Raw genomic sequence first — 56,949 nt, 5'->3', positions numbered from 1 at the left:
GTTTTAGGGAGGGAAACAGCTCCTTTGAGATCATGGGTAGGATTGTATTCAACAATCCCAAGCTGAATGGCATATCGAAAAACACTTGCTAGAGTAGTTTTAACTCTTCCAGTTGTGGACCCAATACCTTGCTCACTCATTCTCACCAGCAACTTTAAAAGATCGCTTGTTTTTAGTGAATTTATAGGTTTATTCCCAATAAATGGAAAAATATGATTTTCCATTTCTCTAAGTATTTTTGTGCGCGTAATTTCTTTCCACTCAGGGTGACCAATAGTGCCTTTGTGCCACTTTAAAGCGATAGCTTGGAATGTCGATGAGGTTGGTTCTGTCGGGGCTATCCTTTTAGTAACCCTTGGGTCAACACCCTCAGCCAAAAGTTGCCTTGCTTCATCTCTGCGTTTACGTGCTAGTGCTAGCGAAACGTCAGGAAATACGCCCAGCGCTAACGTAGCTTGCTTACCATTGTATCTATAGTTCATTCGCCATGCTTTAGTCCCATTCTTTTTGACTAAGAGATAAAGGCTGCCACCGTCGGTCAGCTTGTAGTCTGTCTCTTTGGGTTTGGCGTTTTCAACTTTTTTAGGGGATAGCTCGTTAAGTGCCATAGGGAGTAATCTTAGCTATTAGTTGATGGTATCGGCTTATCGAACCGGGAATACCATCAAAGATACCATCAGAAGCATGCAATGTCATGAAATGAACTGAAACCTATTGGAGTCGTCATTTATTGATTTTAAAGGATTTATCGGGGATTTTGTGATGTTATGAAACGTGGTGAAATGAAAGAAAATTGTCCCCTGCAGGAATCGAACCTGCAACTAGCCCTTAGGAGGGGCTCGTTATATCCATTTAACTAAGGAGACGCCAGCGCAGTATACCGCAGTTATGCGGCAGGATTCACTACACTGCCGCGCGTTTGCTCATTCTGTCAGCAATTTAGCGTTCTTCTTGTTGCTGCTGACGTTTTTTCTCTGCTTTTCGCCGTTCGGCTTTCGCTTTGGCCTGTGCAGCTTCGCCCATATCATTACGGATCTGTGCATGACTAATCAGGGCGAAAATCAGCGTGCCACCGGTAAGGTTACCCAGCAATGTCGGGATAGCGAAGGGCCAGATAAAATCGGTCCAGGGTACGCTGCCGTCAAATACCAGGTAAAACACCTCAACAGAACCCACCACGATATGCGCCAGATCGCCCAGCGCGACCAGCCAGGTCATCATCACAATCACAAACAGTTTGGCGCCCCCTGCAAAGGGGAACATCCAGACCATCGTGGCGATAATCCAGCCTGAAATCACCGCATTGGCAAACATCTCACCCGGCGTGTGTTCCATCACTTTCATGCTGATATCGGTAAAGGCTTGTCGTGTGGCCTCATCAAAGATGGGCATCTCGTTAAACGCCAGCGCCGCGAATGCCGTTCCGATGAGATTCCCCAACAGCACAATGCCCCACAGGCGCAGCAGTAATCCGACATTACCCATCGTCGGTTTGTGCATTATCGGCAGCACGGCCGTTACGGTGTTTTCAGTAAAAAGCTGCTGACGGGCCATAATGACAATCACAAAGCCAAAGGTGTAGCCCAGGTTTTCCAGTAAAAAGGCTCCGGGTACGCCGTCCAGATGAACCTGAAAAATGCCTTTTGCCATGAGCGACGCGCCCATCGACAAACCGGCCGCAATAGCTGACCACAGCAGGGCCATGCCGTCACGCTCCAGCTCTTTCTCCCCATCCTGACGAATTTCTTCGTGGATAGCGGCAGCGCGTGAGGGAAGGGCATCTTCATTTACCTCGATATCCTCTTTGCCTTCGTCCTTTTCTTCGCTATCAACATCATTTTTGCCCTGATTCATGCTTGATGAAGGCTTCATGTTTTCTCCTGGTAACAGTGCAAATGCGTTATAAGCGTAGACGTTTTTTGGTGTGTGAAAGTGTTTCTGCAATTGCTAACAAAAGTTACAACATTTTAATGGAGCGCGCTTTTTGACCGTTGCACTACGCGTAAAGCACGAATGTCTACAACAGGCTGGAAAGCAGGAGGCGCGCGGTCTTCGGCAGATTGCAACATTGTGCTATCATTTCCGCCTTATTTGGCTGGCGCGATTTACCCTCCCATGTTGGAAATCATCAATCTGCTTTGTGTTCGTGATGAGCGTGCGCTCTTTGAGGCGCTTACGTTTAGCGTGGCAGCGGGCAACATTGTGCAAATTGAAGGGCCAAACGGGGCCGGTAAAACCTCACTGCTGCGCGTCCTGGCGGGATTAAGCACGCCAGAACAGGGTGACGTGCTGTGGCAGTCGCAGCCCATTCAGCGGCAACGCGACGAATGGCACCGTTACATGCTGTATCTGGGCCATCTTCCGGGTATCAAAGCGGCACTTTCTCCGCTGGAAAATTTGCGGTTTTATCATCATACGTGCAGCGATGAACAAATTTTTAACGCACTAGCCAGCGTTGAGTTGGCGGGCTATGAAGACGTCGCGGCATCGCAACTCTCTGCGGGGCAGCAGCGTCGCATTGCCCTGGCACGGTTGTGGCTGACCCAGGCAAGGTTATGGATTTTGGATGAGCCTTTAACCGCCATCGATAAAACCGGCGTTGAAACGCTAATCGCCCGGTTTGCCGACCACCTGGGTGGCGGCGGGGCGCTGATTTTGACCAGCCATCAGGCTTTGCCCGGCTGGCGCGGAGAAATAACCAAAATCAGTCTGAAAAGCGTGGAGTGTCATTAATGCTGTTTCGCCTTATTCAGCGTGAGTTGCGTATCGCATTTCGTCGTGGGGCAGAGGTGGTCAATCCGTTGTGGTTTTTCCTGATTGTCATCACGCTCTTCCCGCTGGGCATTGGACCCGACCCACAGCAGCTGGCGCGCATTGCCCCTGGCATTGTCTGGGTTGCCGCCTTGCTTTCCTCGCTGCTCGCACTGGAAAGGCTGTTCCGTGACGACTATCTCGATGGAACGCTGGATCAGCTTTTATTATCGCCCACGCCGCTACCGGTCACGGTGATGGGCAAAGTGATCGCCCACTGGCTGGTAACCGGCCTGCCCCTGATTCTGCTTTCGCCGCTGGTTGCCATGTTGCTCTCACTGGATATGTATAGCTGGCGGGCCATGGCATTAACGCTACTGCTCGGTACGCCAACGCTGAGTTTTTTAGGTGCCATCGGGGTTGGGCTGACCGTTGGGTTGCGTCGCGGCGGCGTGCTGCTCAGCCTGCTGGTTTTACCCCTGGCGATTCCGGTCCTTATTTTTGCCAGCGCCGCCATCGATGCGGCGGGGCAGGGGTTAGCCATTGGCGGCTATCTGGCGCTGCTGGGTGCCATGCTGGTCGGCAGTGCCACGCTGGCCCCTTTTGCAACAGCGGCTGCCTTGCGCATCACGTTGCAATAAATCATCACGCAACAGACGTGCAGATAAGCACTAATTAAATGTGAGCAATTCATCATGTGGAAAGGATTACATCAGCTGGCAAAGCCTGAACGGCTCTATCAGTTATGCGGTCGGCTGGTGCCGTGGTGCGCCGTGGCCTGCATAGCGAGTTTGCTGCTGGCGTGGGTGTGGGGATTTGGCTATGCACCGCCGGATTATCAGCAGGGCGACAGCTTTCGGATTATGTATATTCATGTTCCTGCGGCAATGTGGTCGATGGGCGTTTACAGCGCCATGGCGGTTGCCGCATTCACCGGCCTGGTATGGCAAATGAAAATGGCCGATCTGGTCTCGGCAGCGATGGCACCGGTGGGAGCTGTCTTCACCTTTATTGCCTTAGTCACCGGTTCTGCCTGGGGCAAACCGATGTGGGGCACCTGGTGGATTTGGGACGCCAGATTAACGTCTGAGCTGGTGCTGCTGTTTTTATATCTGGGCGTTATCGCGCTGTACCATGCGTTTGACGATCGCCGGACGGCCGGACGCGCGGCCGGTGTGCTGATTCTGGTCGGCGTGATCAATCTGCCCATCATTCATTTTTCCGTGCAGTGGTGGAATACCCTGCACCAGGGATCGTCCGGGCTGATGCAGCAGGCGATAGCGCCACCGATGCGCACGCCGCTGCGCTGGGCGATTCTGGGTTACCTGTTGTTGTTTATTACTCTTACGCTACTGCGCCTGCGTAATCTTATCCTGCTAACGGAACGCCGACGTCCCTGGGCGATTGCACTTGCGAACACCAGGAGCAAGTCATGACGCCTGCTTTTGCCTCATGGCATGACTTCTTTGCCATGGGAGGCTATGCCTTCTATGTCTGGCTGGCCGTCCTGTGTACGGTACTACCCATGTTGGGGCTGGCACTGCACGCGCTGCTGTCGCATCGTCGTCTGCTGGCTGACATTCGTCAGCGTGATGCCCGGGAGCGCCGCCTGCGTGCGGCCAGACGTCAACATGCCAGTGAACCGACAGGAGAGGAAAAGTGAATACCCGTCGTCGTCATCGTCTGTATGTTGTGCTGGCGATACTAACCGGACTTGGGCTGGCCACGGCGCTGGTAATGTATGCGCTGCGGTCCAATATCGATCTGTTTTACACGCCGGGTGAAATTATCAATGGCAAAGGCGAAGCGCATATCAGGCCTGAGCCGGGACAGCGCCTGCGCGTGGGCGGCATGGTGATGCCCGGCAGCGTGACACGCGATCCCCAAACCCTGGCCGTCGCCTTTCAGCTTTATGACGGCAGCGCCGTGGTCAGCGTTAACTTTGTCGGCATCTTACCGGACTTGTTTCGTGAAGGTCAGGGCGTCGTAGCCCAGGGCGTTCTTGAACCCGGCAATCTGATTAACGCGAAAGAGGTGCTGGCGAAACATGATGAAAACTACACGCCACCCGAAATTACCATGGCAATGAAGTCCGCACCGCAAGGGCAGGAAGCCATGAAACAGCAGGCAGGGAACACACCATGATGCCAGAAGTGGGCAGTTTTTTACTCTGTCTCGGCTTAGCGCTGGCGCTTCTGCTCAGCGTTTATCCACTGTGGGGCGCATGGCGTCAGGACGCGCGTTTAATGGCAATGGCGCGCCCGCTTGCCGCCGGTTTGTTTGCCTGCATCGCGGGCGCATTTATGCTGCTGGTATGGGCCTTTATCGTTAATGATTTCACCGTCAGCTATGTCGTGAATAACGCTAATACGCTCCTGCCGGTGTATTACCGCATTGCCGCGACCTGGGGCGCGCACGAAGGCTCGTTGCTGTTGTGGGTGCTGCTGCTCAGCAGCTGGACGCTGGCCGTGGCAATATTGAGCCGTGGTATGCCGCAGGACGCGCTGGCCCGTGTGTTGTCAGTGATGGGGATGATTAATCTGGGCTTTTTGCTGTTTATTATCCTCACCTCAAATCCGTTTAGCCGGACGCTCCCCGATTATCCTGTAGACGGTCGCGATCTCAACCCAATGTTGCAGGATATCGGTCTGATTTTTCATCCGCCACTGCTGTATATGGGTTATGTCGGCTTCTCCGTGGCCTTTGCGTTTGCCATCGCCTCGTTAATGGCGGGACGGCTGGATACGGCCTGGGCCCGCTGGTCGCGCCCCTGGACCACCGCCGCCTGGCTCTTTCTCACCATCGGCATTGTGCTGGGTTCAGCCTGGGCTTATTACGAACTGGGCTGGGGCGGCTGGTGGTTTTGGGACCCGGTCGAAAACGCGTCCTTTATGCCGTGGCTGGCGGGCACCGCCTTGATGCATTCGCTGGCGGTCACGGAAAAACGCGGCACCTTCAAAGCCTGGACGGTGTTGTTGGCCATCACCGCGTTCTCACTGAGCCTGCTCGGCACCTTCCTGGTTCGCTCTGGCGTGCTGGTGTCGGTGCACGCGTTTGCCTCCGATCCTGCGCGCGGCATGTTTATTCTGGCATTCCTGGTGATTGTGATTGGCAGCTCACTGCTACTGTATGCCATTAAAGGCGGACAGGTGCGCAGTCGGGTGCAAAATGAACTCTGGTCGCGCGAATCTTTCCTGCTGGGGAATAACGTACTGTTGATTGCGGCCATGCTGGTGGTGCTGCTCGGTACGCTATTGCCCTTAGTGCATAAGCAATTAGGCCTGGGCAGCATTTCGGTAGGCGAACCCTTCTTTAATACGATGTTTAGTTGGTTAATGGCCCCGCTGGCATTGATGCTCGGTATTGGGCCGTTAGTGCGCTGGCGACGTGATGAACCGCAAAAACTGGTGCGCCGTTTGGTGTTAGCGCTGCTCGTCACGCTGATTGCGTCCGTGCTACTGCCCTGGTGGTTGCAGGATCGTGTTGAAGCCATGACGGTGGTGGGATTACTGATGGCGGTATGGATCATCGTGTTGACCCTGATGGAGCTGCATGAACGCGCCACCCATCGTCACCGTTTTTTCACCGGATTACGTCATCTTTCGCGCAGTCACTGGGGCATGGTGCTGGGACACCTTGGCGTTGGCGTCACCGTGATTGGCATTGCGTTCAGTACCCAATACAGCGTTGAGCGCGATGTAAGAATGAAAGCAGGCGACAGCGTCGATATCCATCACTACCATTTTGTTTTTCGTGATGTTCAGGAGTTACAAGGCCCTAACTACAGTGGCGGCGTCGCAGTCATTGATGTTTCTCGCAAGGGCAAGCCGGAAGCCATCTTGTATGCCGAAAAACGCTTTTACTCTGCTGCGCGTACCATGATGACCGAGGCGGCTATTGACGGGGGTTTTACCCGTGATCTTTACGCTGCGCTGGGTGAAGAGCTGAATGACGGCAGTTGGGCGGTGCGTCTTTATTACAAACCCTTTGTTCGCTGGATCTGGTTTGGTGGGCTGTTCATGGCTGTCGGCGGCCTGTTCTGTTTACTGGACCCCCGCTATCGCTCGCGCAAGAAAGCCGATCCTGAGGCGCAGGCATGAAAAAAATTCTGTTTGTTCCGCTGGGATTATTTTTACTGCTGGCAGCCGCCCTCCTGTGGCAACTGTCACGGAATGCTGAAGGGGACGATCCTTCCCGGCTGGAGTCAGCTCTGATTGGCCAGCCCCTGCCCGTTTTCAGGCTGGAGGCGCTGGATAAACCGGGTCAAACCTATAATCAGCAGACGCTGATTACCGGTAAGCCGCTATTGCTGAACGTCTGGGCGACCTGGTGTCCAACCTGCCGTGCCGAGCATCGCTATCTTAATGCGCTGGCAGAGCAGGGCGTCCGTGTTGTAGGGCTGAACTACAAAGACGATCGCCAAAAGGCGGTGACCTGGCTGAATACGCTGGGGAATCCTTATGCGCTCAGCCTGTATGATGGTGACGGAATGCTGGGCCTCGATCTTGGCGTCTACGGTGCACCTGAAACTTTTCTGATTGATGGCAACGGGATTATTCGCTATCGCCATGCCGGTGACCTGAATCCGCGCGTCTGGCAACAGGAAGTGAAGCCGTTGTGGGATAAATATATGAAGGAGAGCGGCGCATGAAATCCCTTGTGATGATGATCTGTGGGCTGCTGTTTAGCGCCAGCCTGTGGGCCGCGATGGATACCTATGCATTTGACTCCGTCGCGCAGGAAGAGCAGTACCGGGACATCACGGCCTCGCTGCGCTGCCCTAAGTGCCAGAACAACAGCATTGCCGACTCCAACGCCATGATTGCGTCAGATATGCGGTTAAAAGTTTACCAACTGATGAAACAGGGACAGAGTCGTCAGCAGATCATAGACTATATGGTGGCGCGCTATGGCCATTTCGTCAGCTACCAGCCGCCTGTCACCCCATCCACCCTGATCTTATGGGCCGGGCCGGCACTGTTTGTGGTACTGGGCGCTGCCGTGATTGTGCTGCGTAGTCGTCAGCGCAAAACCCGCAGCGAGCTTGATGATGAAGAACAGCAGCGCCTGGCGGCGATTCTGAAGTCGGACAGGAAAGTATAATGGCGGTTTTTTTAATCACGATGTTGCTGCTCCTGCTGGCGGCCTGCGTGCTGTTTTTGGCGGCAGGCTGGCGACAACGCGAGGCGCGCGGAGATGCGCGCGACAGCCTTAACACACATTTTTATCAGCAACGGTTGGCTGAACTCACTCAGGATGAAGAACAGGGTGTGATTGCCGATCGGGCCGTGATGGAGCGAGAGTTACAGCAAACCCTGCTCAGTGACATCCCGCCTGCGTCGGAGACCCACGCGCACAGCAGCAGCCGTCGTTGGGTGCTGTTACCCGGCCTTATCGTGTTGATCGTCGTGTCTGTGGCGAGCTATCTCAAAACCGGCGGATTAACGCAGTTGAGTGGCTGGATTCAGATACAGGACGACTATCCGGCGCTGCGCGCGCAGGTCATGGACCCTCATGCCCGGCCGCTTACCCTGGAGCAACTCTCACGTTTACAGCTCGGTTTGCGCAGCCAACTGCAAAGCGAACCTGATAATCCTGGCGGCTGGGCGATGCTGGGCCGTCTTGGTATGGTACTCAATGATGCCACAACCGCCCGGCAGGCGTTTGAGCGAGCACTCCAGTTAGCACCCAACAATATGGCCTTAAAGCAGGATTATGCCGAGGTACTGACGCGATCGGGCGATCCTCAGGATAACCGCCAGGCCGGGCTGTTGCTTAAGGATCTGCTTAAACAGCATCCGCAGAATATCCGCACGCTGAGTCTGCTGGCCTATAATGCGTTTGAACAGCAGCAGTATTCGCAGGCCATAGACAGTTGGGAAACGCTGTTGCACGCGTTGCCGACCGATGATCCTCGTCGCGACGGCATCGCGCGCAGCATTGAACAAGCCAAAACAGACGCCGGGCAGCAAAACACACAACTGGTGGTCGACGTGACACTTTCTCCGCAGGCAGAAAAAATGTTACCGCCGGGCGGAGTCATGTATATTTCGGTTACTGACGGTATATCGCCTGTCCCGGTGGCGGTGAAGCGGATATCGCCCGGCCATTTTCCCGTATCGCTGACGCTGGATGACAGTAATGCTATGTTGCAAGATCGCCGTCTTTCGGCGCAGAAACAGATCCAGGTGCGCGTCAGAATTTCACGCAATGGCCGCGCCAGTCCAGAGCCGGGCGACTGGTTCGGGCTTAGCGCAGTGGTTCCCTGGGATGGTCATCAGCACATTGCCGTGGCGATCGATCAGCAGCAGCCTTAACCGGCTGCTATCTGGCAATGTCTGAATCTGTGAACCGCACGGGAGATATCAGCTATGCTTGCTGCAATGCGCTGATCTACCCGGTGAAACTTGCAGGGTATAAATAACTTACATGCACAGGGAGAAAAAAATGGATCACCGCCTGACCAGCCTGGCCTTGGCCAGTGTGCTTCTGGTTGGTTGTGCCAGTTCAAAGCCTGACGACGACGCGCCTGCAGGGCGTAGCGATCCGCTTGAAGGCTTTAACCGCACAATGTTCAACTTCAACTATAACGTGCTGGACCCGTACGTGCTGCGCCCTGTGGCAGTCGCCTGGCGCGACTACGTGCCCGTGCCTGCACGTGCTGGCCTGAGCAACTTCCTGGGTAACCTTGGCGAGCCAGCCAGTATGGTGAATGCTATCCTGGTCGGCGATCCGCGTAACGCGGGTATCCACTTTACGCGCTTCTTCCTGAATACGGTGCTGGGGCTGGGCGGTTTCATCGATGTCGCCGGTAAAGCCAATCCGGAACTGGCACGTCAGGGATCGCAGCGTTTTGGTACTACGCTGGGTCATTATGGTGTGGGTTACGGTCCTTATGTGCAGTTACCTGGCTATGGGAGCTTCACGGTGCGTCAGGACGGCGGTGACTACGTCGATACGCTTTATCCTGTGCTTGGCTGGTTGACCTGGCCCATGTCGATTGGTAAATGGACGCTGGAAGGCATTGAATCACGCGCGCAACTGCTGGACTCGGATGCCATCCTGAAACAGCAACGCGATCCTTACGCCTTTGTGCGTAGCGCCTATTTCCAGCGCTATGACTTCCTGGCGCGCGGCGGCAAGTTGAAGCCAGAAGATAATCCTAACGCTGCGGCGATTCAGGGCGATCTGAAAGATATTGATTCTCAGTAAGCCACGGCCAGTGAAAAGCCGCCTGTGCAAAGGGCGGCCTTAAGAACGGCGCAGGATGACGTAAGGCTGTTACGCTGTCGTCCTGATAACGTTGATGATCGTTGGACAATAAAAAAGCGACACGCAGTGTCGCTTTTTTTATGCGTCTAGCGCATCAGAACTTGTAGTTAAAGCTCGCGCCATACAGCCAGGCTTTACCGCTGGAGTTAAAGGTATAGTTGCCTTCCTGTACGGTGACTTTCTGACCGTGCATGTAAGACACGCCGACGTCTACCGATGCAGCGTCGTTAAACGCATAAGAGGCACCGGCACTCAGCCACAAACGGTCCTGATCCGGGATAGAGATAGAACGTTTATCTGCCGGAACCGGGCTGTCATCAAAGGCAATACCGCTGCGGAAGGTCCAGTTTTTGTCGTACTGATAGGTGGTACCCAGTGCGATGCGGTAGGCATCATGGAAACCCTCATCTTTGTAAAACAGCGTCTGGCCGTTTGAGCCCGTCGCTTTCAGCTCCTGGAACTGGCTCCAGCTGGTATAGGCCAGGCTATAGTGCACGGCCCACTGCGGTGCCACTTTATGCCAGCCTGAAACTTCCCACATTTCTGGCAGGTTCAGGGTTAGTGACCCCGGAATGGTATTACCGCTTGTGCCAAAAGGTGCACCGGGAAGATTAAAGGCATTGATAGCGGCGGGCAGATTACTTTTGTAATCCCCATCGAAATCGACTTTCACTTCAGAGCGGTAGGTGAAACCGAAACGGTTATTTTCATCCACTTCATACAAAATACCGGCGTTCCAGCCGTAGCCCCATTTGTCACCTTTCAGGCGGGCAATCTGCGTATCAGCCGGAATGCCGAGTGCAGAGAAGGATTCGCCAGCATAACGCTCAATTTTTGCTTTGGCATAAACAGCGTCAAAGCCCACACCGAAGCTGAAATGCTCATTCAGACGATAAGCGGTGCTGAGGTTCAGGTTAGCGGTCATCAGGTCGGTTTTACCGCCGAATCCCCCCGCGGTATAGCCATCGTTAAATTCTGTCGCCAGGCCGTAGTTAGAGGTGGCTGATGCGCCAACCCACCATTGATCGTTAATCGGCTGGACGTAATGCAGGTTAGGGATCCACTGATTGGGGGCGATGTTTTTCGCATCCAGACTGCGTCCCGATGGACTTTGCCCACTGATATCGACCTGAGGATCAATATAAACCGCACCGATTGAAAACTCAGGGCGATCCATGAGTGCCATGGTTGCCGGGTTACGACTGGCTGAGGCCGCCGTATCACCCATTGCGCCTTCGCCAGAATAAGCGCGACCTAAACCAATGGAAGAAAATTCATTTAACTGAAATCCGGCTGCGTAAACGTTAGAGGAAATAAGCGCTACTGCAGCTGCCACGGCTGACTTTGCGAACAGGTTTTTATGGTTCATGACCACAACCTCATGTGAATTATTATTTAACGTTGTGACGTCGCGTAACAAGGAACGGCGGATTGTATGGACTGATGTCAAATGCACATATCAGACCAGTGCGGAGAGTATAGGTCCGACCTGTACACATGTTGCAATATTGTTTTTAAAATATTTCCAATTTGATCGATGAAAATTCGATCTGCTTAACACTTCTCAGGATAAAACGGCAAGCGAGGCAGGATTAAAACTGATCCATATCAAATTTTATTGTGATATTCGTCACTTAGCGCGGTGTGTCTGGCAGCCTGAAAAACGAAGGCGTAAAATTTTTAGCAGAAAATTACCCACCTTATGATGTGTTGTCAGGAGAGACCCATGACTGATGCTTTAAAAAAATGTAGCGCGACAGAAACGGCCGCGTGCTGTTGTGTCGATGTCGGTACGGTGATGGATAATTCGGACTGTACGGCCAGCTGGTCAGAATGGTTTGCCCAGCGTGCCGAGGCGGAAAGTAAACTGGCCCGCCTGACTGAAAAAGCGCGGCAGGTCGAGTCCGAACCCTGCGTTATTCAAGCCAGCATGGTGGAAGAGGCCGACGGCGTGCAGCTTAATATCGATTTCACCTTTAGCTGTCAGGCTGAAACCCTGATTTTCCAACTCGGTTTACGTTAAGACTTTCGACGCCGCTTCTGTGCGGCGTTTTTCTTTTTCGTGTTTCTCATCTCACTTTTCTCCTCCTGATGTTGGCGGCGCCCCGGCTTGTGGTTAACACTGTGGATCAGGTCAGACCTCTTTCGGCAATGATGCCTTGGTCACGATGTACAGGTGAAAACAATGAGCAAAGCGCAGTCACTGCTGACGCGTAATGGCGAGCGCATCGCCATAACCCACGGATTACGTACACCTTTCCTTCGCCAGGCCACGGGATTTCATGGCATCCCAGCGGTCGAGCTGGGCCGCATGGTGATAAGCGAAATCATGGCCCGCAGTGAGCTTCCGGTCGACATCATCGAACAACTGGTCTTCGGGCAGGTGGTGCAGATGCCGGAAGCACCGAATATTGCGCGTGAGATTGTGCTGAGCAGTGGCCTGAGTGTGAATACCGACGCCTACAGCGTCAGCCGGGCCTGCGCCACCAGCTTTCAGGCGGTGGCAAACGTCACTGAAAGCTTACTGGCCGGTACCATTTCTGCGGGCATTGCGGGCGGGGCTGACTCCTCCTCGGTGTTGCCTGTCGGGGTGAGTAAAACGCTGGCGCGTGCGCTGGTGGACATGAATAAAGCGCGCAGCCTTTCGCAGAAGTTACATATTCTACGGCGGTTGCGGCCCCGAGATCTGTTACCGGTGCCGCCTGCGGTCGCGGAATATTCCACAGGATTACGCATGGGTGATACTGCAGAACAGATGGCGAAAACGCACGGCATTAGCCGGGAAGAGCAGGACGCGCTGGCCTTGCGATCGCATCAGCGTGCAGCCCAGGCCTGGCAGTCAGGCGTGCTGAATCAGGAAGTGATGGCCGCTTTTGTGCTGCCGTGGAAAACGCCCATTGAACAGGATAATAATGTGCGCATGGACGCGAAAGCCGCCGACTATGCCCGACTGCGTCCGGCGTTTGACCGTCAGCACGGTACTGTCACCGCGGCAAACAGCACGCCGCTTACCGACGGTGCGGCGGCGGTCATCTTGATGCGTGAAGGCCGGGCAAAAGAGCTCGGGTTACAGCCGCTGGGCTACTTACGCAGCTATGCGTTTACCGCTATCGACGTCTGGCAGGACATGCTGCTAGGGCCGGCCTATGCTTCACCTTTAGCGCTGGATCGCGCCGGAATCACGCTAAGTGATTTAACCCTGATAGATATGCACGAGGCGTTCGCGGCGCAGACGTTAAGCAATTTAAAAATGTTCCGTGATGAACGCTTTGCCCGGGACGTGTTAAACCGTCCGCATGCGCTGGGCGAGGTCGACGAGGCGCGCTTTAACGTCTCGGGCGGATCGATCGCCTTTGGGCATCCCTTTGCCGCCACCGGTGCGCGCATGATCACCCAGACGTTAAATGAATTACGCCGCCGGGGCGGGGGGCTGGGTTTAGTCACGGCCTGTGCCGCCGGGGGTTTAGGTGCAGCAATGGTTCTGGAGGCCGAATAATGGAACAGAGCGCTTTCACATTACAGATGCGGGACGATCACGTTGGCGTTATCACCATTGATGTGCCAGATGAAAAGATGAATACGCTAAAGGCGGAGTTTGCGGCACAGATTGCGGCGATCATCGCGCAGGCGCGCAAGAACCCGCAGTTGCTGGGGCTGGTGCTGATTTCCGGCAAGCCTGACAACTTTGTTGCAGGTGCCGATATCAGCATGATCGATCGTTGTCGAAACGCCCATGAGGCGGAAGCGCTGGCGAGACAAGGACAGGAGGTGATGGCCGCTATCGCAGCCTTACCTTTTCCGGTGGTGGCAGCGATCCACGGTGCCTGCCTGGGCGGTGGTCTTGAGCTGGCGCTGGCCTGTAACACGCGCATCTGCTCGCTGGATGATAAAACCCGCATCGGCCTGCCGGAGGTACAGTTGGGATTACTGCCGGGCTCGGGCGGTACCCAGCGTCTGCCTCGCTTAATCGGCGTGCAGAAAGCGCTACCGCTCATTCTTACCGGTAAAAATCTGCGAGCAAAACAGGCGAAAAAGCTGGGCATTGTGGATGATGCCGTGCCGCAGGCCATTCTGCTGGATACCGCCATTGCGCAGGTAAAAAAAGGAAAATTCCGCAGAGCGCCGCTGCCATTGCGCGATCGACTGCTGCAAGGCCCGGTGGCTCGCCAGGCGCTTTTCGCGCTGGTCAGGCGTGAAACCGACCGTAAAACGCAGGGAAACTATCCTGCGGCACAGCGCATCATCGAGGTGGTACGCATCGGCCTGGAGCAGAACAGCCAGGCCGGTTATGCCGCCGAGGCACGCGCGTTTGGCGAGCTGGCGATGACGCCCGAGTCGGCCGCCCTGCGCAGTCTGTTTTTTGCCTCAACAGCGCTGAAGAAAGAGAACGGGACCCGTGCCGAACCACGACTCATCCAGCGGGTTGGGGTTTTGGGGGGCGGACTGATGGGCGGCGGGATCGCCAGCGTCAGCGCCATGAATGCCGGGTTGCCGGTGCGCATCAAAGACATCAGCCTGCAAGGCATCAATCATGCGCTGCAAACCAGTTGGGCGCTGCTCGGTAAAAAAGTGAAACGTCGGCAGTTAAGTCCGGCGCAGCGTCAGCAGCAGATGGCACGCATCAGCGGCGGCACGGATTATCAGGGTTTTGCTCACCGCGATATGGTCATTGAGGCGGTGTTTGAGGATCTGGCGCTTAAAAGGCAGATGGTGGCCGACGTCGAGGCGCATTGTCAGCCTGATACGATCTTTGCGTCTAACACGTCATCGCTCCCTATTGCGGAGATTGCCGCGACGGCCCAGCGTCCGCAGAACATCATCGGTCTGCATTACTTTAGTCCGGTAGAAAAAATGCCGCTGGTGGAGGTGATTCCGCATGCGACAACCTCACCTGAAACGCTGGCCAGCACGGTCACGCTGGCACGAAAACAGGGTAAAACGCCGATAGTGGTGGCGGACAAACCGGGCTTTTACGTCAACCGTATTCTGACGCCTTACATCAATGAAGCCATGCGCTGTGTGGTGGAAGGGGAGCCGATCGATCACATCGATCGGGCACTGGTGAAGTTTGGTTTCCCGGTCGGGCCCGTTCAGTTGCTGGATGAAGTGGGGATTGATGTCGGCAGTAAAATCTCTCCGGGGTTACAGCAGGCTTATGGCGAGCGGTTTGCTGCGCCTTCTGCGCTGGATGCGGTGATTCAGGATGGACGCAAAGGGCGTAAAAACGGTAAGGGGTTTTATCTGTATGGATCATCGCGATTCGCGCGCAAAAAAGTCGATCCCGCGGTGTACAGCTTATTGAAGCGTAAACCGGTGAAGACGCAGAGTGGCGCGCAGATTGCCGAGCGTTGTGTGTTGATGATGTTAAACGAAGCGGTGCGCTGTCTGGATGAGCAGGTTATTCGCTCGCCGCGGGACGGTGATATCGGTGCCGTGTTTGGCATTGGCTTTCCGCCGTTCCTGGGAGGGCCGTTTCATTACATTGACAGGCTGGGCGCAGCAGAGGTTGTGAGCAGATTAACGCGGCTTGAGCAGCAATACGGTGACCGTTTTGCGCCCTGTGACGCACTGCTGCGCGCGGCGGAACAGCAGACAAAGTTTTACACTTCTTCATAAATACGAATACCCATCCTGATTCAGGGGGTTAGAAACGCGCCGCACAAGCGTGAGGCGCTACACGAATCTGACAGGTGCTTATTTAATAAACAACCGGTTGACTATACTGAAGTCATTAGGGTACAACACGACGTTCATTCGCAGAATGAAGCGCCTGACGCGAATGCATCAGGCGATGTCGACAAACTACAGCGGTGCTTTATGCAAGTTTTTATCATGCGTCACGGCGATGCGGCTCTTGAGGCTGCCAGTGATTCGGTCAGGCCTTTAACGCTTTGTGGATGTGACGAATCACGTCAAATGGCAAACTGGTTAAAAGGTCAGTCTGTTGACATTGAACGTGTACTGGTCAGTCCTTATCTGCGTGCGCAGCAAACGCTCGCCACGTTTCGTGAGGCCTTTCCTTTGCCAGACGGTGAGGATATTTTGCCGGAACTCACGCCCGGCGGCGATCCCGGTCTGGTGGGATGCCATTTGCAGGCGCTGGCCAATGAAGGAGTGAAATCGGTGCTGGTGATCTCTCACTTACCGTTGGTGGGATACCTGGTGTCGGAACTGTGCCCCCAGGAAACACCGCCAATGTTTGCCACTTCTGCAATCGCCTGCGTTGACTTCGATCCCGCTGAAAGCCAGGGCACATTGCTGTGGCAGATTAGCCCGAAAAAACTGGCGAAAGCCATGTAATGATGTCGGGCCATAAAATGGCCCGAACATGCATGAATCCTCAACGGAACAACCATCCCGTCAGGCTTTTCCCGAACAGATTACGCAATCACAAAACGTGATACCGAGCCTGCCAGCGTTTGTGCCTGGTCATGAAGCGCACTGGCCGCCGCAGAGGACTGTTCCACTAACGCCGCGTTTTGCTGCGTCACGTTATCCATTTCAACGATAGCCACGCCCACCTGCGCAATGCCGCGGTTCTGCTCTTCAGATGCCTGAGAAATCTCGTTCAGTATCTCTGTCACATTGCTGACTGAGGTAACGATTTCACCCATGGTGTTGCCTGTCTGACTGACCAGTTGCGAACCCGCGCTGATACGGGCAACCGAATCCTGAATCAGCGTTTCGATTTCTTTCGCGGCTAACGCGCTGCGCTGCGCCAGGTTTCTCACTTCACTGGCGACGACGGCAAAACCCCGACCCTGTTCGCCGGCCCGTGCCGCTTCGACCGCAGCGTTCAGTGCCAGAATATTGGTCTGAAACGCGATGCTGTTAATCACGGAGGTGATCTCCGAGATTTTTCCTGAGCTGGCAGAAATTTCATTCATCGTGCTGACCACGCTGGTAACCAGTTGTCCGCCACGGCTGGCCGTGTCGAAGGTTTCCTGCGCCAGTCTGCTGGAATGATGAATATTATCGGCATTCTGTTTTACGGTGGATGTCAGCTGCTCCATGCTGGCTGCCGTTTGCGCAAGGGCGGCCGCCTGACTTTCCGTTCGCGCAGACAAGTCATTATTCCCGGAGGCGATTTCTGCCGACGCCTGACTCACGCTGGTGACGCCGCTGCGGATACCGCTGATAATCCGGCGCAGTTCATCACTCATTTCACCTACCGCATGCATGAGTTCGCCCAGTTCATCCCGGCGAGAGGTGTGCATCACGGTGCTGAGATCGCCACGTGCCATTTGTCGGGCAATATGCAGAAGCTCAGATAAGGGACGCGTCAGCTGGCGGGTAATAAACAGCGCAATAAGAATACCCGCAATGATGGCACCAATAACAATGGTCGCCATCAGCCAAACGGCTTGTCTGGCATCGTGATTAGTGGCGTCCAGCTGTTGGGTGAACAACGCATTGCTCATATCGGTCAGGGTTTTGCCTGCTGCCGCCAGTTCGGCTGTTGCCTCTTCGCCCGCTTTTACCGAGGCCATCATCGCGCTGATATCCGCTTGTTTTGTCACGAGCTGTTCACTGATTTTGTCGATTGCTGCAGCGTCTGCGGGGTTAAGCCGAGATTTGATCTGCGCAATAAGTCCGACGGTTTCAGTGAGGAAGCTGCTGAGCACATTGCGATCTTCATCTTTATGCTCAAGGCCAAAGAGTTTCACCCGCACCGCTACGCCGCTCAAATGCTTATTGATCTCCTGCAACGCGGCGGCGGTCTGCGCGTCACCGTTATTGCTTGCGGCGAGCTGACCAATAGCACGCATCTCATCAGCCACGGAGAGATTCGTCAGCGCCTGCGTACCGTCACGGACGGCCTGCACGGTACCGGCCCGTTTCTGCCGGTAAGTGGCAATGGCCGACGGCATCGCGGTAATCATTGCCTGCTGACTGTCATCCCAACGAAAAACGCCCAGGTTTTTCAAGTTCTGATCTACCTCTTTCAGCATGTCTTCGTTCAGAACGATGAATTTTTCATCATGTGTTTTAACGAATTGCAGGCGGGCATCTTTGGCCTGTGAAAACCGGTCATTGACGCTTTTAAGCTCCCTGAGCTTTTCGGCCCGCACGCTAATGTCATTCAGATTTTTAATGCCGCATATCGCGACAGCCAGACTCAACAATAAAATAAGCCCAAAACCGAGCATGAGCTTTTTGCCCACTTTTAAATTCTCAAAAAAATTACTCAACCCGCTCATTCAAAAAGTTCCCTTGGTCAATGTGCCAATAATGTTCAAACGTAATATGCCTAAATGCCTGAACGTTATCGGCAGCGGGAAAATTGTATTCAGTATAAATAGTTTCTTAAGCAAATAGTCTGCGTCAGCCTGAACAGAAACCAGCAGAACGCCAGGCCAATAAGGGACGGAATGACGCGTGATCAGGGAAGAAGGTGTAACGCAGTGGCGCGGATTCCCCCGGCAAAGGGGGAACAAGCGGGACGGCAGGGCAAGGGGCTTAAGACGTTTTTCTGCCTGAATATCAAGGCAGTTCTGGCGGTTGCCACTCTTCAATTTCAATAAGGACTAATAACGCGGCATCGCCGCCAAACATTTTGGGTGCCTGGTGAAAGGCCATCACCCAGGGATGCTGGGCCAGCCACAGTGGCGTTTGTTGCTTTAAAATATGTTTACCATGTCCGGTCATCACGCTGGCACAAAAAAGGTGTTCGCGACGACAGGCGGCAATCAACGCGCCTAACTCCTGCTTGGCTTGCATCTGGGTCAGCCCGTGCAGATCAAGAAAAATCTCTGGCGTGTAGTCACCCCGGCGCAGCTTCTTCAGTTCAAAATGGCTCACGTCGGCACGAACATAGCGCGTTGCCCCTTCAGTGGACAGCAGCGGCTGGAATTCATCTGAAAAGTAGTGGCTGTTATCCGCTTGTTCAGACAGCAGTCTTTTTATCGGGACTTCCCGGGTTTTCACTGCCGGTTTGTGCACGATAGTGTCTTGTTTTAATTGACGCGTGCCCGTCATCAACTGGCGAAACAGCGCTTGATCATCCTGGCTCAGGGGGTTTTTTTTACTCATTATTCGTAAATCATATCTGAGGTGGCTGATTAACAGCAGAAGCCGATACCTTACCGTTAACCGTCATTAATTGTCAGCTTTTTCACCTTGCCGCGCTGAATTCTCCTCGGCTTCGTGGCAAACTATCGGCCGATTTAGTAAAAGGCCTGCGGAGGGCTACGTGGACAAAATTTTCGTCGATGAGGCAGTGAATGAACTGCACACCATTCAGGATATGCTGCGCTGGTCGGTAAGCCGCTTTACCGCTGCCGGAATCTGGTACGGACACGGCACAGATAATCCCTGGGACGAAGCTGTCCAGCTGGTTCTGCCCACGCTGTGGTTACCCTTAGATATCCCGGAAGATATGCGTAACGCGCGCCTGACAGCCAGCGAACGCCATCGCATCGTCGAGCGCGTCATTCGCCGCGTGAACGAGCGTATCCCGGTCGCCTATCTCACCAACAAAGCCTGGTTCTGCGGCCATGAGTTTTACGTTGATGAACGCGTTCTGGTGCCTCGTTCACCGATTGGTGAACTGATTGAAAACCGCTTTGCCGGTTTAGTGACGGAAAAACCGCGTCATATTCTGGACATGTGTACCGGCAGCGGCTGTATTGCGATTGCCTGTGCCTATGCGTTCCCGGAAGCTGAAGTCGATGCGGTGGATATTTCTCATGATGCGCTGGCGGTGGCCGAGCAGAATATTGAAGAGCACGGTCTGATGCATCACGTGACGCCGATTCGCGCCGATCTGTTCCGCGAACTGCCGCCGGTACAGTACGATCTGATCGTGACTAACCCGCCTTATGTTGATGCGGAAGATATGGACGACCTGCCGAGCGAATATCAGCATGAACCCGAACTGGGTCTGGCTGCGGGCAGCGACGGGCTTAAACTGGTGCGCCGCATCCTCGCCTGCGCGCCGGGCTATTTGAGCGAACAGGGCGTGCTGATTTGCGAAGTGGGTAACAGCATGGTGCATATGATGGAGCAATATCCTGACGTGCCTTTCACCTGGCTGGAGTTCGACAACGGCGGTGACGGCGTCTTTATGCTCACCCGTCAGCAGATCGTTGATGCACAGCACCATTTCTCATTTTATAAAGACTAAAAGGGTGGGCGAACTTTCGCCCGTCAAACCGTAACAAGGAATCTCAATGGCCGGAAACAGCATCGGACAGTTCTTTCGCGTCACCACGTTTGGTGAATCTCACGGTATTGCCCTGGGCTGTATCGTTGATGGCGTGCCGCCGGGCATTCCGTTAACCGAAGCCGATATTCAGCACGATCTTGATCGTCGCCGTCCGGGAACGTCGCGCTACACCACCCAGCGCCGTGAGCCGGATCAGGTGAAAATTTTGTCCGGTGTCTTTGACGGCATCACCACCGGTACCTCGATTGGCCTGCTGATCGAGAATACCGATCAACGTTCGCAGGATTACGGTGCCATCAAAGACCTGTTCCGTCCGGGCCATGCGGATTACACCTATGAGCAAAAATACGGCACGCGTGACTACCGTGGCGGTGGCCGTTCATCGGCACGCGAAACCGCGATGCGCGTGGCGGCCGGCGTGATTGCTAAAAAATACCTGCAGATGAAGCACGGTATCCTGGTTCGCGGCTATCTGGCGCAGATCGGCGACGTTGCCTGCGAACTGAAAGACTGGAGCATCGTTGAACAGAATCCCTTCTTTTGCCCGGATGCCGACAAGCTGGAGGCGCTGGATGAACTGATGCGCGCCCTGAAGAAAGAAGGGGATTCGATTGGGGCCAGGGTCACGGTTATGGCGGAAAATGTCCCACCAGGCCTGGGCGAACCGGTTTTTGATCGCCTGGATGCTGACCTCGCGCATGCGCTCATGAGCATTAACGCGGTGAAAGGTGTGGAAATCGGCGACGGTTTTGCCGTAGTGAATCAGCGCGGCAGTCAACATCGTGATGAAATCCGCGCTACCGGTTTTCAGAGCAATCATGCAGGCGGTATCCTCGGCGGCATCAGCAGCGGCCAGACGATTAGCGCGAATCTGGCCATGAAACCGACCTCCAGTATTACCGTACCGGGTAAAACCATCACCCGCGATGGCGAGGAAGTGGAGATGATCACCAAAGGTCGTCACGATCCTTGTGTGGGCATCCGTGCCGTACCCATTGCAGAAGCCATGATGGCGATCGTGCTGATGGATCATCTGCTGCGCCAGCGCGCACAGTGCGGTGAGGTTAACTCGACGGTGCCACGTTGGTGAGCCTATGAAAATCTTGCTGATGGTGAGTGCGCTCCTGCTGAGTGCCTCCAGCCTGGCGGCAACGCCGTGGCAACGTATCCAGCACCCTGTTGCGGGTGAGCCCAATGCGATTGGGGGCTTTGCCAACGGCTGTATCGTGGGTGCCCAGGCGTTGCCGCTTAACTCGCCGGATTATCAGGTCATGCGCCAGGATCAGCGCCGTTATTTCGGTCATCCCGATCTGATCCTGTTTATTCAGCGCCTGGCGACCCAGGCACATAACCTCCAACTGGGAAACGTGCTGATTGGCGATATGGGCATGGCGGCAGGCGGGCGCTTTAGCAGTGGACATGCCAGCCACCAAACCGGGCTGGACGTCGATATTTGGCTACAACTGCCTAAAACCCGCTGGAGCGCGCAGCAACTCCTTAAACCGCAGCCGTTGGATCTCGTCACCGCTGACGACAAGAACGTGGTGGCGCGTCACTGGCAGCCTGAAATCGATAGCCTGATCAAACTGGCGGCGAAAGATGAGGATGTGACACGTATCTTCGTCAATCCGGCGATTAAAAAGCAGCTTTGTGCTGATGCGGGTAGCGATCGCGGCTGGCTTCGAAAAGTGCGTCCCTGGTTTGCGCATCGCGCGCACATGCACGTCCGCTTGCGCTGTCCTCAGGGCAGCACCGAGTGTGAAGAGCAGGCCCCACCGCCTGCGGGTGATGGCTGTGGAGCCGAACTTCAGAGCTGGTTTTTGCCCAAACAGCCTGGTTCTGCGCCGGTGAAACGTGAGCCACCGCCGCTGCCTGCGGCCTGTCAGGCACTGCTGGATAAACATTTACTGTAAGGGTTCCCATGGAATGGTTCGTTGTCAGCCCGCTGTTGGTTGTGCTGCTATTTTTTATTGCCCTGCTGGCTGGGTTCATTGACTCGATTGCGGGCGGCGGCGGACTGTTAACGGTTCCCTCTTTGCTGGCTGCCGGGCTGTCACCGGCGCAGGCGCTGGCGACCAACAAGCTGCAATCGGTCGGCGGATCTTTCTCATCCAGCCTCTATTTTGTCCGGCGCGGGGCCATCCGACTCAGCGAGCAGCGGCTGAATATCGCCATGACCTTTTTGGGGTCGATTGGCGGGGCCATTCTCATCCAGCACCTGCAGGCTGATATGCTGCGTCAGGTGTTGCCGCTGCTGTTAATCGCTATCGGCATGTGGTTTCTGCTGATGCCACGTATCGGTGAAGAAGACCGCGTTCACCGTCTGCAGGGGCTGCCTTTCGCCCTGATTGGCGGTGGCTGTGTCGGCTTTTATGACGGTTTTTTTGGGCCGGGTGCCGGCTCATTCTACGCACTGGCCTTCGTTACGCTGTGCGGCTATAACCTGGCAAAAGCCACCGCGCACGCCAAGCTGCTTAACTTCACCTCCAACTTTGGTAGCCTGCTGTTTTTTATATTTGGTGGCAAAGTGGTGTGGGGCACAGGGCTTATCATGATGCTGGGGGCATTTTGTGGCGCCCGGCTGGGTGCAAGGCTGGTGCTGGCACGTGGACAAAAGCTGATCCGCCCGATGGTGGTAATCGTTTCGGCGGTCATGAGCGCCAAACTGCTCTGGGACAGCCACGGCAGTGAATTGATGGCCTGGCTGACCACGCTGAATCTGTAATACTTTTACGTGATGACTTAATGACAACAACTCATAACTACGAACAGCTGATCGCGCTGTTTGATGATTGCTTTAGCCACGACTTTCAGACCCGTCTAATTAAAGGCGATGACGAACCGATCTATCTTCCTGCGGATGACGAATCGCCATGGAATCGGGTGGTGTTTGCTCATGGATATTACGCCAGCGCGTTACATGAAATTTCGCACTGGTGCATCGCGGGTGAAGCCCGGCGCAAGCTGGTGGATTTTGGTTACTGGTATTGTCCGGATGGTCGCGACGCGCAAACGCAAAGCCAGTTCGAAGCGGTAGAGGTTAAGCCGCAGGCGCTGGAATGGATGTTTTGTGTGGCTGCAGGCTTTCCCTTCAACGTCAGTTGTGACAATCTCGAAGGAGATTGTGAGCCAGATCGCATTGTGTTCCAGCGAAAGGTTCATGCCCAGGTCATGAACTACCTGGCGTCGGGTATTCCTGCCCGTCCCGCACGCTTTATTTCAGCCCTGGCTGACTATTATGGCAGGCCTTCTCTGACCGCATCGCAATTTCCCTGGCCGGACGATTTGTGATGCAGAAGGGACTTAATAACAGAGGAATGATGAGATGATCGCAGAATTTGAGGCACGTATTCTGGCCCTGATTGACGACATGGTTGAGCACGCCAGTGACGATGAGCTATTTGCCAGCGGTTATCTGCGTGGCCACCTCACGCTGGCAGTGGCGGAAGTGGAACGCCTGGACGAACACACGCCGCAAGCGTTACAGATCCAGGTGACACGAAGCCTGCAAAACGCTATCGCCGCCGGAGAATTATCGCCCCGGGATCAGGCGCTGGTGATTGGTATGTGGGATAACCTGTTTTTACAGGCCCGCCAGCAGTCTGCCTGAATGCACGGGGCGGTACGCCGCCCGTGCTAGTTCCCCGCTTTTTTGCCCTTCAGCAATTTTCTTACCCAATAACGATTTGGATTGAGCGCTGCCAGCGTGCTGGCATCCAGCGGCTGGGGTTCGCCGCTGAGCTGAGCTGCCAGCACTTCTGCCGCCAGGGGCGCACTGCACAATCCACGTGAGCCAAGCGCGCCAAACACATAAAGCCCTGAAAAATACGGTGCCGTTTCGCTTTCTGCTTCGCGGGTGCGTTGCTGTGCAAGATCCGCATAGGTGGCAAGCGTCGCCGCGTAATCCGGCACGCTGCCCACCATGGGCAAATGGTCCCGGGTGGCGCAGCGCACGCCATTGCGCGCCTCGCCCTGGCTGACGTCCACTTCATCCACCCACCTGCTGTGGGGCAGGCAGTGCTGCAGACGGCTGCGGTTTTGCTGCTGGTCATCTTCACGGTAGGCCGTCGACGTATCGCCACGGTGATAACTGGCGCCGATACAGTGCGTCCCAAACTGTGGGCTGGCTGGGGTGAGATAACCGTCATAACAGAGCACCGTTTTCAGCGCCGATAACGCGGGTGAAGCCGGAATATGACTGACCTGGCCGGCGACCGGATAAACCGGCAGCGAGTCGGTCTGGGGCAGATGGGTAATCGCATGACCGTTGGCCAGCACCACAGCCTGGTGGCAGGTGGCGGGTTGTTCACTGAAGGTCAACTGCCAGCCTTGCGAATGCGGCTCCAGCGCGGTGACGCGGTGCAGCCAGTGAACACGCAATCCGAGTCGTTCACCGTGGGATAACAACGCAGAGGTCAATTCGGCCGGGGCTAACCAGCCACCCAGCGGATAAAAGATGCCGCCACAATCCAGCGCCACGTTGGCCAGTGCCTCCGCCTCGTCGCGATTGACGCTGTAAGCGACCTCAGCCGGTAAGGCCATCTTCAGCATCTGCGCAATCTTGCTGGCACTTTTCTCGTCCCAGCCCAACTGTAATACACCGCTCCAGTCATGTTCGTAAGGGAGATCGAGTGCGTCATACAGGCGACGGGCGAAACTGAATGCAGCAGGAAAGAAGCTGGCCAGCGCGGGATCGTGCTGATTCAGCAGGGGATACAGCGCGCCCTGGCGATTACTGGACGCGCCCAGAGCGGGTGCCTCATCGGCACAGTAGAGCGTTACCTGAAAGCCCCGGCGCAGCAGCGCAAGGGCCAGCGTGGCGCTTGCCACGCCGCCGCCAATCAGGGCAACCTCCTTGCCGGACAGCGCAGGGCGCGCATACCAGGGCTGGCGATGCGCCAGCGCGGGTGCGGTCTCAAGCGAACCGCACAGCATTTCCCGTTTTGGCCCGAACCCTTTACGCCGGGTCACCGCAAAGCCCGCCTGTTGCAAACCGCGCCGCACAAAACCCGCCGCCGTAAAGGTCGCGAAGGTGCCACCCGGCCGCGCCAGTTTTGCCATCGACTGGAACAGGTCAGGCGTCCACATATCGGGGTTTTTCGACGGCGCAAAGCCATCTAAAAACCAGGCATCGACCTGACGATGCAGACTGTCATCAAAATTATCAATTAGCGCATTAATATCGCCTAACCACAGATCCAGCGTGATGCGGCCCGAATCAAATAACACACGTTGGCAGCCCGGCAGTGCCAGGGGCCACTGGCGCTGAAGTTGTTCAGCCCAGGGGGCCAGTTCGGGCCAGTGCTGATGCGCCGCCGTCAAATCGGCCTGGGTCAGCGGAAATTTTTCAAAGCTGATGAAATGCAGTCGTTTTAAGGCCGCATCAGGATGGTGGCGCTGAAAGGAATCAAAGGCTTGCCACAGCGTCAGAAAATTAAGGCCTGTGCCGAAACCGCTTTCGGCAACAATCAGCAGATCGCGTGGATGCTGATGAAAGCGTTGCGGGAAATCATTGCCACCCAGAAAGACATACCGCGTCTCTTCCAGACCGTTGTCATTGGAAAAATAGACGTCGTTAAACGCTCGGGAAACAGGTGTACCCTGTTCGTTCCAGCTCAGTTGGGCGTGTTCAACCTGGGGCAGTTTCACAGTAAAGGCTCATTTTTCAGGGAGTGTCAGGATTTTATCGGTCGACGTGACATGACGCAAATTTACAAAAGGAAATGGCTGATCGGACTTGTTCGGCGTACAAGTGTAAGCTAGAGTGCTCGTCAAATAACAGAAGTGGTGAGGATGATTGAATGAAACGTGCTGTGATTACTGGCTTAGGGATCGTTTCCAGTATTGGTAATAACCAGCAAGAGGTGCTGGCATCTCTGCGTGAGGGCCGCTCAGGCATCACTTTTTCCCAAGAGATGAAAGATTCCGGCATGCGTAGTCACGTCTGGGGTAACGTTAAACTCGATACCACTGGCCTCATCGATCGCAAAGTTGTGCGTTTTATGAGTGATGCGTCCATCTATGCTTACCTCTCTATGGAAGAGGCTATCAAAGATTCTGGCCTGAGCAACGAGGCTTACCAGAACAATCCACGCGTTGGTCTGATTGCAGGATCTGGCGGAGGTTCCCCACGTTTTCAGGTTTTTGGTGCGGATGCCATGCGCAGCCCACGCGGTCTGAAAGCGGTAGGCCCTTATGTGGTGACCAAGGCGATGGCGTCAGGCGTTTCAGCCTGTCTGGCTACGCCGTTTAAGATCCACGGCGTAAACTATTCGATCAGTTCAGCCTGTGCGACTTCTGCGCACTGTATTGGTAACGCGGTTGAGCAGATTCAGCTGGGCAAACAGGATATTGTTTTTGCGGGCGGCGGCGAAGAGCTGTGCTGGGAAATGGCCTGTGAGTTCGATGCAATGGGCGCACTGTCTACGCGTTACAACGAGACGCCAGAAAAAGCCTCACGTACCTATGATAACGAACGCGATGGCTTCGTCATTGCGGGCGGCGGCGGTATGGTCGTGGTTGAGGAACTGGAGCATGCACTGGCACGTGGTGCGCACATTTACGCTGAAATCGTAGGTTACGGCGCAACCTCAGATGGTGCAGACATGGTCGCGCCATCGGGTGAAGGCGCAGTGCGCTGCATGAAGATGGCGATGCACGGCGTGGACACGCCAATCGACTACCTGAACAGCCACGGTACTTCTACCCCGGTCGGTGATGTCAAAGAACTGGGCGCGATTCGTGAAGTGTTTGGCGACAACACGCCGTACATTTCTGCCACCAAAGCGATGACCGGCCACTCCTTAGGGGCGGCGGGCGTGCAGGAAGCCATCTACTCGCTGCTAATGCTGGAGCACAGTTTTATTGCCCCAAGCATCAATATCAGCTCGCTGGATGCGGCGGCAGAAGGCATGAACATCGTGACGCAGCCGACAGAAAAAACGCTGACCACCGTGATGTCTAACAGCTTTGGTTTTGGTGGCACCAACGCCACGCTGACCATGCGCAAATACCAGGCATAACGCTGGACTAAAACGTCATGTTGCACTTAGCATGACGTGAACCCTACGAAAAGGTCGGCGCTTGCCGGCCTTTTTTACGTTGGGATTGCCACTCAGCCACTGTTGCGTGATGAGCCTGCTGAAAGCAGCCTGACCAGCTTGTCGCACCCGGCCACAATCTCATCGGGCGTTAGCGCCGCAAAGCCTAAAATCCAGCCTTGCTGAGGTGCGCTATCGCTGTACAGTGGGCTGAGTCGGGGCAGTAATAAACTCACCTTTGCCGCCTGTAACGTTAAGGCGGCATCGTCGCCCTGCACCAGCGCAACGGTTGTCTGCAATCCACCCGGGCAGGGAAACGGCCTGAGCCATGGCGCCAGACGCTGGGCTAGCTGCTCCAGCAGGCGATCGCGACGGCTGTGATAAAGCTGGCGCATCAGCCGCAAGTGGCTGGCAAAATGCCCCTGCTGCATAAATTCTGCCGTTACCGCCTGCGGCAGCAGTGCGCTATGCCCGTCCAGCAGGCTGCGCGCCCGGCCTAAAGGTGCCACCAACGGGCCAGGCACCACCATCCACGCCAGACGCAGCGAGGGAAACAGCGATTTCGAAAAGGTTCCGAGGGTAATGACCCGGCTATCGTTGTCGAGCGCGTGCAGCGCAGGCGCAGGGCGATCGTCATAGTGAAACTCGCTGTCGTAATCGTCCTCAATCAGCCAACTGCCGTGACGACGTGCCCAGTCCAGCCAGGCGAGACGGCGCGGCAGGCTTAAGGACACGCCGGTGGGATATTGATGCGAAGGGGTCAGATACATCAGTTTTGCGGAACCGGGTTGGGGAACCGCACCCTCGGCATCCACCTGAATACCGCGCACTCTGGCCCCCGCAGAAAGAAAGGCATTACGCGCCCCCGCATAGCCCGGCTCTTCCATCCAGATCTCATCACCCGCATCAACCAGCATTAGCGCCAGCAGCTGCAGCGCCTGTTGTGAACTGGTTAAAATAATCACCTGATCAGCCTCGCACTGCACGCCACGTGACAGAGCCAGATAGTCAGCAAGCGCGCGGCGCAGTGGCAGATAACCCAGCGGATCGCCGTAGCCCATCACGTCAGGGCCAGCGGTGCGCTGAACGCGGGCGGTTAACCGCCGCCAGAGAGGATGAGGAAAGGCACGTAAATCCGGCGAACCTGCCGCAAACGCATAGGGAAAGGGCGCATCCTGACAGCCGCCCGTTGCCAGCATCTGCTGGCCGCGCTGTGAGAATGTCGCCATGCGGTTGGCGCGCACGCGGGGCGAACTGCCCGGCAGCGTGATGGCGACGAAGCTGCCGCGACCGGATTCCCGCCGCAGGTAACCTTCACTTTCAAGCTGGGCGTAAGCGGCTTCAACCGTGACGCGCGACAGCGCTAAATCGGTTGCCAGCTGACGCGTTGAGGGCAGTTTCTGCCCGACCTGAAGGTGCGCGGTTTCAATCCACTGACGAAGTGTGGCGCACAGGCGGTCGCGCAGACCACCGGTTGCCTGATGATGAAACAATTGCAGCAGCGGCGACGTCATAATGGTCTTATCACCTTGTTGAAAGCGGTATTATTCAGTAGGCCACTTTGCCGTAAACTGCCTGTCTGTCACAACAGGAGAAAAAAGAATGTCATCTGTTTTAGGTTTTCCCCCGGCGTTACCGCAGCAGAGCGTTGCATATCTGCAGGCCAAACTGGCTTATTACACCGATGCCTGGGATCTGGCTGACGATCTGGCCCACCAACGGCAGGGGATTGTCGTGATCGATGCCCGTCAGGTGGAAGCCTGGCGGGCAGGCCATATCAGCGGCGCGGTAAACTTCCCTCATCGGGAAATCAATGAAGCCAGCACGGCTTCTCTGGATCGCGACCTGCTCTATGTGACTTACTGCGATGGCATCGGCTGTAATGGCTCAACCAAAGCGGCGTATCAACTGGCGTTACTGGGATTTAAAGTCAAAGAACTGATTGGCGGGCTGGATTTCTGGAAGCGAGACGGTCATCCGATGACATGGGGCGATGAGGCGGGCGAATGGCCGCAGACAGCTTCTGCGGCATCCTGTGGGTGTTAAATTACAACACCAGCCACAGTAAAAAGGCCAGAACAATCAACCCCACGACCGCGCTCAGCACCGGGCGCGCTGCCAGCGGTTGCAAAGCCGGCGGCAGCGAACCGGAAATGGGCGCCCATATCGGATGCGGATTCAGTTCGTTGTCGGCCAGGGCTTGCTCATGGGCTCTTTCAGCCCGACGCGCAAACAGGAAGTTAAGCAGATCCTGGGTTTGCGTCGGGGTCAGCACCATTTGCGGCGTGGCCTGAAAACGTTGCAGGCTGTAATCCTGCAGCATCTGCTGTTCACGCTGATCCAAAGGATGTTTTAACGAGGCTTCAATCAGCTGTAACGTCGGCGCACTGTGCTGGCTCAACGTCTGACGCACCTGCAAATACTGTGTAAGCAGCGGGTAATGGCGCGACGGAATAGGATCGCCGCTGGTGAGATTGACCAGCTTCAGCGCAGCGGTCCATATTTTGCCACTGGATTCGCCTGTCGCGGCAGCCAGACGAACAATTTGCTGATTCAGCGCCTGATGCTCCGCAGGCAGCAGCGAACGATCGCTGGTACGGCTCTGTTGGGGTTGCGGAATTGCCATCTGACCATTTTGCAGCATGGTTAATACCTGGCGCAGCTGGTCCTGGGTTAAGGCACTCAGTACCGTCTGACCAAACTGCTGGCGGATAAAATCACTGACCGCCTGGCGATTATTACCTTTCGGCAGCAGGTCGGTCAGCTGCGTCATTAACTGACGTGTGCCGTGGCCTGTCTGCACCTGCGCCAGGCGGGCATTAAGAAACTGCTCCGCAGCCGGAAAATGGCGCGACTGAAGCTCTGCTTCGCTTTTAACACCTACTTCATGGCGTAAACCGGCCCAGAGTTCGGGCGCCTTAAACGTGCTAAGCGACATAATGCGCACAATCAAACGCTCAAGCGTCGTGCGCTGGGCAGGAGAAAGGGGCTGTTCACCGGCAACGCTTCCTGCACGCGGGGCGTCAGTTTGCGGATTAACAGATGAACGATCGCCGACCGGCACACCGGGGCCGCTGACAGGTTGCATGGCGGATTCCTTGGGAAACAGAACAGCGTGGGGTGCGCCGGAAACAGAATACGCTATGATAACAAAAGCCCCTGGGAAATCCACGGGGCTTGTGTGTTTCGCACAAAGATTTACTTACTGATGCACGGGGGCGGGTTTACGGCGCAGTCGTTTCCACACCAGAGGCACAATCAATACGGCTACAGCCAGGATAAGCAGCACCTTGGCAATCGGGCTTTCCCACAGGATAGCCATTTCACCATTGCTGATAGACAGCGCCCGACGCAGGTTTTGCTCCAGCATTTCACCCAGTACAAACCCCAAAATCAGCGGTGACATAGGGAAATCCATTTTTCGCAGGATATAGCCGAAAATGCCCAATCCCACCATCAGCAGCAGGTCAAAGGTGGTGCTGTGAACCGCATAAACGCCCACCGCGGAGATGGCGGCGATAGCCGGGACTAAGAACCACAGCGGAATCGTCAGCATACGCGCAAACACGTTAATCATCGGGATGTTCATGATCAACAGCATCAGGTTGCCAATCAGCAGCGCGGCAATCAATCCCCAGACAATATCCGGCTGCTCAGTAAACATCGCCGGGCCTGGAGTGATGTTATACAACGTTAGCGCACCGACCATCACTGCGGTGGTACCGGAACCGGGAATGCCGAGCGTCAGCATCGGAATAAACGAGCCACAGGCGGAGGCATTGTTCGCCGCTTCCGGCGCAGCCACACCGCGAATATCCCCTTTACCAAACTGATCGCTGCCGCTGATTTTTTTCTCGGCCATGTAGGCGATAGCACTGGCGATAGTCGCGCCCGCGCCGGGTAACACACCCACAAAGAAGCCAATAAACGAGGCACGCAGCGTGGCACCGGTAGACATGGCGGCCTCTTTCATATTGAACATCATGCGGCCACTGGCGCGGACCACTTTCTGCCCGCTGTGTGTGGATTCCAGCATCAGCAAAATTTCGCTGACCGAGAACAGGCCAATGACCACCACCACAAACTGGATGCCGTCAGAAAGGTGCACACTGTCAAAGGTGAAGCGATAGACGCCGGTATTGGCATCGACGCCCACGGTCGCCATGCTCAGCCCGATCAGGGCCGACAGGAACGACTTAAGTGGGTTCTGACTCATCATGCTGCCCAGGCAGGCAATGGCAAAGACCATTAGCGCAAAATATTCGGCTGGGCCAAACGCCAGCGACCAGCGGGCCAGCAACGGGGCGAATAAGATGATGCCGAGGATGGCAATGGTGGAACCGACGAAGGAGCTGACGGCAGAGATCGAGAGTGCCACACCCGCTTTGCCTTGCTGCGCCATCGGGTAGCCATCCAGCGCGGTCATGATCGCGCCGGCATCGCCCGGGACGTTGAGCAAGATGGAGGAAATGCGCCCACCGTATTCACAACCCAGATAAACCGTCGCCAGCAGAATCAACGCTGATTCGGCAGGCAGGTGCAGGGCGAACGCCAGCGGCATCAAAATCGCCACGCCGTTGATCGGCCCGAGTCCGGGCAGTAAGCCGACGATCGTGCCGATAAAGCAGCCGATGAGGGCAATCAGCAGGTTTTCAGGCGTCATGGCAACGGCAAAACCGTGCATCAGGAAAGACCAGGTTTCCATTATTTCTCTCCTTAATTGAACAGGCTGCCAGCGGGCAAGGTCACGTCAAGTAAACGGTCAAAGGCGTAGAACAGTGACCATCCCATTACCGCACCAGAGAGCAGGGCGGCCCACCAACGTGCACCAAACAGCATGCCGAGACCGAAAGTCAGCAGCGAAGTGGATAGCGGAAAGCCTAGGGTTTCAAACATCCCGCCGTAAACCAGCATCATCACCGCCAGCGCCACCAGACGTTTCATCGTGGCTGCCGATGGCCACTGGATGTCATCCGGTTTTCTCAGCAGCAGCATCAGGGCACAGAAGGCCATCAGGCTGAGAAGGATGAGCGGAAAAGGGCGCGGTCCAACGGGCTCATAGCTGTATTCGCTTTGAATTTGCCAGGCGATGACCAGGCCTGCCAGGCACATCAGTAGCCACAGGGTGGCGAAAATACGATCGCTCATGATGTCCCCCGGTTACTTAGCCAGACCAAAGGATTTCGCCTGCTCGCGGTAAGCGGCAACCTGATCTTTCACGTATTTATCCAGTTCTGCGCCGAACATATTGAATTCAAACAGGCCACGCAGTTCGCGCTGCTTTTTGAACTCTGGGGTTTGCACCATTTTCTCAAAGGCGCTCTGCCACCACTGATAATCGGCATCGCTGACTTTAGGGCCAAGATAGAAGCCACGGATAATGGGCCATTCCACGTTAAATCCCTGCTCTTTGGCGGTCGGAATTGACGCCAGTTGATCGGGCAGGCGTTTGTCTGCCATTACCGCCAGCACGCGCAGTTTGCCCCCTTGTAAATGCGGCACCATCTCGCTGAGATCGCCCGACATTACCTGAATATGATTCCCCAGCAGGGCGGTGACCACTTCACCTCCGCCTTCGAAGGCGACATAGCGCATTTTGCGTGGATCAATACCGGCTTCTTTAGCGATCAGCGCGGTCTTCATCCAGTCCTGACTGCCGATGGAGGCACCCGCGCCCACAACCACTTTGGTCGGATCTTTTTTCATCGCGGCCATGAGCTCGCCCAGGTTTTTCCACGGCGCGTCTTCACGGACGGCAATCATGCCGTAATCGGTGCCAATCGCCGCCAGCCACTTAACGTCATCAACCGAATAGCGACCAAACTTGCCCTGGGACAGATTCAGCAGCGAGCCACCCGAAAAGGCTACGACCGTACCGGCTTCGGCAGGACGCTGCGCAATGATCGCGTTATAGGCCACTGCACCCACGCCGCCTGGCATATAGGTGATGCGCATCGGTTTCTCAATCTGTTTGGTTTCCATCAGCGAAACCTGAATCAGCTTACAGGTCAGGTCGAAACCGCCACCGGGTTTAGCCGGTGCGATGCATTCCGTTCTGTCTGGTGCAGCGGCATAGCCGGATGACGGCAACATTAAAGCCAGCAGGGCAGAGGCGAGGGCGGTATGGATTATTTTTTTCATCGTGCGCTCCATCTTTCTTCCAGAGTGTGATTACCACCGACAATTCGGCGTTGCTGAATTGTTAAATCAGTAACCTTTCATTTACCTTTCATTGATGAGGTTTAGTGAAAGGATGTGATATGCGTCTCTTACTGGTTGAAGATACGGCGGAACTGGGGCGATGGTTACAGAAAGCGTTAACCCAGAAAGGCTTTGCCGTGGACTGGGTGGTCGATGGCGTGGCGGCCGACCACAGCCTGCAAAGCGAAGACTATGCGCTGGTGGTGCTGGATGTTTCTTTGCCGCGTCTGGACGGCATCGAGGTGTTAACGCGGCTGCGCCGTCGGGGACAAAATATGCCAGTGCTGCTGCTGACCGCGCGCACTACGCTGGACGACCGCGTGCGCGGCCTGAACACCGGTGCTGATGACTACCTGACCAAACCCTTCGAACTGGATGAACTGGATGCGCGTCTGCGTGCGCTGTTGCGGCGTTCACAGGGGCAATCACCACAAAATCAAACGCTGGGACAGCTTGAGCTTAACGGCGAGGGCTACTTTTTGCTGGACGAAAAACCCCTGGCGCTGACGCCGCGTGAGTCCAGTGTGCTCACCACGCTGATGCAGCGCCGTGGCCGTCCGGTCTCGCGGCAGCACCTCTATGAGCAGACCTTTACGCTGGTGGACGAGGCCAGCCCGGAAAGCATTGAGCTGTATGTCCATCGGGTGCGCAAAAAACTGGCCGGGAGTGATGTGGGCATTGTGACGCTGCGAGGGCTGGGCTATAGCCTGGAAACCCTGCCATGCGACTGATTCATTCTCTACGCGGTGAGCTGCTGGCGTGGCTCGGCCTGCCGCTGGTGCTACTGTGGATTCTGTCGGTTTATACCCATTATCAGAGCGGCCTGGCGGCGGCGAATCAGGCCTACGATCGCTCCCTGTTGGCCTCTGCGCGCACCGTCGCCGAGCGGCTGGTGGTTCGTCATCAGCATCTGGAGGTGGATGTGCCCTGGGTGGTGCTCGACAGCTTTGAGCGCAATATGAATGACCGCCTGTATTATCAGGTGATTTCGCCCCAGGGCAAGACGTTATCAGGCTATGACGGGCTGCCCCCGATTCCTGCCACCAGCGAAATGTCTGCAGCCTATCCCGCGTTAGTGCATTTTTATGACGGGCTTTACCAGAAGCAGCGCATTCGGGTGGCTGCGTTATGGCAGCCGGTCAGTGAGTCGGGCGTGGAAGGCATGGCGCTGGTGCTGGTGGCGGAAACCATTCACTCCCGTGAGGCATTTGCTCAGGGGCTGATGCGCACTGCGTTACTCAGCCAAAGCGCGCTGGTATTCATCACGCTGTTACTGGCGAGCATGATGCTGCGCCGGGTATTGCGGCCGCTGCGCCGTCTGTCACGCATCGTGCTGCGCCGTAACGGCGCGGCGCTGACACCGTTGCCGTCCCTGCCGTGGTCGGAGTTACAGCCGCTCATCATCGCCTTTAATCGCTACCTTGAGCGACTGAGAGGGCTACTGGCGCGGCAGGACAGGTTCAGCGCCGATGCCGCTCACCAGCTTCGCACCCCGCTCACCATCCTTAAAACCCAGATCAGCACGGCGCTGGACAGCGACCGGCCTGAACAGTGGCGCGAAAGCCTGCAGGGCATGCAGCATACGCTGGATGACACCATCCTGCTGACCGATCGCCTGCTGCAACTGGCGCGAATTAAAGCCCGTCACGGGGAAGATAAGCCCATGGCGCGGGTGGATTTAGCGGCCATCGTCCGCGAGGCCTGCTTTAGCCGTTATGCCGCGGCACGCGCAAAATACATTGATCTGGGTTATGAGGGTGATGAACACAGTGAGGTGAAAGGCGACGCGCTGTTGCTGGGCGAACTCTGTGCCAACCTGCTGGATAACGCGATTAAATATACCCCTTCTCAAGGGATGATCACTGCGCGCCTCCAGAGCGGAACACTTCAAATTGAAGACGCGGGGCCGGGGATTAGCCCGGACGAGCAGCAAAAAGCGCTGCAGCCTTTTATCCGGCTGGATAATGCCGCTATGCATGCCGGTGCCGGCATTGGGCTGGCGCTGGTCCAGGATATTTGTGCCTGGCACGGCGCTGTCGTGACGCTGGATCGCAGCCCGTTACTGGGCGGGCTACGGGTTACCGTCCAGTTCAATGTGGATCGGTGTTAACCGGTTTGTGCGCGGTTAACGGCCTGCGCAGTCGCTGGGCCAGCAGAACGCCCGTCAGCGTCAGACCGCCGCCAATCCAGTGATAGCTGTGCAGATGTTCATGCAGAAACAGCACCGCAATGATGGCGGTAAACACCGGTGTCAGATTCATAAAAATACTGGTGATGCTGGCCCCTAACTTTTGAACGCCATGTATCCACAGCCAGGGCGCAAGAATAGAGGCAAACAGCCCGGCAAAGGCCACCAGGGGAAGATTGCGCGACGTGAGCGAGACATCTGACGTCATCAAAAAGCCGGGCAACAACAGCAGAACGCCAAAGGCAATTTGCACGTAAAGGCTCTGCCAGACCGGCAACGGAATCGACCAGCGTTTTGTCATCACGCCATAAAGCGCATAGCAGCTGGATGCCGCCAGCATCATCGCTTCTCCGGCACCGATACCGTGATTCAGCAGCTGGTGAAGGTTGCCTGCGCTGACCAGCCAGATTAAGCCGCAGAACGAAATCAGGCTGCCCACCAGAATGCCCACCGTCGGCGCAATCCGCAGGATCAGCAGGCTGAGCAACACCGTTAACAGCGGAATCAGCGCCGCAATAATGCCCATAAACAGGGCGCTCACGCTGTGGGCGGCATAGTAAGCCAGACTTTGATACAGCGCCATGCCCAGCAGTCCCAGAACCATCAAACGCCAGAGGTGCGGCCTGATCGCCTGCCAGCGCCGTATCACGCCGGGTAACACAAACGGCGTTAACACCAGCAACGCCAGTAGCCAGCGATAAAAGGAGATGGCTGCAGGCTCGATTGCCCCCGCCGATAATTTATTTACGATAGCGTTAACCGACCAAATCAATACCGCAAACAGCGGAAACAGAAAAAACATAGTATGACTCCAGCCTCAGACCCGCGGCAGTTTACGCCTGTCTGACATGCTTCTGCCAGCCTTATGGTCGACGGCATGGGGAGGTTAGGCTAAGGCGGGGCTTTTGTGCCAGAATAGCGCCCTTAAATGCAACACACAGGAAAGCCGTGGTGAAAATTCTCGTCGATGAAAATATGCCCTACGCCCGTGAACTCTTTAGCCGTACGGGCGATGTGGTTGCCGTACCTGGCAGGCCATTACCCGAAGCGCAATTAGCCGACGCTGATGGACTGATGGTGCGATCGGTCACTCAGGTTAACGCGGCGTTACTGCAGGATAAACCTGTCAGGTTTGTGGGCACGGCCACGGCCGGGACGGATCACGTCGATGAAGCCTGGCTGGCGCAGGCGGGCATCGCGTTCTCGGCCGCACCCGGTTGTAACGCCATCGCCGTCGTAGAGTATGTTTTTTCTGCCTTGCTGCTGCTGGCTGAACGCGACGGTTTCCTGTTGCGCGATCGTACCGTGGGCATTGTTGGCGTGGGTAACGTGGGCAGCCGTCTGCAGAAACGCCTGGAAGCCTGGGGCGTGAAAACGCTGCTGTGCGATCCACCCCGGGCTGACCGTGGGGACGAAGGGGATTTTCACTCGCTCGATACGCTGGTTGAGCAGGCCGATATTTTGACGTTTCATACGCCACTGTTTAAATCTGGCCCTTACAAGAGCTGGCATCTGGCGGATGCTGCGCGGCTGATGGCCCTGAAGCCTGACACCATTCTGATTAATGCCTGCCGCGGCCCGGTAGTCGATAATGCCGCGTTGCTGGAAGTGCTGAATATGCGCCACGATCTGAGCGTGGTGCTGGACGTCTGGGAGCCGGAGCCGGATCTCTCGCTGGCACTGCTGGATAAGGTCGATATCGCCACAGCCCATATTGCCGGTTACACCCTGGAAGGCAAAGCGCGCGGCACCACCCAGGTTTTCGAGGCCTGGTGCGACTTTATTGGTCAACCGCAGCAGGTGCCGCTCGGCAGCCTGTTACCGACGCCGGAATTCAGCCAGATCCGTCTGAATGGGCCGCTCGATCAGCCAACGCTGAAACGGTTAGTGCATCTGGTGTATGATGTGCGCCGCGATGATGCGCCACTGCGAAAAGTGGCGGCAAAACCGGGCGAGTTTGACCGCCTGCGCAAACAGTATGAAGAGCGTCGTGAATGGTCATCATTACAGGTGAACTGTGATGATCAGGCCACCGCTGATCTGCTTATTCAACTGGGCTTTAACGCCATATTATCCTCAACCTGATTGGTTCCGCCTGCGTGAGCGGCGGGTGAAGGTAGGGATAATTCTGAATCCCCGGGCGGTGACATCACCGCCTTCTGTTTTTATGTCATTGTCTGAGGTAAACCAACATGTCTGACGGCTGGAATATTGCGCTACTTGGCGCAACAGGCGCAGTAGGGAACGCTGTACTGGAACTGCTGGCTCAACGCCAGTTCCCGGTTGGTGAATTGTATTTGCTGGCGAGCGATAACGGTGCCGGTGAAATTAAACGTTTCGAAGGCCGTTCTGTTCGGGTCGAAAACGCGGCGGAGTTTGACTGGTCACAGGCGCAACTGGCCTTTTTTGTTGCCGGTCGCGAGGCATCAGAACGCTATGCAGAAGAAGCGGCGAGTGCAGGCTGCCTGGTTATCGACAGCAGTGAGCTGTTTGCCCTGTCACCGGACGTGCCGCTGGTGGTGCCGGACGTCAATCCCCAGGTGCTGGCGGATTACCGTAATCGCAATATCATCAGCGTGGCAGATAATCTGGTGAGCCAGCTGCTGACGGCCATTAAACCGCTGGTCGATGCGGCAGGTTTAGGCCGTTTACAGGTGACGAATCTGATCTCTGTCTCCACGCACGGCAAAGCGGCCGTGGATGCGCTGGCAGGGGAAAGTGCACGTTTGCTGAACGGCGTGCCCGCTGACGAGCACCATTTTGGTCGCCAGCTGGCTTTTAACCTTCTGCCGCAGCAGGCGGACAGCGAAGGCAGCGTAGAAAGCGAGCGTCGACTGGTCGATCAGGTGCGTAAAGTGTTGCAGGACGACGGGTTGCCGGTTGCCGTCAGCAGCATTCAGGCACCGGTGTTTTATGGCAATGCGCAGATTGTCCACATTGAAAACCTGCGCCCGCTGTCGGCCGAAGAGGCGAGGGCAGAATGGGCACTGGCGGCCGATATTCGTCTGAGTGAAGAGGCCGAGGTGCCGACGCCGGTCACGGATGCCTCCGGCACCGATGAAATGAGCATCGGCTGTGTGCGTAATGATTACGGCATTCCGGAGCTGTTGCAGTTCTGGTCAGTGGCGGACAACGTTCGTTTCGGCGGCGCGCTGATGGCCGTAAAAACCGCTGAGAAGCTGGTCCAGGAGTACATGTACTGATGTCAGAAGGTCAGACAAAAAAACTGGCACTGGGCATTGAGTACGACGGCAGCCGTTACTATGGCTGGCAACGTCAGCAGGAAGTGCGCAGCGTGCAGGAAAAGCTGGAGCGGGCGCTGTCGAAAGTGGCTGACCATCCGGTCAGCGTATTCTGTGCCGGCCGCACCGATGCCGGGGTCCATGGCACCGGACAGGTGGTGCATTTTGAAACCGTGGCGCCGCGTGCCGATGCGGCCTGGACGTTAGGCGTCAACGCCAACCTGCCTGATGATATCGCTGTGCGTTGGGTAAAGGCGGTGCCGGATGACTTTCACGCCCGCTTTAGCGCGACGGCCCGGCGCTATCGTTATCTGATTTACAATCAGCGGCTACGTCCGGCGATTCTGGGCAACGGTGTGACGCACTTTTACTATCCTCTGGATGTGGAAAAGATGCAGCGTGCCGGTCAGTGCCTGCTGGGCGAGAATGATTTTACGTCTTTTCGCGCCGTGCAGTGCCAGTCGCGAACGCCGTGGCGCAATGTGATGCACCTTAATGTCACGCGTCAGGGGCCTTATGTGATTGTCGATATCAAAGCGAATGCCTTTGTGCACCATATGGTGCGCAATATTGTCGGAAGTCTGATGGAAATTGGCTGTGGAAATCAGCCAGAATCCTGGATGGCTGAACTGCTGGCCGCCAAAGACCGTACCCTGGCAGCGGCGACGGCGAAAGCCGAAGGGCTTTATCTGGTTGCGGTGGATTATCCCGCGCATTTTGCTTTACCACAGCCGGCGATGGGGCCATTGTTCCTCGCGGATTAATTAACCTTACGTACAAGGGATCGTTATGGAGTTCATCCATTTTGTGGTCGATTTTATTCTGCACATTGACGTGCATCTGGCCGAATTAGTAGCGCAGTATGGCATCTGGATTTACGCCATTTTATTCCTGATTTTGTTCTGCGAAACGGGATTAGTGGTGACGCCGTTTTTGCCAGGGGATTCGCTGCTGTTCGTGGCAGGGGCGCTGGCCGCGTTGCCGGGTAACGATCTCAACGTGCATCTCATGGTGGCGCTGTTGGTCATTGCCGCTATTCTTGGGGATGCCGTGAACTACACCATCGGCAAACTGTTTGGCGAACGGCTGTTCAGTAACCCGAACTCAAAGATTTTCCGCCGCAGCTATCTCGATAAAACCCATGCGTTTTATGCCCGTCACGGGGGGAAAACCATTATTTTGGCCCGCTTCGTGCCTATCGTGCGCACCTTTGCGCCTTTCGTCGCCGGAATGGGGCACATGTCCTATCGCCACTTCGCGCTGTTTAACGTCACCGGCGCGCTGGCCTGGGTGCTGCTGTTCTCCTATGCGGGTTATCTGTTTGGCGATTTGCCTGTGGTGCAGGAAAATCTTAAGCTGCTTATCCTCGGGATCATCGTGGTATCGATTCTGCCGGGTGTGATTGAAATCTGGCGTCATCGCCGCCAGGCTAAGCAGTAAAATCCACCCTGAGCAGCGGCGTTGCTCAGGGGTAAGACCAGATTTTTATCCACAGTCTTAATTGGTTGTGGTTTAATGAGCGACATTTACCGTCTGCTGAAGCGGTTTTCAGCAGTATCGAGACGACTGGACCAGGTCAGTTTTTAACAGAAAGGTCATCAATGAGCTGGATTGAACGCATTCTTAATAAAAGCAACATTACGCCTGCACGTCGTGCCAATATTCCGGAAGGAGTGTGGACGAAATGCGACAGCTGTGGCCAGGTACTTTATCGTGCCGAGCTGGAGCGTAATCTTGAGGTCTGCCCTAAGTGCGACCACCACATGCGCATGCACGCCCGTGAGCGCCTGGCGAGCCTGCTCGATCAGGGCACGCTGGTCGAGTTGGGCAGCGAACTGGAACCCAAGGACCTGCTGAAGTTCCGGGATTCCAAAAAGTATAAAGATCGTCTGGTGGCTGCACAGAAAGCCACGGATGAAAAAGATGCGCTGATTGTGATGAAAGGTCAGCTGCACGGTATGCCGGTGGTGGCAGCCGCCTTTGAATTCGCCTTTATGGGCGGGTCAATGGGTTCTGTGGTTGGCGCACGTTTCGTGCGAGCAGTGGAGCAGGCGCTGGAAGATAACTGCCCGATGATTTGCTTCTCTGCCAGTGGCGGGGCGCGTATGCAGGAAGCGTTAATGTCGCTGATGCAAATGGCCAAAACCAGCGCCGCGCTGGCGAAAATGCAGGAGCGGGGTCTGCCGTATATTTCGGTCCTCACCGATCCAACCATGGGCGGCGTCTCTGCCAGCTTCGCGATGCTGGGCGATCTGAATATCGCCGAACCTAAAGCCCTGATCGGCTTTGCCGGCCCGCGCGTGATTGAGCAGACCGTGCGTGAAAAACTGCCGCCGGGCTTCCAGCGTAGTGAGTTTCTGATTGAGAAAGGGGCGATTGATATGATCATCCGTCGTCCTGAAATGCGCTATAAACTGGCGAGTCTGCTGGCAAAAATGATGAATCTGCCAGCACCGCTGCACGACGGTGAAGCGTTCGCACCTGCGACGACCGACCCGGAGAGCAACGAGGCCTGACAGGAGACCGAAGGCGCGCGGGTCGCGCCTTCCACCAATGCACCGTATACCTTGCGGCTTTCACCGGGTATAAATTTGCAAAACGGGACATATGGACAATCTTCACCTTCCTCAAGCCACGTCGCCTTTGGCCACGTGGCTTTATTATCTTGAACACCTCCACTCTCAGGCGATAGAACTGGGCCTGGATCGTATTCGCCTGGTGGCGCAACGTCTGGACCTGCTTAAGCCTGCGCCCTTCGTGTTTACCGTTGCGGGCACGAATGGCAAAGGCACCACCTGTCGCACTCTGGAAACCCTACTGATGGCCGCCGGTTATCGGGTCGGGGTTTACAGCTCACCGCACCTTGTGCGTTACACCGAGCGTGTCCGGGTTCAGGGGCAGGAACTCAGTGAAGCCCAACACAGCGCCAGTTTCGCCGACATTGAAGCGGGTCGCGGTACGATTTCTTTGACCTATTTTGAATTTGGCACGCTGTCGGCGCTTAACCTGTTTAGGCAGGCAAAGCTGGATGTGGTCATTCTGGAAGTCGGGCTGGGCGGTCGGCTGGATGCGACCAACATTGTCGATGCAGACGTCGCGGTCATTACCAGTATTGCGCTGGACCATACCGACTGGCTTGGCCCGGATCGTAACAGTATTGGTCGGGAAAAAGCCGGTGTCTTCCGCCAGGCTAAACCGGCGGTCGTCGGTGAACCGGATATGCCCGCCACCATTGCTGAAGTCGCCCGTGAAAAAGGCGCGGTGTTAATGCAGCACGGGCGCGACTGGCAGTACCGGCAGCAGGCAGAAAGCTGGTCACTGCGCGATGCGCAAGGCGAGCTGAGTGATTTACCTCTGCCTCAGGTGCCATTGCCTAACGCGGCTACCGCCCTGGTGGCGCTTCGCGCTTCAGGGCTGAAAGTCAGCGAGGCGCTGATTCGTGCGCATCTGCCGCTGGCGATTTTGCCCGGCCGTTTCCAGACGATCAGCGAATCACCTCGCGTAATTTTGGATGTTGCCCATAATCCCCACGCCGCAGCCTATCTGGCCTCGCGACTTGCGGCGCTGCCGCAGGCAGGTCGGGTACATGCGGTCGTTGGCATGCTGCACGATAAAGATATTGCTGGCACGCTGGCGGCGCTGTCACCTCAGGTGGACAACTGGTATTGCGCGCCGCTTGATGGCCCTCGCGGTGCCAGCGCGGAACAACTCATGGCGCACGTGACCTCCGCTCAGGCGTTCGCGGATGTTGAACAGGCCTGGCAACAGGCGCGCCAGCAGGCGGAACCGCAGGATGTCATTCTGGTCTGCGGCTCTTTCCTGACGGTCGCGCAGGTCATGGAATCGATTGAAACGGAGAAAGGACGTGGCGAGTAAGTTTCAAAACCGTTTAGTCGGTACCGTTATTCTGGTAGCCGTCGGCGTAATCGTATTGCCGGGGCTGCTGGATGGTAAGAAAAAGCATTACAAAGAAGAGTTTGCCGCGATCCCTCTGGTGCCCAAACCCGATGATCAGCAGGACAGCGAAATGGTGCCGCCGGTGACGCAGTCGCTTCCTGCGCAGCCGCCTGCGGGCGCGGGCAGTGCGGTCAGCCATCCTGATGCGGATGACGCTGACGCCGCCGAGGGCAGCAGTCAGCCAGAGCACAGCAGCGAGCCGAGCGTGGTATCGCCGCCGCCGGTACATTCGTCGACGGCCACGACCACACCGAAAGCCAAACCGGTGGAGCCAACCCGACCAAAACAGGTTGAACAGGCTAAACCGAAATCGGCAGAGCCGCCGCAGAGCAAACCGGTGGAAAAAACCCGGCCGGTTGAACAGGCTAAGCCGGTTGAAAAAACCAAACCTGCCGAACAATCGCAGCCTGCGGAAAAGTCCGCCCCAGCAGAGCAGCCTAAAGAGACTCAGCCTGCCGGTCAGGCCTATGTCGTGCAGTTGGGTGCGCTGAAAAATGCCAGTAAGGTCAATGAAATCGTCGCGAAGTTGCGCTTGTCGGGTTACCGGGCTTATACGGTGCCGTCCACGCCGGTACAGGGACAAATCACCCGTATTTATGTCGGGCCGGACGCTTCAAAAGCCAAAATGCAGGCGGCGGTGGCTGAGCTGAAAAACGTGTCGGGCTTAAGCGGCGTCGTAAAATCTTACAGCGCACGTTAAACCGCTGATTGGTGCTGCCGATAAGATTAACAGGCAGCGCCTTTCGCCGCGGGAACGGGGACACCGGGAGCGGCTCAGGCGTGAATAGCGACCACTTTTCAACCTGTTAATGGGTTAATAATGACACAGGCGAAGACGGATTTTTTCATCGCCTTTTTTATGGATGCAGAACCTGAAAACCCCTACGCAAACGTTTTCTTTTTCTGTTAGAATGCGCCCCGAACTGGAAGCAGGGGTGCAATGGCACTGGCGCTGGAAGAGTTCATGATCTGGATTGATTACGTCATTATTGCGGTAGTTGGTTTTTCGGCTTTGGTCAGCCTGGTTCGAGGGTTTGTCCGCGAAGCCTTATCTCTTGTTACCTGGGGATGCGCGTTTTTTGTCGCCAGTCATTACTATGCCTACCTTGCAGTCTGGTTCACAGGTTTTGACGACGAACTGGTTCGTAACGGAATCGCGATTGCGGTGCTGTTCATCGCGACCCTGATTGTGGGGGCAATCGTGAACTACGTTATCGGCTCGCTGGTTGAGAAAACCGGCCTGTCGGGAACCGATCGGGTATTAGGCGTTTGTTTCGGGGCGTTGCGTGGTGTGCTCATCGTGGCCGCTTTGCTGTTCTTCCTTGATACATTCACGGGCTTTTCGAAGAGCCCGGACTGGCAGCAGTCTCAACTTATTCCCGAGTTCAGTTCTATAATCAGGTGGTTTTTTGACTACCTGAAAAGCACGTCGAGTTTTTTGCCCCGGTGAGGCCACCGGGCGTACGGCTTAATGAGGAAATGACAACATGTGCGGTATTGTCGGTATCACCGGTTTCATGCCGGTCAACCAGTCGATCTATGACGCGTTAACGGTGCTCCAGCACCGTGGGCAGGATGCCGCAGGCATTTGTACCATCGATGCGCTGAACTGCTTTCGCCTGCGTAAGGCGAATGGTCTGGTCAGCGACGTCTTCGAAGCGCGTCATATGCAACGTTTGCAAGGCAACATGGGGATTGGTCACGCACGCTATCCTACCGCGGGCAGCTCCAGCGCTTCTGAAGCACAGCCGTTCTACGTCAACTCGCCGTACGGTATTTCTCTTGCCCATAACGGCAATCTGACCAATGCACATGAACTGCGTAAGCGCCTGTTCGAAAAGGGTCGCCGTCATGTGAATACCACCTCAGATTCTGAAATTCTGCTGAATATTTTTGCTCAGGAACTGGATCGTTTTCAGCACTATCCGCTGGAAGCCGACAACGTTTTCGCCGCCATTGCGGCGGTGCACCAGCAGGTTCGTGGCGCGTATGCCGTGGTGGCGATGATTATCGGTCACGGTATGGTGGCCTTCCGCGATCCTAACGGCATTCGTCCGCTGGTGCTGGGCAAACGCGTCATTGCCGATGGCCGTACCGAGTACATGGTGGCGTCTGAAAGTGTGGCACTGGACACCCTGGGTTTTGAATTCATCCGTGACGTTGCACCGGGTGAAGCGGTCTATATCACTGAGCAGGGACAGCTTTCTACCCGTCAGTGCGCCGAAAACCCTAAAAACAATCCTTGCCTGTTCGAATACGTCTATTTTGCCCGTCCGGACTCATTCCTGGATAAGATTTCGGTCTACAGCGCCCGCGTCCGTATGGGCACCAAGCTGGGCCAGAAGATTGCCCGCGAGTGGGAAGATCTGGATATCGACGTGGTGATTCCGATTCCGGAAACCTCAATGGATACCGCGCTGGAAATCGCACGTATCCTCGATAAGCCTTACCGTCAGGGCTTTGTTAAAAACCGCTACGTCGGCCGTACCTTTATCATGCCGGGTCAGCAACTGCGCCGCAGCGCGGTTCGCCGCAAGCTCAACGCTAACCGTGCCGAGTTCCGCGATAAAAACGTCCTGCTGATTGATGACTCTATCGTGCGCGGCACCACCTCTGAGCAGATTATCGAGATGGCTCGTGAAGCGGGCGCGAAAAAGGTTTACCTTGCATCTGCCGCACCGGAAGTGCGTTTTCCCAATGTCTATGGCATCGATATGCCAAGCGCGACCGAGCTGATTGCCCACGGTCGTGAAGTAGAAGAAATTCGCCAGATCATCAAAGCGGATGCGCTGATTTTTCAGGACCTTGATGACCTTATCGAAGCCGTACGGGAAGAAAACCCGGATATCGTTCAGTTCGAGTGTTCCGTCTTCAACGGTATTTATGTGACGAAAGACGTCGATCAGGGCTATCTTGAATATCTGGAATCTCTGCGTAATGACGACGCAAAAGCCATTGCCCGTCAAAATGAAGTGGAAAATCTTGAGCTGCATAACGAAGGCTAAGCTAACCTGAATGCAAATAAGAGGGCGGGACTTATCCCGCCCTCTGTGTTTTCTGCCGGTCTGCGCTATTATGGTGCGCTTTGCCACTGCAAGGTTGAACGATGAAACGACTCATTATTGGTATTTCTGGCGCAAGCGGCGTGATATTTGGCATCCGGCTGTTGCAGGTTTTGCAGCAGGTCAGTGATGTGGAAACGCACCTGATCATCAGTCAGGCAGCACGTCAGACGCTGAGCCTGGAAAGCGACTACAGCCTGCGGGACGTCCAGGCGCTGGCCGATGTGGTTCACGATGTGCGCGATATTGCCGCCAGCATCTCCTCCGGGTCGTTTAAAACGCTGGGAATGGTGATTCTGCCCTGCTCGATGAAAACCCTGTCCGGTATTGTGCATAGCTACAGCGACTCGCTGCTGACACGTGCAGCGGATGTGGTGCTGAAAGAGCAGCGCAAGCTGGTACTGTGCGTGCGTGAAACACCGCTGCATATCGGTCATCTGCGGATGATGACCACCGCGGCTGAACTGGGGGCCATCATTATGCCGCCGGTGCCTGCCTTTTATCACCGTCCCACCACTATTGATCAACTGGTCGATCAGACTGTTAATCGGGTTATCGACCAGTTTGATATTGAACTGCCGCAGGATTTATTTGTGCGCTGGCAAGGTGCATAAGTTTCTTCTTCCGCACTTCTTTGGTGCAGAAACGCGGGAGCGATCACTGTTCCTGCATTTCCTGAACTAAAAGTTCACAACATCGCTTTTTCTCTGCGACATCGCTGATATATTCCATTCACAAACCCAGCCTTTTCGTGGCTAAACGGCTGGCTGGGCAGGCGGTAACGTTGCAGAACTGGCATGAAACATGCACAGGAAAAAGCAGTGTTAGTCGCAAACACACATCATGCACCACATAACAATAAGCATTTTACTTGAGGGTAATCTATGAAGAAGCGTGTTCTGGCTCTTTCTTTAATGTTGGGCCTGTCCAGTGCGGCCAGCGTATTTGCAGCAGTACCGACCTCGATTCGTGTCGGCACTGACCCAACATATCCGCCGTTTGAGTCGAAAAACGCGCAAGGACAGCTGGTCGGTTTTGATATCGATCTGGCTAACGAAATCTGTAAACGTATTCAGACCAAGTGTACTTACGTAGAAAGCGACTTTGATGCGCTGATCCCCTCTTTGAAAGCCAAGAAAATCGACGCCATCATCTCCTCGCTGTCTATCACCGCTAAGCGTCAGGAAGAAATTGCGTTCTCTGACAAGCTCTATGCCGCCAATGCGCGTTTAGTGGCGCCTAAAGGCGCAAAAATTGAACCCACTCCTGAGTCGCTGAAAGGCAAAAATATCGGCGTACTGCAGGGCACCACCCAAGAAACCTATGCTAATCAGAACTGGCGTCCAAAAGGTGTGACCGTCACGCCTTATGCTAACCAGGATCTGGTGTATCAGGATCTGACCGCTGGCCGTATCGATGCTGCCTTCCAGGACGAAGTTCAGGCTGCCGAAGGCTTCCTGAAACAGCCGGTTGGCAAGAGCTATGCGTTTGCAGGCCCGGCAGTGAAAGACGATAAAATCTTTGGCGTCGGCACCGGCATGGGATTGCGTAAAGATGATACCGAGCTGAAAGCGGCCATCGACAAAGCGTTCGAATCTATGCGTAAAGACGGTACCTACGACAAAATTGCGAAGAAATATTTTACTTTCAACGTGTACGGTGACTGATCTGTCGTCTTCGCTTCTGCTGTTCGCATAACAGGATGCGCCTCTGGTTGCCCCAGCCTGTCTGGCCGGGGCAACGTTGTGCGTTATCGTTTATGTGTTAACAGAAGCAACGCGGCCCGTCTGTAGGGCGGGCACCGCGTCGTTTCCACCCCACGACAGGACTTTTTTCCATGTTGTATGGCTATTCTGATGTCATTTTAAAAGGGACGCTGGTCACGCTTGAACTCGCGCTGAGTTCAGTCTTGATGGCGGTGATCCTGGGGCTGATTGGTGCTGGCGCGAAGCTATCGCGTAATCGCCTGCTGTCCCTGATTTTTGAGGGCTACACGACGCTGATTCGTGGCGTGCCCGACCTCGTTCTGATGCTGCTGATCTTCTACGGTCTGCAGATTGCGCTGAATCACCTTACCGATGCGCTCGGACTGGCCCAGTTCGATATCGATCCCATGGTTGCGGGCATCATTACGCTGGGGTTTATCTACGGCGCCTATTTTACCGAAACCTTCCGCGGTGCCTTTATGGCGGTGCCAAAAGGGCAAATCGAAGCAGCCACAGCGTTTGGTTTTACCGGTTCCCAGATTTTCCGCCGAATCCTGTTTCCGGCGATGATGCGCTATGCGCTGCCCGGCATTGGTAACAACTGGCAGGTGATCCTGAAAGCCACGGCACTGGTTTCCCTGTTAGGTCTGGAAGATGTGGTTAAAGCCACGCAGTTGGCCGGCAAAAGCACATGGCAGCCATTTTATTTTGCCATCGTAGCCGGTGTGATCTATCTGGTCTTTACGACCTTGTCTAACGGCATTCTCTGGTGGCTCAATCGCCGCTACACGGTCGGTGTGAAGAGGGCGGAGCTATGATCGAGATTCTTCACGAATACTGGAAAGCGCTGCTCTGGACAGACGGTTATCGCTTCACCGGCGTAGCCATTACCCTGTGGCTGCTGATTGTCTCGGTCGTGCTGGGCGGCTGCATGGCGGTGTTGCTGGCGATTGCGCGCGTGTCACCGAATCGTTTTATCAGCCTGCCGGTGTGGCTCTTTACCTACGTTTTTCGCGGTACGCCGCTTTATGTACAACTGCTGGTGTTCTACTCCGGCATGTATACGCTGGAAATCGTTAAAGGCACGGAGCTGCTGAATGCGTTTTTCCGTAGCGGCCTGAACTGTACGTTACTGGCTTTCACCCTGAATACCTGCGCCTACACCACGGAAATTTTCGCCGGTGCGATTCGTGCTGTGCCACACGGCGAAATCGAAGCCGCGCGGGCCTATGGCTTTTCCACCTTTAAACTGTATCGCTGCATTATTTTGCCTTCTGCGTTGCGCACGGCCTTACCGGTTTACAGCAATGAAGTCATACTGATGCTGCACTCAACCGCTCTGGCTTTTACCGCAACCGTGCCAGATTTGCTGAAAATCGCCAGGGACATTAACGCGGCAACCTATCAGCCCTTTACCGCGTTCGGCATTGCGGCCGTGTTGTACCTGATTATTTCTTATGTGCTGATTAGCCTGTTTCGTCTTGCGGAACGTCGTTGGCTGGCGCACGTGAAACCTTCTTCATCGCATTGAGTAAGACTATGGCTGATAACAAATTAAGCGTCACCGACCTGCATAAACATTACGGTGAACATGAAGTATTAAAAGGCGTGTCATTGCACGCCAATGCGGGCGATGTCATCAGTATTATTGGCTCGTCGGGTTCAGGGAAAAGTACCTTTTTACGCTGTATCAACTTCCTCGAAAAACCGAGCGAAGGTGCCATTGTGGTCAACAACACCGCCATTACCCTGGTGCGCGATACGGATGGCCAGTTGAAAGTGGCAGACAAGGAGCAGCTGCGCCTGCTTCGTACCCGTCTGACGATGGTCTTTCAGCATTTCAACCTGTGGAGCCACATGACCGTGCTGGAAAACGTCATGGAAGCGCCGATTCAGGTGTTGGGGCTGAGTAAAGCCGAAGCACGCGAGCGCGCCATTACCTATCTGAACAAGGTCGGCATTGATGAGCGGGCGCAGGGAAAATATCCCGTACACCTGTCCGGTGGTCAGCAGCAACGCGTTTCGATTGCCCGCGCACTGGCGATGGAGCCGGAAGTGCTGCTGTTTGATGAGCCTACCTCTGCTCTGGACCCCGAACTGGTCGGTGAGGTGCTGCGCATCATGCAGAAACTGGCCGAAGAGGGCAAAACCATGGTGGTGGTCACGCACGAAATGGAATTTGCCCGTCACGTTTCCAGCCACGTGATCTTCCTGCATCAGGGAAAAATTGAGGAGCAGGGACCCCCGACGGAATTATTCGGTAACCCGAAAAGCCCACGCTTACAGCAGTTCCTTAAGGGATCGCTGAAGTAGTTGAGTTACCTGTCATTCAGCAGGCGCATGGCGGTGGTTTCGTCGGTCACCAGGCCCGATATCCAGCCGCCGTTCACCGCAGCCTGAATGGCAGCATATTTTCGCTCACCACCGGCAAAGCCGATGATATTGCGCGTCGTCTGGCTTTCCAGCGTCACGCTGGTTAACAGCGCATCGGTCTCCCCCAGAACACGTTCGCCCTGCTGATTGAAGAAGTGGCCGAGCATTTCCCCGACAACGCCGCGCGCATTCAGCGCTTGCACCTGACTGTCAGTAATAAAGCCTTCCGCATTCAGTGGGCAGCCGGGGTTAACTTCCCCGATCCCCAGAAACGTCACATGCGCCTGCAGTGCACGATCGACCACGCGCTGATAGACCTGATGCTGACACCACATCTGCTTATCTTCCGGGCTGTCAGCAAACAGCGGTGCGGGGATGAAGAAATACTTGCCCTGCATTTTTTCAGACAGCTTAAGTGGCACGTCATAGCGGGTGCCCGAGTCGTCACGGGCAATCGCGCCAATCATGGAAACACAGTGGTGCTGAGGGCGTTCCACCCAGGGCAGCGCATCGATAATGGCGCGCAGCGTTTTGCCCGATCCAATGCCAAACACCTGCGGCTGATCGTCATTGATAAACTGTGACATCACCTCTGCACCTTCCACCGCCAGCATCTGCTGTATGGCGTCGTCGTCAAGGCCACCGGAGGGCACGACGCGACAATGCTGCAGGCCAAATTTTTCCTGCACATCGTGCGCCAGACGCAGGCAGTGCGTGACAGGATGATCGATCTTCACGCTGACCATTCCCATTTCACGCGCCCCTGATATCAGGCGCTGGGCAACCTGGCGCGACAATCCCAGCGCCCGGGCGATCTCCTGCTGCGTTAAGCCCGCGACGTAATACATCCAGGCAGCACGCGCGGCGAGTTCCTGTTTCTTCTCTTCTTTGTTCATTCCGGCATTCCATCTTCTGTGAACCGCCATTTTATCGCGCAATGCGGCGAAAAGCCTATTCGGGCAAAAGCGCATTTTCTGGGCGAATGTTTTAAATGTGAAATTAATCACAGTACATCGACGTAACCTCTGATTAACATATGTGCATCCGGGCAAATGCCCTTTAGTTAAACAAATGCTTAAAGAGGTCGTGATGACAACGTCAGTTTGGATGCATATCGGCGCAGGCTCGTTCCATCGTGCTCATCAGGCATGGTATCTGCATCGACTGATGCAGCAGGGTGACAGCCGTTGGCATATCGCCCTGGGAAATATCCGCGATGATGCCACGCCGTTACTCACGCAGTTGGCTGCGCAGCAAGGCGAATATGTGCTGGAAACGGTCACGCCAGAAGGCGATCGCGATTACGAAACCATCACCTCGATTCGTCAGGTTCTGCCGTGGGACAAAGAGATCCGCGCGCTGGTGCGGCAGGGGGCCGATCCGGCAACCCGGGTGATCGCGTTTACCGTGACCGAAGCCGGTTACTATTTAACGCCGGAGCATGAACTGGACCTGCAGCAGCCCGATATCCGTGCGGATCTTAACGGCGAGGCACGAACGCTGTATGGCGCGCTGGTGCGCATCCTGACGGCACGTGTTGCCAACGGCGGTGCACCCGTAACGCTGTTGAACTGCGACAATCTGCGTCATAACGGTGAACGTTTTCGCCAGGGCTTTTTAGCTTTCCTGGCGGCGAAGGGCGCAGATCGCCTGGCCGAGTGGGTACGCGAGAAGACGACATCGCCAAATACCATGGTTGACCGTATCACCCCGCGCCCCACGGCAGATGTCGCTGAGCGGGTTCAGGCCGCGACAGGTAAAGATGATGCGGTGCCGGTGATGGCGGAATCCTTTATTCAGTGGGTCATTGAAGACGATTTTATTGCCGGACGTCCGGCGCTGGAGCAGGTTGGCGTCGAGCTGGTGGACTCGGTGCTGCCCTGGGAAGAAGCCAAAATCCGTATCCTGAACGCCACCCACAGTGCAATTGCCTGGGCGGGAACCCTTATCGGCTTGCTTTACATCGATGAAAGCACCCGACAGAAAGCTATCCACCAGATGGCCTGGGAATACGTCTCTCAGGATGTCATTCCCTCGCTCTCTCCCAGCCCGCTAAACCTGGCGGACTATCGGGATGTGGTGTTGTCTCGCTTCAGTAACCCTTGGATCAAAGACACCAACCAACGTGTGGCGGCGGATGGCCTGTCAAAAATTCCCGCGATGGTGACGCCGACCTTGCAGGAATGTTACCGGCGCGGCACGCCGCCAGCCGCCAGCCTGGTGCTACCCGCGCTGTTCTATCTGTTTTTGCAGCGTTGGGCCCGGGGCGAGCTGCCCTATGACTATCAGGATGGCGTGCTGCAACCCGACGTGATTCAGCAGTGGTTTGCCCGCACCGATCCGCTGACGGCGTATATGAGCCAGTCTTCCCTGTTTGGTGAGCTGGCCGCGTCTGATGATTTTCATGCGCGGCTGACCACGACCGTGGCCGGGCTGGAAACATGGTTGGTCCAGCCAGAGCAACCTCTTGCCGTGGTGTAGGGAGATGACAGGTTCTGGCTATGGATATTGGCCGCTCAGCGCTAAAAGCGCCGATGGTGAAATCGCGGCAGCAATGTGGCATCGGAACATGCCGCATCTTATCCGCACCGGGCAGAGCAGAGCCCATGAAGCGGGTAACGCGCAGCTGCCTGAACGTCGCGGTGCTGGCGCTGACCATCGTTATACATCTCGTCAATGCGGCGGGTCATGAGCGGGCGGACGCGCGAATGTACCTCAACGTGCCAAATCCTGGCGTTTTCTGCCTAGGACGAGAGGCTTTAGCGCCGCCTGACCGTCTGACCGCGTGCTGTGAGCTCTACCGTCAACCATGTCAGTCTCGCTCGCTGACCTGATTAACCTGTAACCGAACAGAGAAGGACCATCGTCATGCACTCTACTGCGTACTGGTTTGGCTTGCCCAAACATCTGATCTGGGGATTTGTGGCTATTGCCGTTTTTATGGCGGGTGACGGCTTCGAGATGGCTTTCCTGTCACGCCATATTACCGATATGGGGTTCACGCCAGGCCAGTCGGCGCTGGTGTTCACTTTTTACGGTTTAGCCGTGGCGCTGGCGGCATGGGCGTCAGGTGTGGTGGCGGAGCTGATTACCCCGCAGCGCGCCATGCTGATTGGTTTTATTTTGTGGGTGGTCATGCATGCCCTGTTTATGAGCCTGGGACTGGGGATGCGTAATTATCCGCTCATGGTGCTGTTCTATGGTATTCGTGGTCTGGCCTATCCGCTGTTTATCTACTCATTCATGATGCTGCTGGTGCAGGTCCTGCCACGGGAACGGCTGGCTGCCGCCACGGGCTGGTTCTGGGCGATGTATTCAGTGGGGATCGGCGTAGTGGGAAGCTATCTGCCAAGCCTGATTATCCCTTCCGTTGGTGAAACCGGCACATTATGGCTGGCGATTGGCTGGGTCACCTGCGGCGGCTTGCTGGCGTACTTTAGCCTGCGCAACGTGCCGGTCGATCGTTCTCGCGTCAACTTGCCTCTGCGGGAAAAAATGACGGAGATGTCGCGAGCGGTGACCATCCTGTTCACCAACCAGCATGTGTTTTATGCCTGCCTTATCCGCATCATTAACACATTGTCGCTGTTTGGCTTTGCCATCATCATGCCGCTGCTGTTTGTGGACCGCCTTGGGTTTACCCTGTCGGAGTGGCTACAAATTTGGGCGGTGTTCTTCTTTGTGACCATCTTTACCAATATTTTCTGGGGCATCATGGGCGAACGTATTGGCTGGATTCGCCAGGTTCGCTGGTTTGGCTGCCTGGGAATGGCCGTTTCCAGCCTGGCGTTCTACTACCTGCCTGTCTATGCCGGTCACAATTTCCTGGTCGCCCTTATTCCCGCCGTGATGCTGGGGATTTTCGTTGCGGCCTTTGTGCCGATGACGGCGGTTTTCCCCACGCTGGAGCCGCATCATCAGGGCGCGGCCGTTTCGGTATATAACCTGTCTGCCGGTATGAGCAATTTTGTCGCGCCCGCGATCGCCTCGGTGATGCTGCCGTTTTTTGATATCGTCGGCGTGGTCTGGGCGTACACCGGTCTGTATGTGTTTGCTGGTGTGCTGACGTTTATCATTCGCGTCCCGCAACCGAATCACGGCGCGCTGCGTAGGGTGAAGTCAAAACCCGCCGTCACGTCGCAGTAAACGACAGGGGAGCGCCATGCTCCCCTCTGTCGCTCAGTTTTTTACCACGTCCTGTAACGCGTCCTGCAGCTCATACCAGCGGAAGCGAAAACCCGACGCCTCCAGTCGTTTGGGCAGCACATGTTGCCCACCCAGCACCAGCACAGAAGATTCACCCATCATCAGTTTTATGGCACTGGCTGGGGTGCGCATGAAAGCAGGGCGGTGCATCACTTCGCCCAGCGTGGCGGCAAACTGCTCATTGCGCACGGCATAGGGTGAAACCATGTTAAAAGGGCCGCTGCAGTCGTCATTGTCCAGCAACCACATAATGCCATTGACCATGTCATCAATATGAATCCACGGCATATACTGTTTGCCGCTGCCGATAGGGCCGCCGATACCCAGTTTAAACGGCAGTTTCATTTTACTCAGCGCGCCGCCCTCGCGCGCCAGCACGACGCCGGTTCGCAGCAGGCAGACGCGCGTGCGCTCCGTTTGAGCGGTCAGCGCCAACTGCTCCCAGCGGGCACACAGCTCGTGGGTAAACTCATTTTGGCCGGGATCATCCTCGGTTAATACGACGTCGCCACTGTTGCCATAAAAGCCCGTCGCCGATCCCGAAATGAAGACGCGCGGTGGTGTGGTGCTGGCATTGATCAGTGAGGCGATGCGTTCCGTGATTTGCCAGCGGCTCTCGCACAACTGCTGTTTATGCGCCTCGGTCCAGCGTTTATCAGCGATGGGTTCGCCGGCCAGGTTAATGACGGCATCGATGCCGTCAAGCGACTGCTGTTGCGCCAGGCCTGACCAGAGCGCGATGTCCTCCCCCAGCTTTTCTCGTGCGGCGGCAACGTCGCGGGTGACCACGCTAACCTCGTGACCGAAGTGTTGTAAACGTGGGATAAGATGGCGGCCAATAAGCCCGGTTCCACCGGTGATTAAGATATGCATAGTGCGGCTCCGTCTGATTTTTTATTTTTTGCTTACTTCATCATAGAAGAGTCGTACCCGTGTGGCGTGAGCCGCTTCGTAATTTAGCGAGTTGACCCCAAACATCGGACCAGCGCCTGGTTGTTTTCAGAAATAAAAGTCGGTAAACATGAGGCACCCCTTTTAGCCATTCGAGGTAGCAGATGAATTACCCTTCCATCACCCTGTGGTCAGATTCATCTTTCTTTAGTCCTTATGTCATGTCGGCTTATGTTGCGCTCAGCGAAAAAGGGGTGCCTTTTAGCGTAAAGCGTCTCGATTTATCGCAAAACCAGCAGCGTGCGGAAACCTACCGCGATCTGTCGTTAACCTGCCGTGTGCCGACCTTACAGGTCGATGACTTTATGCTGAGTGAATCCTCGGCGATCTGCGAATACCTTGAGGAGCGTTTTGCCGCCCCCGAGTACGAACGTCTTTATCCCAAAGATCGCGAGAAACGTGCGCGCGCCCGGCAAATTCAGGCCTGGCTACGCAGCGATCTGATGCCGATTCGCCAGGAGCGTCCTACCGAGGTGTTGTTTGCGGGAGAGCACTTTGCGCCGTTGTCGCCAGCGGCACTGGAAGCGGCGGATAAACTGATCGCCGCCGTACAGCGCCTGTTACCGGAGCGGCAGCAAAATTTATTTGGTGAGTGGTGCATTGCAGATACCGATTTGGCTGTCATGCTTAATCGACTGGCGCTGCATGGCGATACGTTGCCTGCGCGTTTACAACATTATGCCGAGTTTCAATGGCAGCGAGCATCAGTCCAGTTATGGTTAGCGGAAAGCGGCAAAAATCGCTAGCGATCGGCGCTTGCTCAACCCGTCATAAGTGATTACCTTACGACTGATAAAAACGTGGCAAACAGCGCGTGCATAAAGACACGCTAAACAGGAAAGGGTTACGGATGGTGGATCACATTGCTGGTGGCGAAATCGAATGGGTCGATATCGTAAGCGAAGAGAATGAAGTCGTTGCACAGGCTACGCGTGCGCAGATGCGCGCGCAATGCTTACGTCACCGCGCAACCTATATCGTGGTTCATGACGGTATGGGCAAAATACTGGTTCAGCGCCGTACTGAAATCAAAGATTTTATGCCGGGTAAACTGGATGCAACTGCCGGTGGCGTGGTGCAGAGTGGCGAGGACATGCTGGAATCTGCGCGACGCGAAGCCGAAGAAGAGCTGGGCATTGCGGATGTTCCCTTTGCAGAACATGGCAAATTCTACTTTGAAGATGAGCATTGCCGCGTCTGGGGCGGCTTATTCAGTTGCGTATCGCACGGCCCCTTTGCCATGCAGGAAGAAGAGGTGGATGAAATCTTCTGGATGACCCCGGATGAAATCACCGCGCGCTGTGATGAGTTTACCGATGATTCGCTTAAAGCCTTGTCTTTATGGCTGAGTCGTAACAACGAAAACAGTCACTGATACCTTCTGTTAACTTTGCGAGCGGTCATGGCCGTTCGCAAAGCTAGCCCTCTGTTTTAATCGCCGCCGCATTCCCGCCTGATTATCAGCTCCCCGTCTTTTAGCCATCAGTCGCGTTGTCAGGGCCACGCCGTCCATTCACCTTGCGCGCAAGAAACGGGCAGGGGATTTATGCTAGTCGGCCTGTCAGAACAGGAAAGCGGTTATGGGTCAACGGTGCGGTTCACCTTCACCGGACGATGACAAGGCGCAGGGCCGGTTCAGCGCTTGCTGTGACTGTGCGCCTGTCAGGCTGACAGCGGCAGGATGCGCACTGTCCAGATCGTACCACCGCCCACAGGTTAACCCCGAGGGCGGTGGTACAGCGCACCCTTATACTGAGGGTGATCTAAGCCGGTTGCGCCTGGCGCATCTTTTCCCCGCGCCGCCGCAGCACTTCCATCACGATCAGTAATAA

General features: G+C 55.7%; 57 protein-coding genes and 1 tRNA gene (2 of these 58 running past the window's edge). 42 read left to right on the top strand and 16 right to left on the bottom strand.

Going from position 1 to position 56,949, the window contains the following annotated elements; all coding sequences use genetic code 11:
* From FBY13_RS09270 to FBY13_RS09260, 3 genes are all read right to left on the bottom strand, one after another.
* Positions 1-608: the 5' portion of an integrase arm-type DNA-binding domain-containing protein gene (locus FBY13_RS09270; RefSeq protein WP_145394008.1), read on the bottom strand. Its footprint begins 646 nt before the window's first position; only the first 608 of its 1,254 coding nucleotides appear in the window; the start codon lies at positions 606-608; the stop codon falls past the left edge of the window.
* Between the two features lie 186 nt (positions 609-794).
* Positions 795-866: transfer RNA gene (locus FBY13_RS09265), tRNA-Arg, on the bottom strand.
* A gap of 73 nt (positions 867-939) precedes the next feature.
* Complete coding sequence (locus tag FBY13_RS09260; RefSeq protein WP_096010926.1) at positions 940-1,872, bottom strand: formate/nitrite transporter family protein; 933 nt, start codon at positions 1,870-1,872, stop codon at positions 940-942.
* Between the two features lie 243 nt (positions 1,873-2,115).
* On the opposite strand from FBY13_RS09260, the gene ccmA reads away from it, so the two are divergent.
* The 10 genes from ccmA to mlaA all read left to right on the top strand — a co-directional run bounded on the left by ccmA (position 2,116) and on the right by mlaA (position 9,963).
* Entirely contained in the window at positions 2,116-2,733 is a 618-nt protein-coding gene (gene ccmA / locus FBY13_RS09255) for a cytochrome c biogenesis heme-transporting ATPase CcmA (RefSeq protein WP_145394007.1), read from the top strand.
* Positions 2,733-3,392: a heme exporter protein CcmB gene (gene ccmB / locus FBY13_RS09250; RefSeq protein ID WP_145394006.1), complete on the top strand. Its 660-nt coding sequence runs from the start codon at positions 2,733-2,735 to the stop codon at positions 3,390-3,392. The genes ccmA and ccmB overlap by 1 nt, the downstream gene beginning before the upstream one ends.
* Before the next feature lie 54 nt (positions 3,393-3,446).
* Positions 3,447-4,187: a heme ABC transporter permease gene (locus FBY13_RS09245; RefSeq protein WP_145394005.1), complete on the top strand. Its 741-nt coding sequence runs from the start codon at positions 3,447-3,449 to the stop codon at positions 4,185-4,187.
* Complete coding sequence (gene ccmD / locus FBY13_RS09240) at positions 4,184-4,414, top strand: heme exporter protein CcmD (RefSeq protein WP_063880362.1); 231 nt, start codon at positions 4,184-4,186, stop codon at positions 4,412-4,414. Before FBY13_RS09245 ends, ccmD begins: the two co-directional genes overlap by 4 nt.
* A complete protein-coding gene (gene ccmE, locus FBY13_RS09235) occupies positions 4,411-4,896 on the top strand; it encodes a cytochrome c maturation protein CcmE (protein ID WP_145394004.1) in 486 nt (161 codons plus the stop codon). The genes ccmD and ccmE overlap by 4 nt, the downstream gene beginning before the upstream one ends.
* The gene (locus tag FBY13_RS09230) at positions 4,893-6,851 is read left to right on the top strand and encodes a heme lyase CcmF/NrfE family subunit (protein ID WP_145394003.1); all 1,959 of its coding nucleotides are present in this window, start codon (positions 4,893-4,895) and stop codon (positions 6,849-6,851) included. Before ccmE ends, FBY13_RS09230 begins: the two co-directional genes overlap by 4 nt.
* Complete coding sequence (locus FBY13_RS09225; RefSeq protein WP_063880359.1) at positions 6,848-7,402, top strand: DsbE family thiol:disulfide interchange protein; 555 nt, start codon at positions 6,848-6,850, stop codon at positions 7,400-7,402. Before FBY13_RS09230 ends, FBY13_RS09225 begins: the two co-directional genes overlap by 4 nt.
* A complete protein-coding gene (locus FBY13_RS09220; RefSeq protein ID WP_109717632.1) occupies positions 7,399-7,854 on the top strand; it encodes a cytochrome c-type biogenesis protein in 456 nt (151 codons plus the stop codon). The genes FBY13_RS09225 and FBY13_RS09220 overlap by 4 nt, the downstream gene beginning before the upstream one ends.
* A complete protein-coding gene (gene ccmI / locus FBY13_RS09215; RefSeq protein WP_145394002.1) occupies positions 7,854-9,068 on the top strand; it encodes a c-type cytochrome biogenesis protein CcmI in 1,215 nt (404 codons plus the stop codon). Before FBY13_RS09220 ends, ccmI begins: the two co-directional genes overlap by 1 nt.
* Positions 9,069-9,198: 130 nt before the next feature.
* Positions 9,199-9,963, top strand: coding sequence for a phospholipid-binding lipoprotein MlaA (gene mlaA / locus FBY13_RS09210; protein ID WP_063880356.1), 765 nt, complete (start codon positions 9,199-9,201; stop codon positions 9,961-9,963).
* Positions 9,964-10,117: 154 nt separating this feature from the next.
* Here mlaA and fadL read toward each other — a convergent pair whose 3' ends face one another.
* Complete coding sequence (gene fadL, locus FBY13_RS09205; protein WP_063880355.1) at positions 10,118-11,392, bottom strand: long-chain fatty acid transporter FadL; 1,275 nt, start codon at positions 11,390-11,392, stop codon at positions 10,118-10,120.
* A 357-nt stretch (positions 11,393-11,749) separates the two neighbouring features.
* On the opposite strand from fadL, the gene FBY13_RS09200 reads away from it, so the two are divergent.
* The 4 genes from FBY13_RS09200 (at position 11,750) to sixA (ending at position 16,323) form a co-directional block, all read left to right on the top strand.
* A complete protein-coding gene (locus FBY13_RS09200; protein ID WP_145394001.1) occupies positions 11,750-12,046 on the top strand; it encodes a YfcZ/YiiS family protein in 297 nt (98 codons plus the stop codon).
* A gap of 162 nt (positions 12,047-12,208) precedes the next feature.
* Positions 12,209-13,519 carry an acetyl-CoA C-acyltransferase FadI gene (gene fadI / locus FBY13_RS09195; protein ID WP_145394000.1) on the top strand — a complete coding sequence of 437 codons (1,311 nt, stop codon included), beginning with the start codon at positions 12,209-12,211 and terminating at the stop codon, positions 13,517-13,519.
* Complete coding sequence (gene fadJ / locus FBY13_RS09190; protein ID WP_145393999.1) at positions 13,519-15,639, top strand: fatty acid oxidation complex subunit alpha FadJ; 2,121 nt, start codon at positions 13,519-13,521, stop codon at positions 15,637-15,639. Before fadI ends, fadJ begins: the two co-directional genes overlap by 1 nt.
* A gap of 201 nt (positions 15,640-15,840) precedes the next feature.
* Entirely contained in the window at positions 15,841-16,323 is a 483-nt protein-coding gene (sixA, locus tag FBY13_RS09185) for a phosphohistidine phosphatase SixA (RefSeq protein WP_063880351.1), read from the top strand.
* Positions 16,324-16,403: 80 nt separating this feature from the next.
* On the opposite strand, the gene FBY13_RS09180 is transcribed toward sixA, so the two are convergent.
* Complete coding sequence (locus FBY13_RS09180; protein ID WP_145393998.1) at positions 16,404-18,224, bottom strand: methyl-accepting chemotaxis protein; 1,821 nt, start codon at positions 18,222-18,224, stop codon at positions 16,404-16,406.
* A 283-nt stretch (positions 18,225-18,507) separates the two neighbouring features.
* Entirely contained in the window at positions 18,508-19,056 is a 549-nt protein-coding gene (gene smrB / locus FBY13_RS09175) for an endonuclease SmrB (protein WP_096010914.1), read from the bottom strand.
* Between the two features lie 160 nt (positions 19,057-19,216).
* On the opposite strand from smrB, the gene prmB reads away from it, so the two are divergent.
* Genes prmB through FBY13_RS09145 form a run of 6 tightly spaced genes read left to right on the top strand, consistent with a single transcriptional unit; the run spans position 19,217 to position 23,801 of the window.
* Positions 19,217-20,149 (top strand): 50S ribosomal protein L3 N(5)-glutamine methyltransferase, encoded by a 933-nt coding sequence (prmB, locus tag FBY13_RS09170; protein ID WP_096010913.1) that lies wholly within the window; start codon positions 19,217-19,219, stop codon positions 20,147-20,149.
* A gap of 46 nt (positions 20,150-20,195) precedes the next feature.
* A complete protein-coding gene (gene aroC / locus FBY13_RS09165) occupies positions 20,196-21,281 on the top strand; it encodes a chorismate synthase (protein WP_063880347.1) in 1,086 nt (361 codons plus the stop codon).
* Between the two features lie 4 nt (positions 21,282-21,285).
* A complete protein-coding gene (mepA, locus tag FBY13_RS09160) occupies positions 21,286-22,104 on the top strand; it encodes a penicillin-insensitive murein endopeptidase (protein WP_096010911.1) in 819 nt (272 codons plus the stop codon).
* Between the two features lie 8 nt (positions 22,105-22,112).
* Entirely contained in the window at positions 22,113-22,916 is an 804-nt protein-coding gene (locus FBY13_RS09155; RefSeq protein ID WP_063880345.1) for a sulfite exporter TauE/SafE family protein, read from the top strand.
* Between the two features lie 20 nt (positions 22,917-22,936).
* Positions 22,937-23,482: an elongation factor P hydroxylase gene (locus FBY13_RS09150; protein WP_063880344.1), complete on the top strand. Its 546-nt coding sequence runs from the start codon at positions 22,937-22,939 to the stop codon at positions 23,480-23,482.
* Positions 23,483-23,516: 34 nt separating this feature from the next.
* Positions 23,517-23,801 (top strand): YfcL family protein, encoded by a 285-nt coding sequence (locus tag FBY13_RS09145; protein ID WP_063880343.1) that lies wholly within the window; start codon positions 23,517-23,519, stop codon positions 23,799-23,801.
* Positions 23,802-23,827: 26 nt separating this feature from the next.
* On the opposite strand, the gene mnmC is transcribed toward FBY13_RS09145, so the two are convergent.
* Complete coding sequence (gene mnmC, locus FBY13_RS09140; protein WP_145393997.1) at positions 23,828-25,840, bottom strand: bifunctional tRNA (5-methylaminomethyl-2-thiouridine)(34)-methyltransferase MnmD/FAD-dependent 5-carboxymethylaminomethyl-2-thiouridine(34) oxidoreductase MnmC; 2,013 nt, start codon at positions 25,838-25,840, stop codon at positions 23,828-23,830.
* 152 nt (positions 25,841-25,992) lie between these two features.
* Between mnmC and fabB the strand changes: the two genes are divergently transcribed.
* The gene (gene fabB, locus FBY13_RS09135) at positions 25,993-27,213 is read left to right on the top strand and encodes a beta-ketoacyl-ACP synthase I (protein WP_063880341.1); all 1,221 of its coding nucleotides are present in this window, start codon (positions 25,993-25,995) and stop codon (positions 27,211-27,213) included.
* Positions 27,214-27,305: 92 nt separating this feature from the next.
* On the opposite strand, the gene FBY13_RS09130 is transcribed toward fabB, so the two are convergent.
* Complete coding sequence (locus FBY13_RS09130; protein ID WP_145393996.1) at positions 27,306-28,745, bottom strand: PLP-dependent aminotransferase family protein; 1,440 nt, start codon at positions 28,743-28,745, stop codon at positions 27,306-27,308.
* A gap of 88 nt (positions 28,746-28,833) precedes the next feature.
* Here FBY13_RS09130 and FBY13_RS09125 point away from each other — a divergent pair, with 88 nt between their 5' ends.
* The gene (locus tag FBY13_RS09125) at positions 28,834-29,277 is read left to right on the top strand and encodes a rhodanese-like domain-containing protein (RefSeq protein ID WP_063880339.1); all 444 of its coding nucleotides are present in this window, start codon (positions 28,834-28,836) and stop codon (positions 29,275-29,277) included.
* A 1-nt stretch (position 29,278) separates the two neighbouring features.
* On the opposite strand, the gene flk is transcribed toward FBY13_RS09125, so the two are convergent.
* From flk to FBY13_RS09105, 4 genes are all read right to left on the bottom strand, one after another.
* A complete protein-coding gene (gene flk, locus FBY13_RS09120) occupies positions 29,279-30,319 on the bottom strand; it encodes a flagella biosynthesis regulator Flk (protein ID WP_145393995.1) in 1,041 nt (346 codons plus the stop codon).
* Between the two features lie 114 nt (positions 30,320-30,433).
* Entirely contained in the window at positions 30,434-31,936 is a 1,503-nt protein-coding gene (locus FBY13_RS09115; protein ID WP_145393994.1) for a tripartite tricarboxylate transporter permease, read from the bottom strand.
* An 11-nt stretch (positions 31,937-31,947) separates the two neighbouring features.
* Positions 31,948-32,379, bottom strand: a complete 432-nt coding sequence (locus tag FBY13_RS09110) for a tripartite tricarboxylate transporter TctB family protein (RefSeq protein ID WP_145393993.1) — start codon at positions 32,377-32,379, stop codon at positions 31,948-31,950.
* A 12-nt stretch (positions 32,380-32,391) separates the two neighbouring features.
* Positions 32,392-33,372, bottom strand: a complete 981-nt coding sequence (locus FBY13_RS09105) for a tripartite tricarboxylate transporter substrate binding protein (protein ID WP_082875239.1) — start codon at positions 33,370-33,372, stop codon at positions 32,392-32,394.
* Positions 33,373-33,491: 119 nt separating this feature from the next.
* Between FBY13_RS09105 and tctD the strand changes: the two genes are divergently transcribed.
* Both tctD and FBY13_RS09095 read left to right on the top strand, forming a co-directional pair.
* On the top strand, positions 33,492-34,163 hold the full coding sequence (gene tctD / locus FBY13_RS09100) for a transcriptional regulator TctD (RefSeq protein ID WP_063880334.1): 672 nt from the start codon (positions 33,492-33,494) through the stop codon (positions 34,161-34,163).
* A complete protein-coding gene (locus FBY13_RS09095; protein ID WP_145393992.1) occupies positions 34,154-35,542 on the top strand; it encodes a sensor histidine kinase in 1,389 nt (462 codons plus the stop codon). The genes tctD and FBY13_RS09095 overlap by 10 nt, the downstream gene beginning before the upstream one ends.
* On the opposite strand, the gene FBY13_RS09090 is transcribed toward FBY13_RS09095, so the two are convergent.
* On the bottom strand, positions 35,523-36,422 hold the full coding sequence (locus FBY13_RS09090; protein ID WP_145393991.1) for a DMT family transporter: 900 nt from the start codon (positions 36,420-36,422) through the stop codon (positions 35,523-35,525). The two genes, FBY13_RS09095 and FBY13_RS09090, sit on opposite strands and share 20 nt — an antisense overlap.
* 149 nt (positions 36,423-36,571) lie before the next feature.
* Here FBY13_RS09090 and pdxB point away from each other — a divergent pair, with 149 nt between their 5' ends.
* The 14 genes from pdxB to hisP all read left to right on the top strand — a co-directional run bounded on the left by pdxB (position 36,572) and on the right by hisP (position 49,900).
* Positions 36,572-37,705 carry a 4-phosphoerythronate dehydrogenase PdxB gene (gene pdxB, locus FBY13_RS09085; protein WP_096010901.1) on the top strand — a complete coding sequence of 378 codons (1,134 nt, stop codon included), beginning with the start codon at positions 36,572-36,574 and terminating at the stop codon, positions 37,703-37,705.
* Between the two features lie 107 nt (positions 37,706-37,812).
* Entirely contained in the window at positions 37,813-38,823 is a 1,011-nt protein-coding gene (locus tag FBY13_RS09080) for an aspartate-semialdehyde dehydrogenase (RefSeq protein WP_063880330.1), read from the top strand.
* Positions 38,823-39,626, top strand: coding sequence for a tRNA pseudouridine(38-40) synthase TruA (truA, locus tag FBY13_RS09075; protein ID WP_096010900.1), 804 nt, complete (start codon positions 38,823-38,825; stop codon positions 39,624-39,626). Before FBY13_RS09080 ends, truA begins: the two co-directional genes overlap by 1 nt.
* A 25-nt stretch (positions 39,627-39,651) precedes the next feature.
* A complete protein-coding gene (locus tag FBY13_RS09070; protein WP_109717423.1) occupies positions 39,652-40,302 on the top strand; it encodes a DedA family protein in 651 nt (216 codons plus the stop codon).
* A gap of 161 nt (positions 40,303-40,463) precedes the next feature.
* A complete protein-coding gene (gene accD, locus FBY13_RS09065) occupies positions 40,464-41,378 on the top strand; it encodes an acetyl-CoA carboxylase, carboxyltransferase subunit beta (protein WP_063880327.1) in 915 nt (304 codons plus the stop codon).
* Between the two features lie 91 nt (positions 41,379-41,469).
* Positions 41,470-42,738 (top strand): bifunctional tetrahydrofolate synthase/dihydrofolate synthase, encoded by a 1,269-nt coding sequence (gene folC, locus FBY13_RS09060; RefSeq protein ID WP_145393990.1) that lies wholly within the window; start codon positions 41,470-41,472, stop codon positions 42,736-42,738.
* A complete protein-coding gene (gene dedD / locus FBY13_RS09055) occupies positions 42,728-43,519 on the top strand; it encodes a cell division protein DedD (protein ID WP_145393989.1) in 792 nt (263 codons plus the stop codon). Before folC ends, dedD begins: the two co-directional genes overlap by 11 nt.
* Before the next feature lie 264 nt (positions 43,520-43,783).
* Positions 43,784-44,269, top strand: a complete 486-nt coding sequence (gene cvpA, locus FBY13_RS09050) for a colicin V production protein (protein WP_026021019.1) — start codon at positions 43,784-43,786, stop codon at positions 44,267-44,269.
* Positions 44,270-44,306: 37 nt separating this feature from the next.
* Positions 44,307-45,824: an amidophosphoribosyltransferase gene (gene purF, locus FBY13_RS09045; RefSeq protein ID WP_063880324.1), complete on the top strand. Its 1,518-nt coding sequence runs from the start codon at positions 44,307-44,309 to the stop codon at positions 45,822-45,824.
* A 101-nt stretch (positions 45,825-45,925) separates the two neighbouring features.
* The gene (locus tag FBY13_RS09040; protein WP_063880323.1) at positions 45,926-46,495 is read left to right on the top strand and encodes a UbiX family flavin prenyltransferase; all 570 of its coding nucleotides are present in this window, start codon (positions 45,926-45,928) and stop codon (positions 46,493-46,495) included.
* 270 nt (positions 46,496-46,765) lie between these two features.
* Positions 46,766-47,548: a lysine/arginine/ornithine ABC transporter substrate-binding protein ArgT gene (gene argT, locus FBY13_RS09035; RefSeq protein ID WP_109717420.1), complete on the top strand. Its 783-nt coding sequence runs from the start codon at positions 46,766-46,768 to the stop codon at positions 47,546-47,548.
* Positions 47,549-47,718: 170 nt separating this feature from the next.
* Positions 47,719-48,405: a histidine ABC transporter permease HisQ gene (locus tag FBY13_RS09030; protein ID WP_063880321.1), complete on the top strand. Its 687-nt coding sequence runs from the start codon at positions 47,719-47,721 to the stop codon at positions 48,403-48,405.
* Positions 48,402-49,118, top strand: coding sequence for an ABC transporter permease (locus FBY13_RS09025; RefSeq protein WP_063880320.1), 717 nt, complete (start codon positions 48,402-48,404; stop codon positions 49,116-49,118). The genes FBY13_RS09030 and FBY13_RS09025 overlap by 4 nt, the downstream gene beginning before the upstream one ends.
* Positions 49,119-49,126: 8 nt before the next feature.
* Positions 49,127-49,900: a histidine ABC transporter ATP-binding protein HisP gene (hisP, locus tag FBY13_RS09020; RefSeq protein WP_063880319.1), complete on the top strand. Its 774-nt coding sequence runs from the start codon at positions 49,127-49,129 to the stop codon at positions 49,898-49,900.
* Between the two features lie 5 nt (positions 49,901-49,905).
* Here hisP and FBY13_RS09015 read toward each other — a convergent pair whose 3' ends face one another.
* Complete coding sequence (locus FBY13_RS09015; protein WP_063880318.1) at positions 49,906-50,856, bottom strand: sugar-binding transcriptional regulator; 951 nt, start codon at positions 50,854-50,856, stop codon at positions 49,906-49,908.
* A gap of 193 nt (positions 50,857-51,049) precedes the next feature.
* Between FBY13_RS09015 and dalD the strand changes: the two genes are divergently transcribed.
* Together dalD and FBY13_RS09005 are read left to right on the top strand one after the other, a co-directional pair.
* On the top strand, positions 51,050-52,441 hold the full coding sequence (dalD, locus tag FBY13_RS09010; RefSeq protein WP_145393988.1) for a D-arabinitol 4-dehydrogenase: 1,392 nt from the start codon (positions 51,050-51,052) through the stop codon (positions 52,439-52,441).
* 387 nt (positions 52,442-52,828) lie between these two features.
* Positions 52,829-54,106 carry an MFS transporter gene (locus tag FBY13_RS09005; RefSeq protein WP_096010893.1) on the top strand — a complete coding sequence of 426 codons (1,278 nt, stop codon included), beginning with the start codon at positions 52,829-52,831 and terminating at the stop codon, positions 54,104-54,106.
* Positions 54,107-54,139: 33 nt separating this feature from the next.
* On the opposite strand, the gene FBY13_RS09000 is transcribed toward FBY13_RS09005, so the two are convergent.
* Complete coding sequence (locus FBY13_RS09000; protein ID WP_096010892.1) at positions 54,140-55,039, bottom strand: TIGR01777 family oxidoreductase; 900 nt, start codon at positions 55,037-55,039, stop codon at positions 54,140-54,142.
* A gap of 182 nt (positions 55,040-55,221) precedes the next feature.
* On the opposite strand from FBY13_RS09000, the gene yfcF reads away from it, so the two are divergent.
* Entirely contained in the window at positions 55,222-55,863 is a 642-nt protein-coding gene (gene yfcF / locus FBY13_RS08995) for a glutathione transferase (protein ID WP_063880313.1), read from the top strand.
* 104 nt (positions 55,864-55,967) lie between these two features.
* A complete protein-coding gene (gene yfcD / locus FBY13_RS08990; protein ID WP_096010891.1) occupies positions 55,968-56,492 on the top strand; it encodes an NUDIX hydrolase YfcD in 525 nt (174 codons plus the stop codon).
* Between the two features lie 388 nt (positions 56,493-56,880).
* On the opposite strand, the gene FBY13_RS08985 is transcribed toward yfcD, so the two are convergent.
* A protein-coding gene (locus FBY13_RS08985) for an ABC transporter permease (RefSeq protein ID WP_145394076.1) crosses the window boundary here: on the bottom strand, positions 56,881-56,949 show its end. It continues 756 nt past the right edge of the window; 69 of the gene's 825 nt are visible here — the last part of the coding sequence; its start codon lies off the right edge, out of view; it ends in the stop codon at positions 56,881-56,883.

This window comes from Pantoea sp. SJZ147 (genome assembly GCF_007828605.1).
Classification (GTDB): domain Bacteria; phylum Pseudomonadota; class Gammaproteobacteria; order Enterobacterales; family Enterobacteriaceae; genus Pantoea; species Pantoea allii.
This window is presented reverse-complemented; position numbering and strand designations above follow the sequence as displayed.

Coding starts and splice junctions, on each gene's coding strand:
- FBY13_RS09030 (WP_063880321.1), top strand. CDS start 47,719: ATGTTGTATGGCTATTCTGATGTCATTTTAAAAGGGACGCTGGTCACG.
- fadI (WP_145394000.1), top strand. CDS start 12,209: ATGAGCAAAGCGCAGTCACTGCTGACGCGTAATGGCGAGCGCATCGCC.
- ccmB (WP_145394006.1), top strand. CDS start 2,733: ATGCTGTTTCGCCTTATTCAGCGTGAGTTGCGTATCGCATTTCGTCGT.
- argT (WP_109717420.1), top strand. CDS start 46,766: ATGAAGAAGCGTGTTCTGGCTCTTTCTTTAATGTTGGGCCTGTCCAGT.
- FBY13_RS09225 (WP_063880359.1), top strand. CDS start 6,848: ATGAAAAAAATTCTGTTTGTTCCGCTGGGATTATTTTTACTGCTGGCA.
- yfcD (WP_096010891.1), top strand. CDS start 55,968: ATGGTGGATCACATTGCTGGTGGCGAAATCGAATGGGTCGATATCGTA.
- FBY13_RS09095 (WP_145393992.1), top strand. CDS start 34,154: ATGCGACTGATTCATTCTCTACGCGGTGAGCTGCTGGCGTGGCTCGGC.
- dalD (WP_145393988.1), top strand. CDS start 51,050: ATGACAACGTCAGTTTGGATGCATATCGGCGCAGGCTCGTTCCATCGT.
- FBY13_RS09260 (WP_096010926.1), bottom strand. CDS start 1,872: ATGAAGCCTTCATCAAGCATGAATCAGGGCAAAAATGATGTTGATAGC.
- FBY13_RS09110 (WP_145393993.1), bottom strand. CDS start 32,379: ATGAGCGATCGTATTTTCGCCACCCTGTGGCTACTGATGTGCCTGGCA.
- FBY13_RS09115 (WP_145393994.1), bottom strand. CDS start 31,936: ATGGAAACCTGGTCTTTCCTGATGCACGGTTTTGCCGTTGCCATGACG.
- flk (WP_145393995.1), bottom strand. CDS start 30,319: ATGCAACCTGTCAGCGGCCCCGGTGTGCCGGTCGGCGATCGTTCATCT.
- FBY13_RS09015 (WP_063880318.1), bottom strand. CDS start 50,856: ATGAACAAAGAAGAGAAGAAACAGGAACTCGCCGCGCGTGCTGCCTGG.
- aroC (WP_063880347.1), top strand. CDS start 20,196: ATGGCCGGAAACAGCATCGGACAGTTCTTTCGCGTCACCACGTTTGGT.
- FBY13_RS09130 (WP_145393996.1), bottom strand. CDS start 28,745: ATGACGTCGCCGCTGCTGCAATTGTTTCATCATCAGGCAACCGGTGGT.
- FBY13_RS09090 (WP_145393991.1), bottom strand. CDS start 36,422: ATGTTTTTTCTGTTTCCGCTGTTTGCGGTATTGATTTGGTCGGTTAAC.
- yfcF (WP_063880313.1), top strand. CDS start 55,222: ATGAATTACCCTTCCATCACCCTGTGGTCAGATTCATCTTTCTTTAGT.
- FBY13_RS09040 (WP_063880323.1), top strand. CDS start 45,926: ATGAAACGACTCATTATTGGTATTTCTGGCGCAAGCGGCGTGATATTT.
- FBY13_RS09230 (WP_145394003.1), top strand. CDS start 4,893: ATGATGCCAGAAGTGGGCAGTTTTTTACTCTGTCTCGGCTTAGCGCTG.
- ccmD (WP_063880362.1), top strand. CDS start 4,184: ATGACGCCTGCTTTTGCCTCATGGCATGACTTCTTTGCCATGGGAGGC.
- hisP (WP_063880319.1), top strand. CDS start 49,127: ATGGCTGATAACAAATTAAGCGTCACCGACCTGCATAAACATTACGGT.
- mepA (WP_096010911.1), top strand. CDS start 21,286: ATGAAAATCTTGCTGATGGTGAGTGCGCTCCTGCTGAGTGCCTCCAGC.
- FBY13_RS09105 (WP_082875239.1), bottom strand. CDS start 33,372: ATGAAAAAAATAATCCATACCGCCCTCGCCTCTGCCCTGCTGGCTTTA.
- smrB (WP_096010914.1), bottom strand. CDS start 19,056: ATGAGTAAAAAAAACCCCCTGAGCCAGGATGATCAAGCGCTGTTTCGC.
- FBY13_RS09145 (WP_063880343.1), top strand. CDS start 23,517: ATGATCGCAGAATTTGAGGCACGTATTCTGGCCCTGATTGACGACATG.
- FBY13_RS09245 (WP_145394005.1), top strand. CDS start 3,447: ATGTGGAAAGGATTACATCAGCTGGCAAAGCCTGAACGGCTCTATCAG.
- FBY13_RS09180 (WP_145393998.1), bottom strand. CDS start 18,224: ATGAGCGGGTTGAGTAATTTTTTTGAGAATTTAAAAGTGGGCAAAAAG.
- FBY13_RS09220 (WP_109717632.1), top strand. CDS start 7,399: ATGAAATCCCTTGTGATGATGATCTGTGGGCTGCTGTTTAGCGCCAGC.
- mlaA (WP_063880356.1), top strand. CDS start 9,199: ATGGATCACCGCCTGACCAGCCTGGCCTTGGCCAGTGTGCTTCTGGTT.
- FBY13_RS09000 (WP_096010892.1), bottom strand. CDS start 55,039: ATGCATATCTTAATCACCGGTGGAACCGGGCTTATTGGCCGCCATCTT.
- cvpA (WP_026021019.1), top strand. CDS start 43,784: ATGATCTGGATTGATTACGTCATTATTGCGGTAGTTGGTTTTTCGGCT.
- ccmI (WP_145394002.1), top strand. CDS start 7,854: ATGGCGGTTTTTTTAATCACGATGTTGCTGCTCCTGCTGGCGGCCTGC.
- ccmA (WP_145394007.1), top strand. CDS start 2,116: ATGTTGGAAATCATCAATCTGCTTTGTGTTCGTGATGAGCGTGCGCTC.
- truA (WP_096010900.1), top strand. CDS start 38,823: ATGTCAGAAGGTCAGACAAAAAAACTGGCACTGGGCATTGAGTACGAC.
- folC (WP_145393990.1), top strand. CDS start 41,470: ATGGACAATCTTCACCTTCCTCAAGCCACGTCGCCTTTGGCCACGTGG.
- fadJ (WP_145393999.1), top strand. CDS start 13,519: ATGGAACAGAGCGCTTTCACATTACAGATGCGGGACGATCACGTTGGC.
- fabB (WP_063880341.1), top strand. CDS start 25,993: ATGAAACGTGCTGTGATTACTGGCTTAGGGATCGTTTCCAGTATTGGT.
- FBY13_RS09150 (WP_063880344.1), top strand. CDS start 22,937: ATGACAACAACTCATAACTACGAACAGCTGATCGCGCTGTTTGATGAT.
- FBY13_RS09125 (WP_063880339.1), top strand. CDS start 28,834: ATGTCATCTGTTTTAGGTTTTCCCCCGGCGTTACCGCAGCAGAGCGTT.
- FBY13_RS09155 (WP_063880345.1), top strand. CDS start 22,113: ATGGAATGGTTCGTTGTCAGCCCGCTGTTGGTTGTGCTGCTATTTTTT.
- tctD (WP_063880334.1), top strand. CDS start 33,492: ATGCGTCTCTTACTGGTTGAAGATACGGCGGAACTGGGGCGATGGTTA.
- FBY13_RS09200 (WP_145394001.1), top strand. CDS start 11,750: ATGACTGATGCTTTAAAAAAATGTAGCGCGACAGAAACGGCCGCGTGC.
- FBY13_RS09005 (WP_096010893.1), top strand. CDS start 52,829: ATGCACTCTACTGCGTACTGGTTTGGCTTGCCCAAACATCTGATCTGG.
- FBY13_RS09080 (WP_063880330.1), top strand. CDS start 37,813: ATGTCTGACGGCTGGAATATTGCGCTACTTGGCGCAACAGGCGCAGTA.
- FBY13_RS09025 (WP_063880320.1), top strand. CDS start 48,402: ATGATCGAGATTCTTCACGAATACTGGAAAGCGCTGCTCTGGACAGAC.
- fadL (WP_063880355.1), bottom strand. CDS start 11,392: ATGAACCATAAAAACCTGTTCGCAAAGTCAGCCGTGGCAGCTGCAGTA.
- accD (WP_063880327.1), top strand. CDS start 40,464: ATGAGCTGGATTGAACGCATTCTTAATAAAAGCAACATTACGCCTGCA.
- purF (WP_063880324.1), top strand. CDS start 44,307: ATGTGCGGTATTGTCGGTATCACCGGTTTCATGCCGGTCAACCAGTCG.
- sixA (WP_063880351.1), top strand. CDS start 15,841: ATGCAAGTTTTTATCATGCGTCACGGCGATGCGGCTCTTGAGGCTGCC.
- FBY13_RS09070 (WP_109717423.1), top strand. CDS start 39,652: ATGGAGTTCATCCATTTTGTGGTCGATTTTATTCTGCACATTGACGTG.